49 protein-coding genes and 2 pseudogenes (1 of these 51 only partly in view) are annotated in these 56145 nt (G+C 73.9%); 20 read left to right on the forward strand and 31 right to left on the reverse strand.

Going from position 1 to position 56145, the window contains the following annotated elements:
- Both AB0O91_RS20345 and AB0O91_RS20350 read left to right on the forward strand, forming a co-directional pair.
- Positions 1 to 95: pseudogene (locus tag AB0O91_RS20345) on the forward strand (ABC transporter ATP-binding protein); the annotation flags it as partial.
- Between the two features lie 59 nt (positions 96 to 154).
- Positions 155 to 2743, forward strand: coding sequence for an FtsX-like permease family protein (locus tag AB0O91_RS20350; RefSeq protein ID WP_363434988.1), 2589 nt, complete (start codon positions 155 to 157; stop codon positions 2741 to 2743).
- 333 nt (positions 2744 to 3076) lie between these two features.
- On the opposite strand, the gene efeU is transcribed toward AB0O91_RS20350, so the two are convergent.
- The 4 genes from efeU to AB0O91_RS20370 all read right to left on the reverse strand — a co-directional run bounded on the left by efeU (position 3077) and on the right by AB0O91_RS20370 (position 7492).
- On the reverse strand, positions 3077 to 3922 hold the full coding sequence (gene efeU / locus AB0O91_RS20355) for an iron uptake transporter permease EfeU (RefSeq protein WP_363434991.1): 846 nt from the start codon (positions 3920 to 3922) through the stop codon (positions 3077 to 3079).
- A gap of 31 nt (positions 3923 to 3953) precedes the next feature.
- Positions 3954 to 5258 carry an iron uptake transporter deferrochelatase/peroxidase subunit gene (gene efeB / locus AB0O91_RS20360; RefSeq protein WP_363434993.1) on the reverse strand — a complete coding sequence of 435 codons (1305 nt, stop codon included), beginning with the start codon at positions 5256 to 5258 and terminating at the stop codon, positions 3954 to 3956.
- Positions 5259 to 5363: 105 nt separating this feature from the next.
- A complete protein-coding gene (gene efeO, locus AB0O91_RS20365; RefSeq protein ID WP_363434996.1) occupies positions 5364 to 6512 on the reverse strand; it encodes an iron uptake system protein EfeO in 1149 nt (382 codons plus the stop codon).
- 140 nt (positions 6513 to 6652) lie between these two features.
- Positions 6653 to 7492 carry an ATP-binding cassette domain-containing protein gene (locus AB0O91_RS20370; protein ID WP_363434999.1) on the reverse strand — a complete coding sequence of 280 codons (840 nt, stop codon included), beginning with the start codon at positions 7490 to 7492 and terminating at the stop codon, positions 6653 to 6655.
- Positions 7493 to 7794: 302 nt separating this feature from the next.
- Between AB0O91_RS20370 and AB0O91_RS20375 the strand changes: the two genes are divergently transcribed.
- Positions 7795 to 9897 (forward strand): amino acid adenylation domain-containing protein, encoded by a 2103-nt coding sequence (locus AB0O91_RS20375; RefSeq protein WP_363435002.1) that lies wholly within the window; start codon positions 7795 to 7797, stop codon positions 9895 to 9897.
- 77 nt (positions 9898 to 9974) lie between these two features.
- Here AB0O91_RS20375 and AB0O91_RS20380 read toward each other — a convergent pair whose 3' ends face one another.
- Positions 9975 to 11303, reverse strand: coding sequence for a hypothetical protein (locus tag AB0O91_RS20380; RefSeq protein ID WP_363435005.1), 1329 nt, complete (start codon positions 11301 to 11303; stop codon positions 9975 to 9977).
- Positions 11304 to 11520: 217 nt separating this feature from the next.
- Here AB0O91_RS20380 and AB0O91_RS20385 point away from each other — a divergent pair, with 217 nt between their 5' ends.
- The gene (locus AB0O91_RS20385; protein WP_363435008.1) at positions 11521 to 13122 is read left to right on the forward strand and encodes a M4 family metallopeptidase; all 1602 of its coding nucleotides are present in this window, start codon (positions 11521 to 11523) and stop codon (positions 13120 to 13122) included.
- A gap of 135 nt (positions 13123 to 13257) precedes the next feature.
- On the opposite strand, the gene AB0O91_RS20390 is transcribed toward AB0O91_RS20385, so the two are convergent.
- The 3 genes from AB0O91_RS20390 to AB0O91_RS20400 all read right to left on the reverse strand — a co-directional run bounded on the left by AB0O91_RS20390 (position 13258) and on the right by AB0O91_RS20400 (position 19943).
- A complete protein-coding gene (locus tag AB0O91_RS20390) occupies positions 13258 to 17694 on the reverse strand; it encodes a hypothetical protein (RefSeq protein ID WP_363435010.1) in 4437 nt (1478 codons plus the stop codon).
- Positions 17695 to 17885: 191 nt separating this feature from the next.
- Positions 17886 to 18932: a hypothetical protein gene (locus AB0O91_RS20395; RefSeq protein WP_363435013.1), complete on the reverse strand. Its 1047-nt coding sequence runs from the start codon at positions 18930 to 18932 to the stop codon at positions 17886 to 17888.
- A 42-nt stretch (positions 18933 to 18974) separates the two neighbouring features.
- Positions 18975 to 19943 (reverse strand): D-2-hydroxyacid dehydrogenase family protein, encoded by a 969-nt coding sequence (locus AB0O91_RS20400; RefSeq protein WP_363435016.1) that lies wholly within the window; start codon positions 19941 to 19943, stop codon positions 18975 to 18977.
- A gap of 94 nt (positions 19944 to 20037) precedes the next feature.
- On the opposite strand from AB0O91_RS20400, the gene AB0O91_RS20405 reads away from it, so the two are divergent.
- Positions 20038 to 20958 carry an aldo/keto reductase gene (locus AB0O91_RS20405; RefSeq protein ID WP_363435019.1) on the forward strand — a complete coding sequence of 307 codons (921 nt, stop codon included), beginning with the start codon at positions 20038 to 20040 and terminating at the stop codon, positions 20956 to 20958.
- Positions 20959 to 21035: 77 nt separating this feature from the next.
- Positions 21036 to 21725, forward strand: a pseudogene (locus AB0O91_RS20410) (histidine phosphatase family protein); the annotation flags it as partial.
- Between the two features lie 145 nt (positions 21726 to 21870).
- Here the strand turns inward: AB0O91_RS20410 and AB0O91_RS20415 are convergent.
- From AB0O91_RS20415 to AB0O91_RS20430, 4 genes are all read right to left on the reverse strand, one after another.
- Positions 21871 to 22326 (reverse strand): nuclear transport factor 2 family protein, encoded by a 456-nt coding sequence (locus AB0O91_RS20415; protein WP_363435022.1) that lies wholly within the window; start codon positions 22324 to 22326, stop codon positions 21871 to 21873.
- Positions 22327 to 22396: 70 nt separating this feature from the next.
- Positions 22397 to 23005, reverse strand: a complete 609-nt coding sequence (locus AB0O91_RS20420; RefSeq protein ID WP_363435025.1) for a class I SAM-dependent methyltransferase — start codon at positions 23003 to 23005, stop codon at positions 22397 to 22399.
- On the reverse strand, positions 23002 to 23496 hold the full coding sequence (locus AB0O91_RS20425; RefSeq protein ID WP_363435028.1) for a hypothetical protein: 495 nt from the start codon (positions 23494 to 23496) through the stop codon (positions 23002 to 23004). The genes AB0O91_RS20420 and AB0O91_RS20425 overlap by 4 nt, the downstream gene beginning before the upstream one ends.
- Positions 23497 to 23557: 61 nt before the next feature.
- On the reverse strand, positions 23558 to 23788 hold the full coding sequence (locus AB0O91_RS20430; protein ID WP_363435030.1) for a hypothetical protein: 231 nt from the start codon (positions 23786 to 23788) through the stop codon (positions 23558 to 23560).
- Positions 23789 to 24046: 258 nt separating this feature from the next.
- Between AB0O91_RS20430 and AB0O91_RS20435 the strand changes: the two genes are divergently transcribed.
- The gene (locus AB0O91_RS20435; protein WP_363435033.1) at positions 24047 to 24601 is read left to right on the forward strand and encodes a hypothetical protein; all 555 of its coding nucleotides are present in this window, start codon (positions 24047 to 24049) and stop codon (positions 24599 to 24601) included.
- Between the two features lie 136 nt (positions 24602 to 24737).
- Here the strand turns inward: AB0O91_RS20435 and AB0O91_RS20440 are convergent, their stop codons facing one another.
- From AB0O91_RS20440 to AB0O91_RS20450, 3 genes are all read right to left on the reverse strand, one after another.
- Positions 24738 to 26804 (reverse strand): acyltransferase family protein, encoded by a 2067-nt coding sequence (locus AB0O91_RS20440; protein WP_363435035.1) that lies wholly within the window; start codon positions 26802 to 26804, stop codon positions 24738 to 24740.
- A gap of 274 nt (positions 26805 to 27078) precedes the next feature.
- Positions 27079 to 28803 carry a cellulose synthase catalytic subunit gene (locus tag AB0O91_RS20445; RefSeq protein ID WP_363435037.1) on the reverse strand — a complete coding sequence of 575 codons (1725 nt, stop codon included), beginning with the start codon at positions 28801 to 28803 and terminating at the stop codon, positions 27079 to 27081.
- Positions 28804 to 29012: 209 nt separating this feature from the next.
- Positions 29013 to 29579 (reverse strand): GNAT family N-acetyltransferase, encoded by a 567-nt coding sequence (locus AB0O91_RS20450; RefSeq protein WP_363435038.1) that lies wholly within the window; start codon positions 29577 to 29579, stop codon positions 29013 to 29015.
- Between the two features lie 442 nt (positions 29580 to 30021).
- Here AB0O91_RS20450 and AB0O91_RS20455 point away from each other — a divergent pair, with 442 nt between their 5' ends.
- Entirely contained in the window at positions 30022 to 30930 is a 909-nt protein-coding gene (locus AB0O91_RS20455; protein ID WP_363435040.1) for a lysozyme, read from the forward strand.
- Between the two features lie 75 nt (positions 30931 to 31005).
- Here the strand turns inward: AB0O91_RS20455 and AB0O91_RS20460 are convergent, their stop codons facing one another.
- Complete coding sequence (locus AB0O91_RS20460) at positions 31006 to 31377, reverse strand: hypothetical protein (RefSeq protein WP_363435043.1); 372 nt, start codon at positions 31375 to 31377, stop codon at positions 31006 to 31008.
- A 193-nt stretch (positions 31378 to 31570) separates the two neighbouring features.
- A complete protein-coding gene (locus tag AB0O91_RS20465; RefSeq protein WP_363435045.1) occupies positions 31571 to 32200 on the reverse strand; it encodes a maleylpyruvate isomerase N-terminal domain-containing protein in 630 nt (209 codons plus the stop codon).
- 203 nt (positions 32201 to 32403) lie between these two features.
- Here AB0O91_RS20465 and AB0O91_RS20470 point away from each other — a divergent pair, with 203 nt between their 5' ends.
- Positions 32404 to 33039, forward strand: coding sequence for a LysE family transporter (locus tag AB0O91_RS20470; protein WP_363435047.1), 636 nt, complete (start codon positions 32404 to 32406; stop codon positions 33037 to 33039).
- A 66-nt stretch (positions 33040 to 33105) separates the two neighbouring features.
- On the opposite strand, the gene AB0O91_RS20475 is transcribed toward AB0O91_RS20470, so the two are convergent.
- Positions 33106 to 33732 carry a TetR/AcrR family transcriptional regulator gene (locus tag AB0O91_RS20475; protein ID WP_363435050.1) on the reverse strand — a complete coding sequence of 209 codons (627 nt, stop codon included), beginning with the start codon at positions 33730 to 33732 and terminating at the stop codon, positions 33106 to 33108.
- 212 nt (positions 33733 to 33944) lie between these two features.
- Between AB0O91_RS20475 and AB0O91_RS20480 the strand changes: the two genes are divergently transcribed.
- From AB0O91_RS20480 to AB0O91_RS20490, 3 genes are all read left to right on the forward strand, one after another.
- Complete coding sequence (locus AB0O91_RS20480; protein WP_363435052.1) at positions 33945 to 34703, forward strand: SDR family oxidoreductase; 759 nt, start codon at positions 33945 to 33947, stop codon at positions 34701 to 34703.
- A 62-nt stretch (positions 34704 to 34765) separates the two neighbouring features.
- The gene (locus AB0O91_RS20485) at positions 34766 to 35539 is read left to right on the forward strand and encodes an SDR family oxidoreductase (protein ID WP_363435256.1); all 774 of its coding nucleotides are present in this window, start codon (positions 34766 to 34768) and stop codon (positions 35537 to 35539) included.
- On the forward strand, positions 35536 to 36507 hold the full coding sequence (locus tag AB0O91_RS20490) for an NADPH:quinone oxidoreductase family protein (RefSeq protein ID WP_363435055.1): 972 nt from the start codon (positions 35536 to 35538) through the stop codon (positions 36505 to 36507). The genes AB0O91_RS20485 and AB0O91_RS20490 overlap by 4 nt, the downstream gene beginning before the upstream one ends.
- Positions 36508 to 36550: 43 nt before the next feature.
- On the opposite strand, the gene AB0O91_RS20495 is transcribed toward AB0O91_RS20490, so the two are convergent.
- A complete protein-coding gene (locus AB0O91_RS20495; protein ID WP_363435057.1) occupies positions 36551 to 37168 on the reverse strand; it encodes a MerR family transcriptional regulator in 618 nt (205 codons plus the stop codon).
- A gap of 109 nt (positions 37169 to 37277) precedes the next feature.
- Between AB0O91_RS20495 and AB0O91_RS20500 the strand changes: the two genes are divergently transcribed.
- Positions 37278 to 37688, forward strand: coding sequence for a DUF3291 domain-containing protein (locus tag AB0O91_RS20500; RefSeq protein WP_363435060.1), 411 nt, complete (start codon positions 37278 to 37280; stop codon positions 37686 to 37688).
- 105 nt (positions 37689 to 37793) lie between these two features.
- On the opposite strand, the gene AB0O91_RS20505 is transcribed toward AB0O91_RS20500, so the two are convergent.
- Positions 37794 to 38426: a methyltransferase domain-containing protein gene (locus AB0O91_RS20505; protein ID WP_363435063.1), complete on the reverse strand. Its 633-nt coding sequence runs from the start codon at positions 38424 to 38426 to the stop codon at positions 37794 to 37796.
- A 124-nt stretch (positions 38427 to 38550) separates the two neighbouring features.
- Between AB0O91_RS20505 and AB0O91_RS20510 the strand changes: the two genes are divergently transcribed.
- Complete coding sequence (locus AB0O91_RS20510; protein ID WP_363435065.1) at positions 38551 to 39123, forward strand: XRE family transcriptional regulator; 573 nt, start codon at positions 38551 to 38553, stop codon at positions 39121 to 39123.
- Positions 39124 to 39260: 137 nt separating this feature from the next.
- Here AB0O91_RS20510 and AB0O91_RS20515 read toward each other — a convergent pair whose 3' ends face one another.
- The 3 genes from AB0O91_RS20515 to AB0O91_RS20525 form a co-directional block, all read right to left on the reverse strand.
- Positions 39261 to 40220: a serine/threonine dehydratase gene (locus tag AB0O91_RS20515; RefSeq protein WP_363435068.1), complete on the reverse strand. Its 960-nt coding sequence runs from the start codon at positions 40218 to 40220 to the stop codon at positions 39261 to 39263.
- Positions 40221 to 40276: 56 nt separating this feature from the next.
- Positions 40277 to 41584 carry an esterase gene (locus tag AB0O91_RS20520; RefSeq protein WP_363435071.1) on the reverse strand — a complete coding sequence of 436 codons (1308 nt, stop codon included), beginning with the start codon at positions 41582 to 41584 and terminating at the stop codon, positions 40277 to 40279.
- 107 nt (positions 41585 to 41691) lie between these two features.
- The gene (locus tag AB0O91_RS20525) at positions 41692 to 42429 is read right to left on the reverse strand and encodes an SDR family oxidoreductase (RefSeq protein WP_363435074.1); all 738 of its coding nucleotides are present in this window, start codon (positions 42427 to 42429) and stop codon (positions 41692 to 41694) included.
- A gap of 146 nt (positions 42430 to 42575) precedes the next feature.
- On the opposite strand from AB0O91_RS20525, the gene AB0O91_RS20530 reads away from it, so the two are divergent.
- Complete coding sequence (locus AB0O91_RS20530; RefSeq protein WP_363435076.1) at positions 42576 to 43154, forward strand: helix-turn-helix domain-containing protein; 579 nt, start codon at positions 42576 to 42578, stop codon at positions 43152 to 43154.
- 141 nt (positions 43155 to 43295) lie between these two features.
- Positions 43296 to 44531 carry an alpha/beta hydrolase gene (locus tag AB0O91_RS20535; protein WP_363435078.1) on the forward strand — a complete coding sequence of 412 codons (1236 nt, stop codon included), beginning with the start codon at positions 43296 to 43298 and terminating at the stop codon, positions 44529 to 44531.
- Between the two features lie 145 nt (positions 44532 to 44676).
- On the opposite strand, the gene AB0O91_RS20540 is transcribed toward AB0O91_RS20535, so the two are convergent.
- Positions 44677 to 45378: a hypothetical protein gene (locus AB0O91_RS20540; protein WP_363435081.1), complete on the reverse strand. Its 702-nt coding sequence runs from the start codon at positions 45376 to 45378 to the stop codon at positions 44677 to 44679.
- 144 nt (positions 45379 to 45522) lie between these two features.
- The gene (locus AB0O91_RS20545) at positions 45523 to 47721 is read right to left on the reverse strand and encodes a glycoside hydrolase domain-containing protein (RefSeq protein ID WP_363435084.1); all 2199 of its coding nucleotides are present in this window, start codon (positions 47719 to 47721) and stop codon (positions 45523 to 45525) included.
- Between the two features lie 351 nt (positions 47722 to 48072).
- Between AB0O91_RS20545 and AB0O91_RS20550 the strand changes: the two genes are divergently transcribed.
- Positions 48073 to 48507 carry a hypothetical protein gene (locus AB0O91_RS20550; protein ID WP_363435086.1) on the forward strand — a complete coding sequence of 145 codons (435 nt, stop codon included), beginning with the start codon at positions 48073 to 48075 and terminating at the stop codon, positions 48505 to 48507.
- 67 nt (positions 48508 to 48574) lie between these two features.
- Here the strand turns inward: AB0O91_RS20550 and AB0O91_RS20555 are convergent, their stop codons facing one another.
- From AB0O91_RS20555 to AB0O91_RS20575, 5 genes are all read right to left on the reverse strand, one after another.
- On the reverse strand, positions 48575 to 49804 hold the full coding sequence (locus tag AB0O91_RS20555; protein ID WP_363435088.1) for an acyl-CoA dehydrogenase family protein: 1230 nt from the start codon (positions 49802 to 49804) through the stop codon (positions 48575 to 48577).
- Positions 49805 to 49807: 3 nt separating this feature from the next.
- A complete protein-coding gene (locus AB0O91_RS20560; RefSeq protein ID WP_363435091.1) occupies positions 49808 to 50836 on the reverse strand; it encodes a phosphotransferase family protein in 1029 nt (342 codons plus the stop codon).
- Between the two features lie 163 nt (positions 50837 to 50999).
- Complete coding sequence (locus tag AB0O91_RS20565) at positions 51000 to 52280, reverse strand: ALF repeat-containing protein (protein WP_363435094.1); 1281 nt, start codon at positions 52278 to 52280, stop codon at positions 51000 to 51002.
- 176 nt (positions 52281 to 52456) lie between these two features.
- Positions 52457 to 52783: a DUF397 domain-containing protein gene (locus AB0O91_RS20570; protein WP_363435096.1), complete on the reverse strand. Its 327-nt coding sequence runs from the start codon at positions 52781 to 52783 to the stop codon at positions 52457 to 52459.
- 51 nt (positions 52784 to 52834) lie between these two features.
- Positions 52835 to 53041, reverse strand: a complete 207-nt coding sequence (locus AB0O91_RS20575) for a DUF397 domain-containing protein (RefSeq protein WP_363435099.1) — start codon at positions 53039 to 53041, stop codon at positions 52835 to 52837.
- Positions 53042 to 53171: 130 nt separating this feature from the next.
- On the opposite strand from AB0O91_RS20575, the gene AB0O91_RS20580 reads away from it, so the two are divergent.
- The 3 genes from AB0O91_RS20580 (at position 53172) to AB0O91_RS20590 (ending at position 55274) form a co-directional block, all read left to right on the forward strand.
- Positions 53172 to 53519, forward strand: coding sequence for a hypothetical protein (locus tag AB0O91_RS20580; protein WP_363435102.1), 348 nt, complete (start codon positions 53172 to 53174; stop codon positions 53517 to 53519).
- Positions 53516 to 53887, forward strand: coding sequence for a hypothetical protein (locus tag AB0O91_RS20585; protein WP_363435105.1), 372 nt, complete (start codon positions 53516 to 53518; stop codon positions 53885 to 53887). Before AB0O91_RS20580 ends, AB0O91_RS20585 begins: the two co-directional genes overlap by 4 nt.
- A 166-nt stretch (positions 53888 to 54053) precedes the next feature.
- Complete coding sequence (locus AB0O91_RS20590; protein WP_363435108.1) at positions 54054 to 55274, forward strand: hypothetical protein; 1221 nt, start codon at positions 54054 to 54056, stop codon at positions 55272 to 55274.
- 85 nt (positions 55275 to 55359) lie between these two features.
- Here AB0O91_RS20590 and AB0O91_RS20595 read toward each other — a convergent pair whose 3' ends face one another.
- On the reverse strand, positions 55360 to 56145 hold the 3' portion of the coding sequence (locus AB0O91_RS20595) for an aldehyde dehydrogenase family protein (RefSeq protein ID WP_363435110.1). It continues 570 nt past the right edge of the window; only the last 786 of its 1356 coding nucleotides appear in the window; its start codon lies off the right edge, out of view; it ends in the stop codon at positions 55360 to 55362.

The raw sequence follows: 56145 nt of genomic DNA on the forward strand, positions 1-56145 counted from the left end.
CCGACGGCCGCATCGTCGACGAACTCCACCACCCCACCGCCGACACCGTCCTGGACCGCATGCGCCGCTTCGACGCCAAGGGCCGCACCAGCTGAGCCCGTTCAGCCACTCGACGCCACCGATCCCCGAGTACCCCCAGGACTGACGCTCCCTCATGTTCCGCACCGCACTGCGCAACGTACTGGCCCACAAGGGCCGACTGCTGATGACGATGCTGGCCGTCATGCTCGGCACCGCCTTCGTCGCCGGCACGCTCATCTTCAGCGACACCATGGGCCAGGCCCTCCGGACCCAGAACTCCAAAAGCTACGCCGACATCGCCGTCACGGTCAGCGACCGGACCGCCGCGGGCCCCGGCTACGACCACGGCGGCAGCGCCGACGACGGCCCGACCCTCAGCGAGGACGTCCGCCGGAAGGTCGCCGCCCTGCCCGGCACCGCCGACGCCCGCGGCGTGGTCAGCGGCTTCACCGGCATCGCCGACAAGAAGGGCGCGCTGATCGGCGACGGCTTCTCCACCACCGGCACCAACTACGTGCCGGGCGCCGACGGCACCGACCAGCGCTACCCGCTGGTCGAGGGCCGCGGACCCAAGGACGCCACCGAGATCGCGCTGGACACCCGGACCGCCGAGAAGGGCGGCTACAAGGTCGGCGACACCGTCCGGGCCGCGGTCAACGGCCCGGTGATGCAGCTCAAGCTCACCGGCACCCTGCACACCAACGACCCCCGGGTGATGGCCGGCGGCTCGCTCGCCGCCTTCGACACCGCCACCGCCCAGCAGCTCTTCCTCAGCCCCGGCCAGTACTCCGAGCTGGACGTCAAGGCCAAGCCGGGCACCGACGACGCCGCGCTGCTCACCGCCGTCCAGCAGGCCCTCCCCCAGGGCGACAACCTCCAGGCCAAGACCGGCCGCGAGCTGGCCGCCGAGCAGGACCGGATGATCGGCAAGCTCACCACGGTCCTGAACACCTTCTTCCTGGGCTTCGCCGGCATCTCGCTGTTCGTCGGCGTCTTCATCATCGGCAACACCTTCTCCATGCTGGTCGCCCAGCGCACCAAGGAACTGGCCCTGCTGCGCGCCGTCGGCGCCACCCGCCGACAGATCACCCGCTCGGTGAAGCTCGAGGCCGTCCTGGTCGGCCTCACCGCCTCGGTCGGCGGCCTGGTCGCCGGCATCGGCATCGCCGTCGGCCTCCGGACCCTGCTCAACGGCCCGATGGAAGCCAACCTGCCGGACGGCCCGCTGCTGGTCTCCCCCCTGACCGTCCTGGTCTCGCTCGCGGTCGGCGTGCTGGTGACCCTGGTGGCCGCCTGGCTGCCCGCCCGCCGCGCCTCCCGGATCGCCCCGGTGGCGGCGATGAGCGCCTCCGAGCAGCCCGCCACCCAGAAGAGCCTGCGCGTGCGCAACACCGTCGGCCTGCTGTTCACCCTGGCCGGGGCCGGCGCCCTGGCCGCCGGAGTGGGCGGCAAGGAGGTCAAGCTGGTCGGTCTCGGCACGGCCGCGCTGCTGCTCGGCGTGTTCGTGCTGACCCCGCTGCTGTCCCGGCCGCTGATCGCGCTGCTCGCCCCGATGCTGCGCGCCGTGTACGGCACCCCGGGCAAGCTGGCCCAGGAGAACGCCGTCCGCAACCCGCGCCGCACCGCGGCCACCGCCTCGGCGCTGACCATCGGCGTCACCCTGATCACCTCGCTGACCGTGATCGGCGCCTCGGTGAACAAGGCCGTGGACTCCTCCAGCGACAGCGACATCAAGGCCGACTACACGGTCGCCATGGCGAACGGCTCGGACCTCTCCGCGGAGGCCGCCGCCCAGATCGCCAAGGCGCCCGGTGTCAGCGCGGTGAGCGCCGAGCGCGGGCTCCGGGTCACCCTCGGTGAGGGCAAGGACGAGGCCCACGGCGAGGACGGCGCCGACCGCGAGTGGCTGACCGCGGTGAACCCGGCGACCATCGACCAACTGGCCACCATCAAGATCAAGGAGGGCTCCGCGGACGCCCTCAAGCAGGGCAAGCTGCTGGTGAGTTCCGGCCGCAGCGAGCAGGCGGGCTACAAGGTCGGCAGCACCCTCGCCGTCACCTACCCGGACGGCACCAAGGGCTCGCTCACCGTCGGCGGCGTCCTGGAGGCCAACACCGCGCTGGCCGGCGTGATCGCCCCGGAGAACGTGGTCGGCCCGCACGCGCGCCCCGGCTCGGGCCTGAACAAGGTCCTGGTCAAGGGCGAGCACGGCGCGACCGAGCAGCTCAAGCAGGCGCTGCGGGACGCGACCGGCGGCAACCCGCTGATCAAGGTCAAGGGCCAGAAGGACATCAAGGCGGAGAGCCGCCAGGCCATCACCAACGTCCTCAACCTGATGTACGGGCTGCTCGGCATGTCCGTGGTGATCGCGGTGCTCGGTGTGGTCAACACCATGGCGATGTCGGTCTTCGAGCGCCGCCGGGAGATCGGCATGCTGCGGGCGATCGGCCTGGACCGGCTCGGCATCCGCCGGATGGTCCGGCTGGAGTCGCTGCTGATCGCGCTGTTCGGCGGCCTGGTCGGGGTCGGCCTGGGCGTCCTGTCCGCCTGGGCGGTCATCCGGACGCTGGCGTCCGACCTCACGGGCGTCGCCACCGTGGTGCCGCCGCTGCAGATCGCCGGCTTCCTGCTCGCGGCCGCCGTGATCGGCCTGCTGGCCGCGCTCTGGCCGGCCCACCGGGCGGCGAAGCTGGACATCCTGGACTCGATCAAGAGCCAGTAGGCCGGCGCCAGGTGTGACGCACGGAGCCCCGGACGGTTCGACCGTCCGGGGCTCCGGCGTGTCCGGGGGCACGGCCCCACCGGGTCCGTCCGTGCTCCGGGCCGTACGCGTCCCGGGCCCGTCCGCACGGCGGGGCCTGCCGTGCCCGCCCCCGGGACCGTCCGCACGGCGGGGCCTGTCCTACCCGCCCCCGGGACCGTCCGCACGGCGGGCCCGCACGAACGGCGGGCCGTACCGAACGTGGCCCGTACGAACGGCGGCCCGTACCGACGACACCGCCCCGCCCGGCGGGTGCCGGACGGGGCGGTGGTCGGTACGGGGTGAGGTGCCGGGTCAGGCGGCCGGCTCGGCGGCGACCAGCTGGGCGGGCTTCGCCTTGCCGCCGCCGAACAGGCCGAAGAAGACGGCCAGGGTCGGCACCAGGTAGGCCAGCCAGACCACCAGCTGGAGCACGGTCGGGTCCGGCTGGAAGTTGAACACGCCCTTGAGCAGGGTGCCGTACCAGCTGTCCTTGGGGACGGTGCTGGAGATGTCGAAGGCGGTCGCGTGCAGGCCGGGCAGCCAGCCGGCCTCCTGGAGGTCGTGCACGCCGTAGGCGAGCACCCCGGCCGCGACCACGACCAGCATCGCGCCGGTCCAGGTGAAGAACTTCGCCAGGTTGATCTTCAGCGCCCCGCGGTAGAACAGCCAGCCGAGCACCACCGAGGTGAGCAGGCCGAGCGCGGCGCCGATCAGCGGGTTCCAGCCGTCGTCGGTGGCCTGCACCGCCGACCAGATGAACAGCGCGGTCTCCAGGCCCTCGCGGCCGACCGCCAGGAAGCAGGTGACCACCAGGGCGGTCGTCCCCATCGCGAGCGCGGCGTCCAGCTTGCCGTGCAGCTCGGTCTTCAGGTGCCGGGCGGTGCGCCGCATCCAGAACACCATCCAGGTCACCAGGCCGACCGAGATGATCGACAGCGATCCGCCGAGCGCCTCCTGGGCCTCGAAGGTGAGCTGCGAGGACCCGAACTGCAGCACCGCGCCGAAGGCCATCGACAGCACCACGGCCGCGCCGACGCCGAGCCACACCGGCGGCAGCTTGTCCCGGCGGTCGGTCTTGACCAGGTAGGCGATCAGGATGCAGACGACCAGGCTGGCCTCGAGGCCTTCGCGCAGGCCGATCAGGTAGTTGCCGAACACGGCTGACTCCTCGGATTCGTGGGGGGAAGGATCAACCGAACAGGGACTGGCCCCACCACTCGCCCGGCTTCCGGACGCCCGCCGGGCAGGCGAAGTGGGCCGAACCGACGTGCTGGATGTACTCGTTGAGCTTGTCGGAGGCGGCGAGCCGCTGCTGGAGCGGGACGAAGGCCTTCCGGGTGTCGCGCTGGTAGGCGAGGAAGAACAGTCCGGCGTCCAGCCGCCCGAGGCCGTCGGTGCCGTCGGTGAAGGAGAAGCCGCGGCGCAGGATCATCAGGCCGTTGTTGGCGTCCGGGTGGGCCAGTGCGACGTGGGCGGTCGCGGGCATCGCCTTGAGGTCGGGGGCGTCGCGCTCCTTGCCCTTGCCGTACGGGGCTCCCTCGCCCTTGGTGCGGCCGAAGGTGTCCTCCTGGTCCTTGAGCGAGGCGCGGTCCCAGGTCTCGATGTGCATCCGGATCCGGCGGGCGACCAGGTAGGAGCCGCCGGTCATCCACTCCGGGCCGTCGCCGGGGGCGGCCCAGACGTGCTCGGCCAGGTTGGCGGTGTCGGTGCCCGCGATGTTGTGGGTGCCGTCCTTGAACCCCATCAGGTTGCGCGGGGTCTGCTCGTCCGGGGTGGTCGAGGAGGTCTTGCCGAAGCCGAGCTGGGACCAGCGGATGTTGACCGTCCCCATGCCGATCCGGGCCAGGTTGCGGATCGCGTGCACCGCCACCTGCGGGTCGTCCGCGCAGGCCTGGACGCACAGGTCGCCACCGCTGCGCAGCGGGTCGAGCTTGTCGCCCTTGAAGTTCGGCAGCTCGACCAGGGCGTCGGGGCGCTGGGCCCTGAGGCCGAACCGGTCGGTGCCGTCCTTCTCGAACAGGCTCGGCCCGAAGCCGATCGTGAGGGTGAGCCGGGAGGCGGGCAGGCCGAGGGCCTCGCCGGTGTCGTCCGGCGGCGCCTCGGCGGAGTCGGGGACGGCGCCGGTGCCGACCTCGCGGCCGCCGGTCATCGCCGCGGCCGCCTTGGTCCACTCCTTGAGCAGCTTGACCAGGGACTCCCGGGTCGCCTTCTCCGAGACGTCGAACGCCGCGAAGTGCAGCCGGTCCTGGACCGGGGTGGCGATGCCCGACTGGTGGTCCCCGTAGAAGGGCACCTCCCCGCCGGCCGTGGCGTTCGCCACCGGGGCCGGGTCGTCGTCCTGCCGGGCGGCGACGGCGACCGAGCCCACGGCGGCGGCGCCGAGCGCGACGCCCGCGCCGGCCCAGCCGATGACGGCACGGCGGCTCACCGCGCCCGGGTTGGCGGTGGCGGCAGCGGCCGGACCGCCGTGCTGCTGCTCGTTCTCGGCGTCCATCGGCGGGCGGGCCCTTCTCACTCTTGCGGAACTGCTGAACTGCTGAACTGTGGTGCTGCTGACCGGCGGTGGTGCGGGCAGTGCCGAACCACCGCCGGTGAGCGACTACTTGACGACCACCGCGGCGGCCAGCTTGGACAGCGGCTCGCCCAGCGAGTTCACCGCGTCGGAGAAGGCCTTGCGCTCGGTCTCGGTGACCTTGTCGTACGGGGTGAACGTCCCGTCGGCCTGCCGGTACTTGGCGAGCAGGGCGTTGATGGCGGCGAACTCGGAGTCGAGGGTCTTGGCCAGCTCCGGGTTCTTCTCGGCGGCGACCGGCTTCAGCAGCTCGTAGGCCTTCTGGGCGCCCTCGACGTTGGCGTGGAAGTCCGCCAGGTCGGTGTGGCTGTAGCGGTCCTCCTCGCCGGTGATCTTGTTGGTGGCGACCTCGTCCAGCAGTTCCTTGGCGCCGTTGGCCATGCTGGTCGCGGTGATCTCCGCCTCGGGGATCTTCTTCTGCCAGTCCTTGAGGTCGGCGACCAGCTGATCCGCGAGGGTCTTCTCCTCGTCGCCGATCCGGCCGTCGGCCCAGAGCGCCTTCTCCAGGCGGTGCCAGCCGGTCCAGGCCTGGCCCTGCTCCAGCTTGTCCTCGCGGGTGTCGGTCTTGGGGTCGACGTCCCCGAAGCTCTCGGCGACCGGCTCGGTGCGCTCCCAGCCGGTGCGCGAGGGCGCGTACAGCGACTTGGCCTTCTCCAGGTCGCCGCCCTTGATCGCGGCGGCGAAGGCCTCGACGGCCGGGATGGTGGCGTCGGCCTGCTGCTGGGCGTACGCGCGGTAGGAGTCGACGGCGGCGGCCAGCCGCGGGTCGGCCGGGGCGGTGCTGCCGCCCTCGCCGGTGACGGTGATCTTCTGCCGGATGCCGTCGCCGACCATGCCGGGCTTGCAGGCCACCTCGTAGCTGCCGGCCTTGATCTCGGCGTTGATGGTCGCCTTGGTGCCGGGGCCGATGTTCTCCCGCTCGGTGACGATCTTGTCGCCGGCGGCGTAGACGTAGACCTCGGTGGTCTTGGAGCCCTTGTTGCTGATCTCCAGCACCACGTGGCCGGCCGGGAAGCTGGTCCTCGAGACCTCGCAGGCCGTGTCGGTGGCGTTCACCTTGACCGCGTCCGCGCCGCCCGCCTTGTCGTCCTTCTTCGACGCGCAGCCGGCCAGGGCGGCGGTCGCCACGGCGAGGCTGAGCAGCGCGGCTGCGGTGGAACGGCGGCGGGCGGGCATGGGGGCTCCAACGGAAAAGGGCAGGGGGGTGCCAAGGACGGGTAAAGCGCCGGCTCGGCCGGCGCCTCCTCTTTAGCTAAGGCATACCTTACGTAAGAAGTCTTTACCGTCCACACCCAGCCCCCGTCCTGCCCGAACCGTTACCTCCCGGCCCGCGGCCCGCCCGGTGCCCGACGGGCCGCCGCCCGGGCCGTCCAGCGGCCCTCGTGCCGGCTGATCCGGATCGGGTGGCCGAAGGTCTCGCTGATCAGCTCGGTGGTCATCACCTCGTCCACCGGGCCGGCCGCCACGCACTCCCCGCCGCGCAGCAGCAGCGCGTGGGTGGTGCTCTCGGGCAGTTCCTCCAGGTGGTGGGTGACCAGCACGCTCGCCAGCTCGGGGTGCTGGTGGCGCAGCAGGTCCAGGCTGTCCAGCAGCAGCTCGCGGGCGGTGAGGTCGAGCCCGGTGGCGGGTTCGTCGAGCAGCAGCAGCCGGGGGCTGGGCATCAGCGCGCGGGCGATCAGCACCCGGCCGCGCTCCCCCTGGGAGAGCGTGGTCCACTCGGCCTCGGCCATCGCGGTCATGCCGAGCGTCTCGATCAGCTGCTCGACCCGCTCGACCGCCCCGGGGGCCGGCTTGCGGTGCCACTCCGGCTCGATGGTGTTGGTGGCGCCGGTGAGCACCACCTCGCGGACGGTCAGCGGCGAGCGCAGCGGGTGGCGCGGGTTGACGTGCCCGAGGTGGCCGCGCAGCTCCCGGATGTCGACCCGGCCCAGTCGGCGGCCGAGCACGTCCACCGTGCCCCGGGTGGGGTGGGAGACCGCGCCGAGCAGCGCGAGCAGGGTGGACTTGCCCGCGCCGTTGGGGCCGAGCAGCGCCCAGTGCTCACCGGGCTGGATCTCCAGGGTGATGCCGCGCAGCAGGTGCCGGCCGTCGCGCACGACGTCGACCTCCCGGGTGCGCAGCAGCGGGCCGTCGAAGGACGGGTCGGACGTGGTCATGGGGCGCTCTCCGATCGCTGCACCGGGCAGGGTACGGGCGCGGCGCCGCACCGGACGGCCGGCGCCGATCGTCCGTGTGCACGGTACAACCGTCCGTCGGTGCGGAGCCCGGCCGTCCGAGGGGTGGACCCGGGGTCCGACGTCCGCCGGGGCCGACCCCGTCCGTCCCGGCCGCCCCACCCGTGACACCGGTGTCCGGTCCGGTCCGTTCCGGCTCCGATGCCTGCCGCCGAAACCCTGTCGCAGCGCGGGCGTCGGGGAGGAACATGGAGCCTTTCCGAGGGGGGACGAGGGGAGGCGTGATGGTCGCGGACGAGGAACCACCGGCCGGGCTGCACGAGTTGGTGGAGCGGCAGGCCCGACGGGCGCCGCAGGCCGTGGCGGTGCGCTGCGGCGCGGCGGAGCTGACGTACGGGGAGCTGGACGCCCGGGCGGACCGGCTGGCCGCCCACCTGGCGGCGAGCGGGCTGGCCCCCGGCGGCCGGGCGGCGGTCGCGCTGGGCCGGGGCACCGAGGTGTACGTCGCGCTGCTGGCGGTGCTCAAGGCGGGCGCCGCGTTCGTGCCGCTGGAGCCGACGGCGCCCGACGGGCTGCTGCGGCACGTACTGGCCGACGCCGCGCCCGACCTGGTGCTGACCGAGGAGCGCCACGGGGACCGGCTGGCCGACGCGGGCGCGGCGGGGCGGCTGCTCTGCCTGGACGGCCCCGACCTCCCGGAGCGGGGGTTCGAGCGCCCCGAGGTGGCCCCCGGCGACCTCGCCTGCGTCTTCTACACCTCCGGCTCCACCGGCCTGCCCGCCGGCGCACTGGTCGAGCACCGCAACCTGCTGGCCGCGTACGCCGGTTGGCGGGAGGTGTACGGGCTGGCGCCCGAGGACCGGATCCTGCAGACCGCCAGCCTGGAGTTCGACGTCTTCACCGCCGACTGGATCCGGGCGCTGGGCAGCGGCGCCACCCTCGTGGTCACCCCGTTCAACCTCACCCTGGACCGCACCGCCGATCTGGGCGCCCTGCCCGCCCTGGTGGTCCAGGAGCGGATCACGGTCATGGAGCTGAACGTCCGCACCGCGCGCCGCCTCACCGCCCTGCTCACCGAGGGCGGCACCGGGCTGCCGGGGGTACGGCTGGTGACCGTCGGCGCCGAGAAGTGGTACCTGGACGAGCAGGTCGCCCTGCAGCGGCTGCTCGGCGACTTCACCCGGGTGCTGAACGTCTACGGGCTGGCCGAGGCCACCGTGGACAGCACCTGGTTCGAGGTGCGCGGCACGGCCACCGCCGAGGGCGCGGAGCGGGTCTCGCTGGTCGGCCGGCCGTTCCCCGGGACCCGGGTGTACGTGCTGGGCCCGACCGGAGCCCCGGTGGCGACCGGTCGGGTCGGCGAGATCGCGGTCGCCGGCTCCGGCCTGACCCGCGGCTACCTCAACCGCCCGGCGGACACCGCGCGCCGCTTCGTCCGGGCGGACTTCGACCCGGACGGGCGGGTGCTGCTGACCGGTGACCTCGGGCTGCTCCGGGCCGACGGCGTGCTGGAGTTCGTCGGCCGGGCGGCGACCGTGGTCGGCCCGCTCGGCGCGGACCGGGCGACCACGGTGACCACCCGGGTGACGGCGGCGGCCCGCGCGGAGGGCGCGCTGCGGGCGCACCCGGCGGTGCGGGAGGCGGCCGTGGTGGAGGTGGAGCCCACGCCGGGGCAGCGGACCCTGGTCGGTTACGCGGTGCCCACCCGGGGCGCTCCGGAGGGGGCGGACGGCTGGTCGCTGACCCAGTACCTGGTGACCGAGTTGCGGGGCCACTCGGCACCGGCCGCGGTGATCCCCGTCCCCGAGCTGCCGCGCACCCGGGCCGGGAAGCTGGACCGCGCCGCGCTGCCGCTGCCGGCCCCGCCGCGGCACACCGCGCCGCGCTCGGCCAAGGCGGGCGGCCGGGCCCGGGGCGGAAAGGCGGGCGGCACGGCGGGCGGCGGGCGCCGGGAGGCGGACGGCTCGCGCGGCTGCGCCGCGGCCGCCCTCACGCCGTTCCTCGCCTTCGTCGCCTGGCTCCTCACCGACCGGCTGTACCCGGGCGCCACCGACCTCTCGGCGGTACCGACGGGGTACCACTTCTGGTTCGGGCTGCTCTACCTGTGCGAGGACCTGGCCTTCGGCGGCGGGCTGGCCTTCCTCCTCCTCGGCCTGCCGGCCCTGCTGCGCCAGGGCCGTTCGCTGCCGCTGACCCTGCTCACCCACGTCTCGGTGTTCTGGCTGCTGGCCTCCTGGTGGCCGCAGGACAACCTGTACCGGTTGACCTCGGCCACCGACTGGCCGCGCGAGACCGCGCTGGTCTACGTCTTCAACGTCCCGCTGATGCTGGCCGCGCTGGTGGTGGTGGTCTTCCTGTTCCGCAGGCCGAGGACCGCTCCGGAGTAGCCGGGGGTTCCGCTCCGGAGTAGCCGGGGGTCCTGCTCCGGAGCAGCCGGGGGTTCCGCTCCGGAGCAGCCGCGGCTTCAGCGCAGCGCCTCGAACATCCCGGTCAGCCCGTGCCCGGCCGCCTCGACCAGCGCCCGGGCGGCGTCCAGCGCTTCGGCGTCCGGCCCGGCGAGGGCGATCCCGACGGTGGGCTCCGGCTCGTGACCCGCCGTCGGGATCAGCGGCAGCAGGGTGACGCCGAGCCGGGCACAGCGCGGGCGCAGCCGGTCGAGGTGGTCGTACAGCGCCTCGGGGGCGAGCCGGGCGCCGAGCGGCAGCGCGTCCAGGGTGCGGACCAGGTGGCCGGGGCCGCGCACCCGGTCCAGCCGTTCGCGCAGCATGAAGGCGACGGCCGGGCCGGTGAGCCGCAGGTTGGTCTCGGTGGGGGCCAGCCGGCGCTGCCGGTCGGTGACGAAGTCGACGTCGTACCAGCCCCGGTAGCCCTCGGCGGCCAGCCGCTCCCCCACCGCGAGGGTGAAGCGGCGGGCCGTCTCCTCGGCCGCCCGGGGGACGACGCCGGGGCCGACCGTGACGCCCTGGTAGTGGGTGCCGGCCACCTCCATGACGCCGGCGCCGACCGGGTGCACGGTGCCGTCCGGGCCGATCACGGCATCGTAGGTGAGGTCGCGCAGCCGGGCCGCCGGCCCCGGGTCCACGTACTCCTCCAGCAGCAACTCGCCGTCCGGCGGCAGGGCTTCGGAGCGGACCAGGCGGCGCAGCAGGGCGCCCCCGCCGCCCGCGGCGAACAGCTGGGCGGGCTCGACCAGGACGGTGCCGTGGCCGCCGACGCCGTGCGGGCTCTTCAGCACGGTGGTCAGGCCGCGGGCGGCGCGGGCGGTCAGCCGCCGGGCGGCGCGGCGCCGGCCGTCCGGCCGCTCCTGCCGCGGCACCACGATGCCGGGGTGGTGGGCCGCGAGGGCGGTGAACAGTCCGTGCGCGGCGGCCTTGGACTCGTAGCGGCGGGTGGCGGCCAGCTCGGGCCCTTCGCCCTGGGCCGGGGTGCGGCCCCAACTGACCACGGGGCGAGCGCAGTCGGCGATCCGGGCGGCCAGTGCGGGCCGGGCGGCGAGCGCCTCGGCGAGGGTCCGGTCGACGGCGAGGCCGCTGTGCACCTCGACCGGGCCCCACTCCAACTCCCGGGCCGGCCAGTCGATCCAGGCCCGGTCGAGCTCGGCGGGCAGCACCAGTACGGCCGGTTCGGGGCTGTAGCCGACCGCGAGGCAGGCGTAGTGGTGCGCCTGGCGCAGCCGGCGGGCCCGCTGGGCGGCGTCCGTCCCCGGCGCGAGGAACTGCGCGTTGAAGTCGGCGACGTTGCCGAGGTGCACGGCCGCCCGCCCGCCGGTCCAGGCCCCCACCCATCCGTCCATGGGCGAGAGCCTAGGGCCTCGAGCGCGCCGTCGCCGGTCGACCGTCATGAGGGCGGTGGGGAGCGCCTGTTGGGTTTCGATCAATTTTGATCTGAACAGGACACAACTTGGCAAAATCATGACCTTCCCTCTAGCTGAATCTGACTGATCGCCGTCAATCTCGGTCGCAGCTCTTTTGCCGTCCCTTTCCCTGCACCCCACCCCCACGGGAGTCAGCGTGAGCCCCGCCCCCTCCTTCCGCCGTGCCCGCACGGCCGGAGCCATCGCCCTCGTCGCCGCCCTCGCCGCCGTCGCCGTCCCGGCCGGACCGGTCGCCGCCGCCCCCGCCGGGCCCGCCGACCGCGACACCGCGATAGCCCGGGCCCGCGCCAACGTCACCCACAACCCCGGGGTGTTCGGCTTCGGCGCGGGCCAGGACCTCGTCCTCAAGGACGTCGTCCTCGACGGTGACGGCACCTCCCACGTCCGCTTCGACCGCACCTACCAGGGCCTGCCGGTGGTCGGCGGCGACCTGGTCGTCCACCAGGACGCCCGCGGCGGGCTCAAGGACTCCTCGCGCGCGGCCGCCCACGACGCCGCCGTGAAGTCCACCGTCCCCAAGGTGCCCGCCCACACCGGCGCCGCCGACGCGCTCTCCGCCGCACCCGGCGTCCGGGACGCCGTCAGCACCCCCGAACTGGTCGTCTGGGCGGCCGACGGCACCCCGCGCCTCGCCTGGCGCACCCGCGTCGAGGGCACCGGCGACCACGGCCAGCCGGCCGGCAAGGTCGTCGTCACCGACGCCACCACCGGCGAGCAGATCGAGTCCCTCGACGCCGAGCACCAGGCCGCCGGCACCGGAAACTCCGAGTACACCGGCAAGGTCACCGTCGACACCACCCCGACCTCCGGCGGCTACACCCTCACCGACCCGGTCCGCGGCCACGTCACCAAGGACGCCGGCAACCTCTCCGCCTCCTCGGTCAAGGCGGGCTCCGGCACCCCGTTCACCAGCACCACCAACGTCTGGGGCGACGGGAAGAAGTTCTCCGCCAACCGCACCACCGCCGCCGTCGACGCCCACGCCAACACCGCCTGGACGTACGACTACTACAAGAACGTCCACGGCCGGAACGGCATCAAGAACGACGGCCGGGGCGCCACCGTCTTCGTCCACGTCGGCACCGCCTGGGACAACGCCCAGTGGTCCGACGACTGCTTCTGCATGATGACCGGCGACGGCAACGGCAGCACCGACCCCGAGCAGGTCGACCTCGACACCATGGGCCACGAGATGACCCACGGCGTCACCAGCGCCACCGCCAACCTGCGCTACAGCGGCGAGTCCGGCGGCCTCAACGAGTCCACCAGCGACATCTTCGGCACCATGGTCGAGTGGTACGCCAACAACAAGATCGACACCGGCGACTACCTGTTCAGCGACCAGTCCACCCCGCCGTGGCTGCGCCGCTTCGACAAGCCCTCACTGGACGGCAAGTCGGCCGACTGCTGGACCAGTTCGGTCGGCAAGCTGGACGTCCACTACTCCTCCGGCGTCGGCAACCACTGGTTCTACCTCGCCAGCGAGGGCAGCGGCGCCAAGACCGTCAACGGCGTCGCCTACAACAGCCCCACCTGCAACAAGTCCACCGTCACCGGCATCGGCAACCAGAAGGTCGCCAAGATCTGGTACCGCGCGCTGACCGTCTACATGACCTCCACCACCACCTACAAGGGCGCCCGCACCGCCTCCCTCAACGCCGCCCGCGACCTCTACGGCGCCAACAGCACCGAGTACAAGGCGGTCGCCGCCGCCTGGAGCGCGGTCAGCGTCAACTGACACCGTTTCCGAGGGACCGCCCGCCTGTCCACTCGGGGCACCGAACACCACGCCGGGCACCGTGACGATCCGGCCGGAGCCTCCGAAGGGCCCCGGCCGGGCGCACCACTCCGACGCCCGGCTGCGGGCAGCCCGTCAGGCGCGGTCCACGGTGCCGATCGCCTCGGCGACGCCGTAGGCCCCCAGCAGGAGCAGGTGATCCAGCAGGTCGAGGACCTCGGCGCGGCGCGGGGCCGTGCCGGCCTGTGCATAGGCGCGCGTCAGCAGCCGACCGATGTGGTGGGCATCAGCCGCCGCATCGGTCGCCAGGTCGGTGGAGTCTGGGTCGGACACGGCGATGAACTGCCGTGCAGCGGCCAGGATCAGGTCGTCGACCCGGTCCGGGGCCTGTTCGAGGGTGAGCAGCAGTTGTGCCAGGGCCGGCTGGAAGGCCGGGGATCCGATGAGGCCGGTCAGCGTTCGGCGGAACGGGCCCAGCCGCTTACCCCTCAGCATGGCCGCGACTGCGGCTGCCGCTTCGCGCACGTCCGCCGCCGCGTCGTGGAAGAACCCGGCGAGTGCCCGATGGGCCAGTCCCGCATCACCGGTGTCCGAGAGGCGCTGAGCGCAGACCTCAGCGGCTCCCTGCCGCTGCGCGCCGTCGCCACCGACCAGGACCGCCGCCAGCAGGTCCGGCAGTTCCCACTGCATCGCTGCCAGCGCTGCGATCTGCCCACCGACCCGACGGACCGCCACCACCGGCGAGTTCAGCATCCGCTCGATCACCGGTCGACCTTCCGCCGGGGCTCCGTGGCAGACGGCCACGACCAGGGAGGCCACGTACGGCGAGGCCAGCAGTTGGTCCGGAGCCGAGATGAGAATGCCGAACGCGTCCGTCGCCGCAGCGCGGTCCCGGCGCAGTGCGACGTGCAGAACGCGGGCTGCGCACGCCCGGACGGGGAGCGAGGGATCGGCGGCCATCCGGCTCAGATGCGGTAGCACGGAGGCAATCCGCGACCCGTCCGTGTCGTGGAGCAGAAGGTCGGCCAGGCATTCGGCCGCACTGCCCCGCACGGTGTTGATCCCGGCCGTGAGGAGGTCGCGGTCCGTGTCTCCGACCTCGTCGCCGTCGTCCTCCCCCTGGTCGGCGGCGAGCACGATGGTCACGAGCAACTGCACCAGATCCGGCGGAACGCGGTCGAGGTACCTCCGCAGTCCCCACCCCAACCATCGGTCCAGGGCCGGATCTCCGTGACCTGCCAACCGGCGGATCGCCGCGAAGACCGCCTCCGACTCGATCGGCTCGGCGTCGCCCAGCCCCCGGAGGAGGGCTGAACCGTAGGCCGGGTGTGTCCCGGCATCGATTCGCAGTGCCAGCCGGGCGAACCGCAGTGGGTCCGCCTGCGTCATGGTCTGAAGGACCTGGGACTGCTGCCAGGCCCCACCCGTGAAAGCCCGCCAGTCAGTCCGGTCCTCGCCGTGCTTCCGCATGGCGCTCAACCACTGATCGTCGCTCATGTGCTGCGCGGAGCCCAGCGGAATGGGCGGCCCGACGATCCCGCCCCGCACTCCTAGAGGCTCGTCCGGCTGCTGCCGGTCCTGGTGGCGTCTGCGGAGCTCTCCCAACCGGCGGGCGGCCCGGTCGGAGAGACGGTCCTCGGGCAGCGCCGACAGCAGAGTGAACTCGTGCCAGGGCGAGAACTTTTCATCTGGTGGGACCCTCAGATGAAGGATCCTCTCTTCCAGTCGGCGGAGCATGTCGTCGGGCAGCGAGGAGCCGATGGCGCGGAGTACCTGGCGCGCGCCCCACGCCGCGTTGGCCCCGTGACCCGACAGAAATCGATGCCTGCCCTGCAGGAGGATCTCGGCCGCCCGGGCTGAGAGGGGCTGACCGGCTGCTGCGAGCGCCTGGTAGAGAAGCCACTGCGCCGCGTCGTAGGGCGAGGCCGCGAGGCCGTCGGAGAGGGTGAGCGCGCAAACCGGATCCCGACCGGCGACGGTCTGCACCGCCGTCACCATGCCTTGGAACAGGGCCTCGCCCAGGGTGCCTGGCCGGCCATCGTCGTACTGGAACGCGAAGTGCCGGTCGAAGACGGCCAGTCCCGCCTGTGCCGGATGGGCGGTGGCCTCCATGACCTTCAGGAGCACGGGCAGGAGTCGACCGCAGAAATCCTCAGGGGCGCCTTCGGCAGCGGCCGTCACCAACCGGACGGCGCCGTCATCGCGGCTGAGGAGTGCGGTGGCCTTGCCGTCATCGCCGATCCGGAGCGCGCCCGGCCGGTCCGCCAGCAATACGACGAGCAACTCGACTGCCCAAGCTGGTTGTTCGGCCGCGAGATCCCTCACCGAGAACCAGAGCTCGTGTTCGCGATCGGTGAGGAGTCCGCCCCGTACGCCGTCGATCAGCAGCTCGAAGAGCCGGCGGCACTCCCCGACGGAAGCGAAGCACGTGACCCGGAGCAGCCACGAACCGTACTCGGGCTCCGACGTCCGCGGCTCCAGGAGACCCGCCACCCGGTCGGGCACGGCCGCGACCGCCCCGGTCAGCATCCGCAGCGCCCAGTCGCGTTCCTCGGCCTCGCCGGTCAGCCACTCCTCGACCGCCCCGGCGTCGTCCGCCCGGCCGAACCACGCAGCGTTGCCGACCGCGTGCGCGAGCCGTTCCCGGAACGAGGGCCGGGTTTCCAGCACCCGTGCCACGGCGTCCCACTCCGCCTCGGTGGGGGCATCCAGGCCGCGCAGGAGCGCCAGGGTCACGTCCTTGAGGTGGTAACGGATCCCCGGGCCGGTCAGCAGGCCCTCGACCTCCTCCACGAACCGTTCCGGGTCCAGATCCCTCAGATGGTCCAGGACTTGTCGTACCTGCCCGCGGCGAAAGAGCTCCTGGTTTCCGCCGAGAAGGAAGGACTCCAAGGTCTCGTTCCGCAGGAGCGAACCTCGGGCGAAGGCGTAGTCGAAGAAACTCTCGTGGAAGAACGCCAGTTGTCTACCGTCACGCACGAGGACCTGTTCCGAGACCAACACGTCCGTGCCCGAGGCGAGTTCGTCCGCGTCGAGCAGGTTGTACGGTACGGAGAGGCGCTGCCGCGCACTCATGGCCGCCGCGACCGCTGACACGGCTTCGTGGAACCGCACCGACGGGCGTCGGCGTGCACAAGCCTGCCGCTTGGAGTCCCAGAAGGCGTCGAAGAGCTGCCTGGTGGTCTGGAAGGACAGCGCGCCGCCCTGATCGGCCGTCTGCGCCAGGAGGACCAGGTTCATCGGGGAACGCAACAAGGTCCGCTGTGCCTGCGACAGTTCGGCCGCATCGAGACCCATCGCGGTGACCGCGGTGTCGATCTGTTCATCGGAGAGGGACTCGACGGCGATGTGGGTGCACGGCTCAGCCTCGGTGAGTCGGCGGATGCGTGGGTCCGCCTCGACGTCGAAGGCGCGGCAGACCAGGACGACGCGCATGGCGGGGTGGGCCGCCGCCTCGCCCACGAGATCGGCCACCGCGTCGAAGGTGTCGGGGATCCGTCCCGAGGCGAGGCTGACGGCGTCGAGCTGGTCGATGATGAGGACGCAGGTCCGCCCCTCCGCGGCGACGCCGAGCGCGCTGACCGGGGATACCGTCAGACCGATGCGTCGGCCGAGCTCATGGGTCGAGGAGAACGGTTCCATCCGGTCGAGGCGGAACGCCAGTGTCGGCACGGCTTGCTCCGCAAGGACGGTGTGGACCTGGTGCAGTACCGAACTCTTTCCGCTTCCGGCGGTTCCGGTCAGCAGGGTCAGCCGCTCGCGGCCGACGGTGAGGTGCTCCACCAGCCGGTCCGTCTCCTCCCGCGGCACGGACGGCCGCAGCAGCGCCCTCCCGACGCTCGACGCCCAGGCTGTGGTCGCGCTGCGCACCTGATCCGCCGTTGCCTCACCGTACGGGCGATCGGCCCGCCGGACGCCGTGGGCGGCCAGCCGGGAGGCGATGGTCGGAGCGTCGAGCGTGGTGCCCAGGTTGTCCAGCAGGAGGTCGCCGAGCGCAAGGGAGGAGAGCCGACCCGGTGCTCCGGCGAGGGCCTGCTCGGCCAGGGCCGCATTGAGGTTGGCGAGGTCCCGCTCGTCGGGCCACGCCACCCGGAGTCCCCTCAACATGCGCCAGGCCGTCTCGGGCGACCCGTAGACCTCGCGGGCGGTCAAGGCGTCGAAGGGGCCCCGGAGTCCCTCCGTCAGCCACTCCCCCTCGAACGTGGCGAGGTGGTCCGCACGCCGAGCCCGGTCGGCGAGTTCGTCGATCTCCCGGGCGGGCACCAGGGAGACGAAGTGGAACTCACGGCCCGCTTCGACATGGCCCCGGAGGTGCGTCCAGACCCCCTTGTCGCGGAGCGAGGCCACGTTCCAGCTGTTCGCGTTCCGGTTCTGCCGCTTGACCTGGTGCGCCTCAGTCACACCGTCGTGGCGCCGGTAGACGAACTCGGCGCCCTCACCCAAGGTCCCGCAGGGCTCCACGGTGAGCGAGGCCCCCGTCCCCAGAAGGACGTACAGGGCGTGTCTGATCGTCCAGGCCCCCTCGAAACGGTTCCCGAACTTGTCCGCCTCACCTGCCGGCCGAGGTGCCACCGTGCTCCCTCCTGCTGCCACGACGACCGCGCGTCGTCGCCGATCCGGTCCCGCGTTGCCGGACCGCAGCGTCATGGGAGCACATCGGGCGTGCACCGAACCGCCGATGAAAGGAAATGATCCGAGAGTTCGGCAAATCGATCGGAAGTCCGTCACACCGGCACCACGGTGCCGGTACCCACCGTCAACCGTCAGCTGTTGAAGCCGACGTGGACGTGGTCGTGGTGGGTGTCGTCGGTGAAGAACTGGTTGCCGACGCCCGCGATCGCCACCGGGCCGCCCACGTTGTACGAACCGGCCGCCGCCGCGTCGCGCATGAAGGACTCGATCAGCTGCCGGGGCGTGGCCGGGTCCACCACCGGCCGGCCGTCGATCCGCCAGACGTCGAAGGCCCGGCCCAGCGGATGGTCGCTGGGCCGGGTGGTGCCGAAGACGTCCAGCGGGTGGCCGCTGCGCACCACGCTCACCGACAGCGTGTACGGGCCGGCCAGCCGCAGCATCGCCGCCGTGACGGTGTCGTGGACCAGGCCGCTGCGCAGGTCCGCCAGCGCCTCGGGCGGCAGTTCGATCCGTGGTTCGGCCAGCACCTTCGCCACCGCGGGCGGGGGCGGGGCGGCGGCCGGGCCCGGTTCGCCCGGGTGCAGGGCGGTGACGGTCCAGCGCGGTTCGGCCCGGCTCAGCCGGACGTCCACGGTGGTGCCGCCCGCGGCCACCGAGCCGTCCGGCTGCCTGGTCCACTGGCGGCAGACCACCAGCACGCTCGCCGAGTCGGCGAGGATCCCGCCGTACTGGGCGTCGACCACCTCCAGGGCCGCCTCCGGGGCGGCCGGCGCGAGCGCCCCGGCCTGGTCCGCCAGCCCCGGTGGCAGTCCCAGCGCCGCCACCCGGGCCCGGGCCGCCTCGGCACCCTGCCCGCCGGGCGACCAGGCGCCGAGCGCCGCGACCAGCTCGACGGCGCGGCGCTTCACGTCGGGCTGGATCTCACCGGGGCCGGGCTGCCAGAGCGGCGTGTCGGGCAGCGGGGTCGGGCCGGCCGTCGGGGCGACCGTGGCCGTCGGGGTCCGGGAGCCGGTCGGTGCCCCGGTCGACGCCCCCGCCGCTGCCGTGCCCGGGCCCGACGCCGACGGCCGCGGCCCGGCCCCGCCCGCGCACCCGGCCACCCCCAGCAGCACCGCCGCCGCCCCCGCCCGCAGCACCCCGCGTCGGCCCGTCCCCGGACCACCGTCTCCGCTCGTCATGCGGCCAGTATCCGACCGGCGGCCCCGCCCCGGCGCCCGGCGTCAGCCCAGACGGCGGATCGGCTCACCCTTCAGGAAGGCCGCGATGTCCTCCACCGCCTCGCCGAAGTACCGCCGGTAATTGTCCTGGGAGACGTACCCCAGGTGCGGGGTGGCCAGCAGCCGGGGCGCGCTGCGCAGCGGGTGGTCGACGGGCAGCGGCTCGGTGTCGAAGACGTCCAGGGCGGCCCCCGCGATCCGGCCGTCGGTGAGCGCGGCGAGCAGCGCGTCCTGGTCGACGATGGCCGCCCGGGAGGTGTTCACCAGGTAGGCCCCGGGCTTCATCAGGGCGAGTTCGGCGGCACCGATCAACCCCCGGGTCTCGGCGTTGGAGGCCAGGTGGATCGACACGAAGTCGCTCTCCCGCAGCAGTTCCTCCTTGTCGACGGCCCGCCGCACCCCCGCCTCGGCCGCCCGACCGTCCGTCAGGTTCCGGCTCCAGGCCAGCACGTCCATGCCGAAGGCGAGTCCGACCCGGGCGACCAGGCCGCCGATCCGGCCCAGGCCGAGCAGCCCGAGCGTGCGCCCGTGCAGGTCGGCGCCGACGGTGCTCTGCCAGGGACCGCCCGCGCGCAGCGCGGTGTTCTCCTGGACCAGGCCGCGGGCCAGGCCGAGCAGCAGCGCCCAGGTCAGCTCGACCGGCGGGGTGCCGGAGCTGGCGGTGCCGCAGACGGTGACGCCGTGCGCCGCGGCCGCCGCGTGGTCGATCACCGAGTTGCGCATGCCGGAGGCGACCAGCAGCTTGAGCCTCGGCAGCCGGGCGAACAGCGGGGCGGGGAACGGCACCCGCTCGCGCAGGGTGACCACGATGTCGAACTCGGCCAGTGCGGCGGCAAGTTCGTCCTCCGAGGTGTGGTGCTCACGGAAGCAGGTGAGCTCGACCCGGTCGGCCACCGGGGACCAGTCGGCGTAGCGGGTGGCGACACCCTGGAAGTCGTCCAGGACGGCGCAGCGAAGGATCGGATGCGTCATGACGGCAGCTAACCAGACAGCTCGGGGCCGGTGGCCGGTACCCCCGGGTACCCCCGGTGGTGATCGGGCCCGCCCCACGACGATCATGGCAGGCATGACTTCCGACACCGCTCCCCACGACTCCCCGACCGCCGCCGCCTCCGGCAGCTGGCAGCTCGGCGACATCGCCGTCCACCGGATCGGCTTCGGCACGATGCGCCTGCCGCAGACCGGCCCGGCGCTGGTGCCGGACGCCGTGCCGCGCGACCGCGAGCAAGCCCTGCGGGTGCTGCGCCGGGCGGTCGAACTCGGCGTCAACCACATCGACACCGCCGCCTTCTACTTCTCCCCGCTGCGCTCCGCCAACGAGCTGGTCAACCGCGCGCTGGCCCCGTACGCCGACGACCTGGTGATCGCCACCAAGGTCGGCCCGGCCCGCGGCCCCGACGGCGAGTGGACCGAGCACGCCCGCACCCCCGCGGCGCTGCGCGCCCAGGTCGAGGAGAACCTCCGCCAACTCGGCCGCGACCACCTCGACCTGGTCAACCTGCGCGTCCTCGGCACCGACCCGATCGCCGAACGCTTCGGCGCGCTGGCCGAGTTGCGCGAGGCCGGCCTGATCCGCAACCTCGGCCTGTCCAACATCCACCCGCACCAGCTCGCCGAGGCCCGGACCATCGCCCCCGTCGTCTGCGTGCAGAACCCGTACGGCATCGGCGCCTCGCCCGCGCAGGACGAACTGCTGCGGCTCTGCGGCGAGCAGGGCATCGCCTTCGTCCCGTTCTACGCGATCGCGGGCGCCGGGCGGCAGGACGGTGCCGGGGAGCCGGAGCCCGCCGAGGTCCTGGAGGTGGCGCGGGGCCGCGGGATCAGCACCGCCCGGGTCCGGCTCGCCTGGACGCTGCACCGGGGGCCGCACGTGCTCGCCATCCCGGGCACCGGTGACGTGGCGCACCTGGAGGACAACCTCGCGGCGGGCGCCCTGCGGCTGACGGCGGAGGAGCTGGCCCTGCTGGACCGGGCCCACACCGGCTGACCCCACCCGGAACCGCGGGCGGCCCCGCGGGCGTCGCTCGGGACACCCTGTTCCCGGCGACACCCCGGAGTCCGCCCGTGCCCGACCGCACCGCCGCCACGACCACCGCCGCTGCCACCACCACCGCCACCGCCGCCCGCTACCTCTACCTCGCCCGCCACGCCGAGGCGGCCGCCCCGCCCGGGACGGGCGGTCCGGGCGGGACGGGCGCGCTCACCGCCGCCGGACAGCGCCAGGCCGTCCTGCTCGGCCGCCGCCTGGCCGGCCGCCCCCTCACCGCGCTCCACCACGGCCCGCTCCCCCGGGCCGCGCAGACCGCGCGGCTGGTCCGGGAGCAGCTCGGCGACGGGGTGGCGGTGTCGGTCCGCGAGGAGACCGGCGACTACGTCCCGTACGTCCCCTCCGCCGCCGAACTTCCGGAGGACAGCGCGGAGTTCCTGCTGCGGTTCCTCGCGGGCGCCTCGGCCGAGGAGCGCTCCCGGGGGCCGGAGCTGGCCCGGCGGGCGGTGGAACGGTTCACCGGGCCGGTCGCGGGCGGCGCGGAGCGGCACGAACTGGTCATCACCCACGCCTTCCTGATCGGCTGGCTGGTCCGCCACGCCCTGGGCGCCCCCGCCTGGCGCTGGCTCGGCCTCAACGCCGCCAACGCCGCCCTCACGGTGCTGCGTTTCGCCCCCGGCCGCCCCCCGGCCGTCCTGCTGCTGAACGACCAGGCCCACCTGCCCGAGGAGCTGCGGTGGACGGGCTTCCCGCCCGAGCTGCGCCTCGACGGCGTTCCCGACGCCCCCGGCACCGGAGGCCCCGACACCGGAGGCCCCGCGCGGGAGGTCGGCCCGCCCGACGTCCCGCGCACCTCGCCCGACGTCCCGTGCACCCCGCCCGCCGCCGTCCGCCCCGGCGGTCGGACCGCCGCTACCCCCGCGCCCCCGGCGGGCGCAGATGGCGGCTGACGTCGCCGACCAGGGTGATCCGGACCCGGCGTTCCGCGAAGCGCCAGCGCCCGTCCACCCGCGCGAAGCGGTCGTGGTAACGCCCGGCGGCGATGACCTGCAACGGCAGCTCCGGCAGAGCCTGGAGGACCGTGACGTACGACCGCGCGACGGCCGTGCCCGCGGGCTCGTCGACCTCGACGGCGAGGTTGGTGGTGACGTGCTGGGTACGCGGCGTGCCGTCCTCGTAGCGGATCACGGTGTCGCGGAACATCCGCTCGATCGCCTCGCGCCCGCGCAGCGGCTCGCCGCTGCCGACGAAGACGGCGTCGGCGAGCAGCTCGCCCAGCCCGGCGAAGTCGCCGTCGTCGACCAGCTCGGCGTAGCGCGCGATCAGGTTCTCGACGGCCCGGTGGTTCGGTGCGGCGTTGTCGTCCATCACGCGTCAGACTACCGCCGGACGGCCCCCGGCCGCCGCGACCGGCCCCCGGCGACCGCAGCCGAAGGCGCTACCGCCCGCGTTCCAGCACGAGTTCCGTCCAGCTCACGTCCGCGCGCCCGTGCAGGTCCGCGCGTTCGCCGCGGTGCAGCAGCCGCAGGCCGTGGTCCTGCGCCAGGGTGACGGTGCGCTCGGGCGGGAGGTCGAACATCCGGCGCCCGGGCGGGACGGGGCCGTGCCGCAGGGTGAGGGCGAGGCGGGCGCCGGGCGCGAGCAGGCGGGCCACGGCGGCCATCGCGGGCGGGCCCTCGGCGGGGGTGAGGTGCATCCACACCGCCGTGATCAGGACGAGGTCGAAGCGCCCGCCCTCGGCGCTCAGCCGGGGCAGCCCGGGCAGCGCGTCCGCGAGCCACCGGATGTCGGCGTCCGGGTGCAGGCGCCGCCCCGCGGCCCGCAGTTCGGGTGTCGGTTCGACGGCGACCACCCGGTGGCCGAGCGCGGCCAGCGCGGCCGCGTCGCGTCCGGTGCCCGCGCCGATGTCCAACACCCGTGCGGGCGGGGCCGGGTAGAGGTGCAGCAGGGTGCGGTGGACCGCCGTGAAGTCCACGCTCTCGTACTGGACGGCGAGTTGCTCCGCCGCCTCGCCGTACCCGGCCGTGCCCGCGGGACCGGCGCTCACGCCGACTCCCGGACGACCACCGCGTCGCCGGCCGCGGCCGCGCCCGCGAAGAAGTCCCGCAGCTCGCGCAGGTCGTTGACCACCCGGGCGGCCCAGGACTCGGACCAGGGCGGCGCGGAGTCGAGTTGGGCGACGGTGCGGGCGAGCACCGTGTCCTGCTGGCGGACGAGTTCGCCGAGCGCGGAGTCGCGCAGGAACATGAAGGCGGCGGCGACCTGTTCGGGGCGCAGCACCAGCATGTCCGCCCCGGTGTCCCGGTGCGGGCCGCCGTAGACGGGCAGCCGGGCGGCGGGGTCGGGGTGCAGGCCGTTCTCGGTGAGCGCGAGTTCCATCAGGACGGCGGTCTGCCGCACCCCGAGGGCGAGTCCGTCGGCGGCCAGCCGGTCGTAGCGGACGTCGCGGCTCCGGGGCACCAGTTCGCCGAGTTCCTCCGGCGAACAGGCGTCCACGGCCCGACCTGGCAGGCGGCGCCAGAAGTGATCCACGGTCACCCGGAAAGCGTAGCGGTCGGCGGGCCCGGCGATCGTCCTCCCGGGCCGCCCCTGACGCGTTCTATGCCTCGCCGGGGTGCCAGCTCGGCCACTCCCAGGGGCGGTCGGCCCAGTGCACCTTGCCGGCATCGCGCGGGTCGAGCTCGGGAAAGAGCTGGTGGACCCGGGGTTCGAACTCCTCGGGGCCGAGGGGTTCCCAGCCGTGGCCGTCGAAGTGGACGAGGCGGTAGCGGCTGTCGGTGCGGAACTCGGCCACCTCGACCAGGTGTGCGGACGTGCTGTTGGTCTCCATGACCCCCAGCATGTGGCGCGGCGGCAATGCGCGCCCGTCCAGACCCCTCTTCCGGGTCATGTCCCCGCGTCGGCGCGCTCGTTGAGCACGGAAAGGTACGGCGGGGGGCGGCGCTGGAAGGACGAGCAGATGACTGGGCAGCCCACCGGAGGACCGTGGCAGTGGCCGTCGAACGCCTGGCAGCCACCGCCGGTCCCGATCCCGGCGCAGGCCGGTCCGCCCCCGGCGGGTCCGCCCCCGGGCCCGCCGGAGGCCCCCGTGCCGGGGCCGCCGCCGCGCTCGTGCAAGGCCTGGGCGGTCGCGGCGGGCGGCACGCTCGCCGTGCTGGCGGCGGTGCTGGTGATGTGCGGGCCCGGCTCGGGTGACGACGTCCGGGTGGTGGCCGTGCCGGGGGCCACGCCCTCCGCCACCCCTACCGAACCGACGGACGCCACCCGCACGGACCGCCTGTCGGACCTCCCGCCGGACTTCCCGCCGGGCGACACCCCGGCCCCCTCCCCGGGGCCGTCCCCCGCTCCGGGCAGCGGCCCGGGGGGCGGCTCGGGGGGCGCCGTGCCGGGCAGCGGCGCCCCGGCCACCGCGGCGGCCGCCCCGGAGCAGGCCGACGGCCGACACGCGACGGCCGGGGCCCGCCCCAGGCCCGGCCGCAGCCCGCACCCGGGGCCCGGCGGCCACCCGGCCGCGAGCACCGCCCCGGGCGGGCCCGGCTTCCCCACGCTCGGCCCGGGCACCATCTGTGACCAGGCCGAACGGATCGGCCGCTGGCCGGCCGGCTCGGAGCAGGCCCGGATCTGCCGCGGCGTCTACGGCTGAGACCGCCACGGCCGCGGGCGTCCACCGCCGGGCCGCCCACGGCCGAGGCTTCCCCACCGAGGCGCCCACGGCCGGTCGGCCCGGCCGTGGGCACGGTAGCGGCGGCACCTCAGCGGCGGCACCGGGCGCCGACGCCTCAGGGCGCCCCCAGCAGCCCCTTGTCCAGCCGGGGCGCCAGCACCCGGGCCAGGGTGTCCGTGATGTGCCCGGTGTCCCGGTAGAGCACCACGCCCTCCAGGACCGCCGGGCAGCTGGGCCCGCTGCCCGGGCAGAGCAGCGGCCCGAGGTCCAGGGTGTGGACCCCGTAGCGGGCCGCGAGGCCGCCGTCGAGCATCGGGTCGCGCTCGAAGGCGGTGTCGCGCGGGAAGAAGCAGGCGTCGGAGCGGCCGTCGGAGGCGGCCAGGCAGGTGGGGATGTCCTTGCCCGGCATCGGGGTGTCGCCGAGGTAGGCGAGCGGGGCTCCGAGCGCGGCCAGCCGGTCCAGGGTGCGGGTCCAGCCGGTGGTGCGCTCCTCCTGGCTGCCGTAGCGGTTGAGCCCGGCCATCAGCACCAGTCGGGGCTTGGGGCCGGAGGTGAGCCGGGTGAGGGTGTTCTCGCGCCAGCGGTCGCATTCGTCGAAGGTGCGGCCGAGGACGTCGTTGCGCACGGTGAGGGTGGCCAGCGGGCAGCCGGGCTTGACCAGCACCTCCAGGGCCCAGTGTCGCTGTTCGGCGAGCTTCAGCCCGGCGGAGATCCACTGTCCGGCGTGCGAGTCGCCGAGCAGCACGATCCGGTCGGGGCTGTCCTCGTCGCCGAACAGGCAGCGCGGGCTGCTGTCGGCGTTGAGCGGGATCTCGCAGCCCTTGCCGGGCGGGAAGTCCTGCCGGGCGCGGGCGAGCGAGGGGGTGAGGCCGAGCACCCGGGCGCCGGGGGCGAGCAGGGCGGGCCCGGCGACGGCGCCGGCGGGGGCGACGGCCGGGGTGTCCGCGGTGCCGCCGAGGGCCCGGACGGCACCGCCGCCGAGGGTGAGGGCGGCGATCAGCGGGATGACCAGGGCGCTGGCGCCGACGGCGAGGCCGCGCCGGGGTGCCGGGCTGCTGCCGTACCGCAGCGGCTGCTCGACCAGGCGCATGGTGAGCCAGGCGGGCAGGGCGCTGGCGGCGGTGAGGGCGAGCAGCACCGTCCAGGGCAGTTGGCCGTAGCGGGCCTGGGCGATGGTGAGCACCGGCCAGTGCCACAGGTACCAGGCGTACGAGAGGCGTCCGGCGGCGCGCAGCGGGCGGGTGGCGAGCAGTCCGCCGACGACCCGGTCGGACGGGGCGGCGAGCAGCAGGGCGGCGGTGCCCAGGACGGGCAGCAGGGCGGCCGCGCCCGGGAAGGGGGTGGTGCGGTCGTACAGGAGGATCGACGCCGCCACGGCCGCCAGGCCCGCCCAGCCGAGCACCCGCAGCGCCCCGGTCGCGGCGCGCCCGGGGGTGCGGGCGGCGAGGGCACTGCCCGCCAGGGCGGCGCAGGCCCCGGCGGCGAACTCCCAGAGCCGGCTGCCGGTGGAGAAGTAGGCGAGCGGGGCGGAGGTGGCGGTCCAGCGCAGGCAGAGGGCCAGCGAGATCCCGCCGACGGCCAGGGTGGCGAGGGTGATCGCCAGGGTCCGGCGGCGCCCGTGCAGGTAGCGGGCGAGGCCGAGCAGCAGGACGCCCCAGAGCAGGTAGAACTGGTTCTCCACGCCGAGGGACCAGAAGTGCTGGAGCGGGCTGGGGTCGTGTTCGGCGGCCAGGTAGTCGGTCTGCTGGCCGACGAAGCGCCAGTTGGCGAACTGGCCGGCGGCGGCGATCAGGTCGTGGGCGAGGTCGGTGCCGCGCAGCGGGTCGAGCAGGGCGCCGCCGGCCGCGGCGGTGGCGACCAACACGGTGGCGGCGGCGGGCAGGATGCGCCGGGCCCGGCGGGCAGCGAAGTCCCACAGGCCGAGCGGGCGGCCGGTGAGCAGGCCGGTGATCAGGAAGCCGGAGATGACGAAGAAGATGTCGACGCCGACGTAGCCCCCGGTCGGTCCGGGGACGGCGGCGTGGAAGGCGAGGACGGAGAGCACGGCGATGCCGCGCAGTCCCTCGATGTCGGGGCGGAAGGCGGCGCGCCGACGGGGCTCGCCCGGCGGCACCACCTCGGCGGAGGTCGGGGCGGTTCCGGCGGCGACGGCCTGCCGGTCCAACCGGACGACTCCGGGCAACAGTTCAGCGGAAGCGGACGTGGACGTGGATGTGGTCGTCTGCACGGACGACGTCGGTGACGCGGGCGGCGTCGAGGACGTGGGCGACGACGGTGGTACGGCCGTTGACACGGCGGTGCTCCTTGCTGGGCAGGCAGCGGTGGTCGGGCCCGCCGGGCCGATGGGGCGGCCGGCGGCGGGTTCCGCGCCGGTGGGGCGACGCGCAAGGAAACGCAGCGGTAGGACGGGGAAAGCGGTCGGGCGCTCGATCAGGCAGGCAGCCAGGCAAGCCGGATCAGAAGATCAGCGGATCGGCCCAGCCGGAGGCGAGCACCCCGCACAGCAGCAGCACGGCGGTGACGGCGACGGCCTCCGCCTGCCCGAAGCCGAGTTCGGAGCGGCGCCGCACCGGCGCGGCGACCTCGCCGCCGGCCTTGTCGGCCCCGCCGAGCAGCGGCCACAGGGCCCGGACCAGCGGGATCATGGTGTAGGCGGTGAGGCCGAGCAGCGCGGTGAGCGCCCAGAACGGCCGCCAGCCGTACTCCAGCGCGGCGCGCACCAGGCCCGCCGCACCCGCGAGGACGACGAACCCGAGCCAGCCGACCCCGAGTCGGGCGACGGTACGGGCCAGTGCGGTTCCGCCGGACACGGCGCCGGTGGGCACCCAGTCGGCGGAGCGGCGGCGCAGCGCGTGGGCGATGGCGACCACGTGGCAGAGCCCGCCCAGGAGTTGGACCCGGGTGACCTCGAAGCGCCAGCGGGTGCGGGACATCGCCGGCAGCAGGACGAGCGCGACCCAGATCGGCGGCAGGAAGGGCAGGACCTGCCAGGGCTGGATCTGCTCGGGCGCGAAGAACAGCATGATCAGCGCGGGCAGCGGCACGGCGAACACGTTCACCGCGCTGGTGACGTAGCCGAGGATGCCGTTCCAGAAGCAGAGCCGGGCGGAGCGCGACAGCGGCCCACGGCGGAAGTCCGGGTCGCGGACGAGGGCCAGGGAGCCGAGGCACCAGCGGTACTGCTGGCTGATGAAGGCGGGCAGGCCGGTGGGCGACATGCCCTTGGCGACCAGCGCGGGCACGTACCGGGTGCTCCAGCCGGCCCGGGCGAGGGCGAGGCCGGTGTAGAGGTCCTCGCTGTGGTCGATCTCGGCGAAGCCGCCGATCCGCTGCAGGGCGGCGCGGCGGTAGAGCGCGTTGGTGCCGCAGCAGACGGTGCCGTCCTGGGCGTCCCGGGAGGGCTGGATCCAGCGGTAGAAGATCTCCTGGGTCGCTCCCGCGGCGCGTTCGAGCCAGGACATGTCGGCGTCCGTGTCGAAGCACTGCGGGCTCTGCACGATGCCGACCCCGGGGTTGTCGAGGTAGGGCACCAGGTGGTGCAGGAAGTCGGGGCGCGGGCAGAAGTCGGCGTCGAGCACGGCGACGATCTCGCCGTCGCCCTCGGCCAGGCCGTGGTTGAGGTTGCCGGCCTTCTTGAAGCGGCCGCGGTCGGGGCGGGCGCGGTACTGGAAGCCGTAGGACTCGGCGAGTTCCCGCACCTCGGGGCGGTCGGCGTCGTCGAGCACCAGGACGGTGAGCTCGCCGGGCCAGCGCACCGCCGCCGTGTGCCGGTAGGCGTTGTCGAGGACGGCCAGCGGTTCGCCGGCGGTGGGCAGCAGGAGGTCCACGCTCGGGTGGCGGGCGGGGCTCCAGGCGCGCAGCAGCAGGTCGTGCGAGTCGCGGGTGAACCGGCGGGCGCGCTGGCCGTCGGTGAGCGAGAGCAGCCAGGTGGCGGCGTTGAGCACGGTGAGCAGCAGGAACGGCCAGAGTAGCGGCTTGCTCAGCGCGAACAGGCCGAGGGTGGCGGTGGCTCCCGCGTAGGAGAGGGTGGCGCACAGCAGCACCCAGCGGCGCTGCGGGCCGAAGTACCAGTAGAGCTCCTCGTCGTCGGGCGGACCGGGGAGTCGGAGGTCGGGGTCCGCGGGTGTCCAGCGCGGACCGGTGTCGGGTGCGGGCATGGCGGTGCCATGGAGTACGGGCATGCGGAAATGGCCCCCCTGGGCATCGGACGGACTCTTGCCGTTCGACCACAGCCTCTCACATTGGTCTGGACCAATCGTGAACGAGGTATGACATCTCCGCATCGCCGCAGCTCAGTGACCTGACGTGACATCAGCAGGACGACAGACCGTCAAACGATCAACGAACAGCCCCTGTTCGAACCCTGCCTCCGAGGCACAACGGATCGCGCTCAGGCCGGGTTCAGCTCCTTGACCAACCGCTCGAACCGGAGGTCCGGCCGGCGCGGGATGCCGAACCGCTCGTCCCCGTACGGGAAGGGGCTGAACTCGCCGGTCCGGTGGAACCCGCGCCGCTCGTACCAGGCGATCAGCTCCGGACGCTGCTCGATCACCGACATCTCCATCGCACCGACGCCCCACTCCTCCCCCGCCAGCCGCTCCGCCCGGGCCAGGACCGCCCGGCCGAGCCCGCCGCCCTGGAGGCCGGGACGCACCGAGAACATGCCGAAGTAGGCGCGGTCACCGCGCCGCTCCAACTGGCAGCAGGCGAGCAGCTCGCCCTTCCGCTCGGCCAGCAGCACCAGTCCGTCGGCGTGGCCGACGGCCTCCGCCACCGCCTCCGCGTCGGTGCGCCGCCCGCTCAGCAGGTCGGCCTCCGTGGTCCAGCCGGCCCGGCTGTCCTCACCCCGGTAGGCGGACTCGACCAGTTCGACCAGGGCCGGTACGTCGGCAGCCGTCGCGATCCGGAAGTCGGGCCCGGCGGCCTCGGCGGCGGGCCCGGTGACGGTCTCGGACATGGGGGTTTCCTCTTCTCGCGCAGGTGGGCGTGGTCCGGGCATCGTGCCACAGCGGCCGGGGCCCGCCCCGGGGACCGTGGCGGCCGCCGTCACCCCGAACGTTCCGAACGGCGTAACCCGGGACGCCTGGCAGAGCTGGCGGGTACATGGCTAATCTGCTCCCGGCCGTACCAACGACCAGCCGTACTGGGCTCATTGGGCCCACTCGTACCGGCCCCGCACGCCCCTGTCCCGGCCCGCACTGCCGGAACGGGGACGTGCACGAGCGGGCACGCACCCCGCACGGAGCAGCCCGCACCGGCCCGCACGGGAACACCCCGCACCCCACCGGAACGCCCGGCACCAACCACACCTACGACACACACCGGACCACACCGGACCACACCGGACCACACGGCACGCACGGAACGCACCGGACCGCATCGGAACCAGAGGAGTCTCCATGCCCCGCTCGTCCCGCTCCGCCCGCCCCACCGGTACCACCAGACCCGGCCCCCGCCGCCGGCTCCCCGTCCTGGCCGCACTCGCCGCCGCGGCCGCCCTGGTCGCCGGCGTCGGCGCGCCCGCGTACGCGGCCGACCCCGCCCCTGTCGCCCCCGCCCCCACCGCCGTCCCCGGCACCGAGGACCGCCCGGACTTCCACCCGGACCAGGACTTCGCCGGCTCCACCGTCGCCGCCCACGAGGGCGTCGAGGGCGGAACGCCGTTCGCCGCCCTCGACGCCACCCGGGTCGCGGGGCTGGACGTCGCCAGCTACCAGCACAACGTCGACTGGTCAGCGGTGTCCGCCAACGGCGCCCAGTTCGCCTACGTCAAGGCCACCGAGGGCACCAGCTACACCAACCCGTACTTCGGCCAGCAGTACAACGGTTCCTACGACGCCGGACTGATCCGCGGCGCCTACCACTTCGCGCTGCCGGGGGACTCCTCCGGCTCCGCCCAGGCCAACTGGTTCGTCGACCACGGCGGCGGCTGGTCCGCCGACGGCGCGACCCTGCCGCCCGCCCTGGACATCGAGTACAACCCGTACGGCGCCAGCTGCTACGGCCTCAGCCGGAGCGCCCTGGTCGGCTGGATCCGCGACTTCAGCAGCACCGTCCACCACCGCACCGGCCGCTACCCGACCATCTACACCACCACCAGCTGGTGGTCGAGCTGCACCGGCAACTACGGCGGCTTCGGCGCCACCAACCCGCTGTGGATCGCCCGTTACTCCTCCAGCGTCGGCACCCTGCCGAACGGCTGGGAGTACCAGACGTTCTGGCAGTACGCCAACTCCGGCACCTTCCCGGGTGACCAGGACCTCTTCAACGGCTCCGCCGACCGGCTGAGCGCGCTCGCGCTGGGCTGACGGCCCGGGCCCGGGGAGCCGCACCGGCCCCCGGCCCGACGCCCCGGGCCCACGGCCCGCGGTGGGCCCCCGGGTTCACCGCGGGTCGATCAGCTCCGGCGCGAACACCGTGCCGAGCGGCTCCGGCCCCACGTACTGCTGGCAGTTGCACTGCTTCGGCTCGTACCGCACCGGGCGCCGGTCGGCGTCCCAGGCGGTCGGCGCCTCGACCACCTCGTGGCAGCGGCCCTGCCGGTCGTGCTTGGCCAGGTGATGGGTACAGCCGCAGACCGGGTCGGGCGGCCGGTGGGCCTCCTCCAGGGCCAGGCGCTGCTGATTCCGGGCGTCGAGCAGTTCGAGCTTGCGCTCGTGCCGCTCCTTGACGTCCCGGCGGACCCGGTTGGCGATGTTCCCACCTCCGTAGAGGACGGCGGGCACCAACCACCACAGATTCCACAACGAGTCCATCGACGTCCCCCCAGCCCTGCCGTTCTGCCGACCGGCATCATACGACTGACCAGCGCGAACGGCCCCGCCCAGGTCGGCGGACGAACAGGTCGGCGGACGAACGGACCGCCCGCCGAACCGTCCGCCCGACAACCGTCGGCCCGCCGAACCCGTCCGCCCGTCCGACCGCCGGACCGGCCGCCCGACGAGCAGGTCAGCGGATGATCGGCAGCACCGGCTCCGAACTGCGGCCCGCCGCCGCCTCGATGAAGGCGACCGGGTCGGTGGCCTCGGCCAGCAGCGCCCGGGTGAAGTGCAACGCCCCCTCGGCCGGGGCCGGCCCGCCGACCGCCGCGATCAGGTCGAGCAGGTGGACGGTCGCCTCCATCAGCGCCACCTCGCCGAGCGCCCCCAGCGTCACGGGGCCGAGCAGCTGGTGCGCCACCACCGTCCCGGGCGGCAGGTCCGCGATCCCGGCCAGGGCCTCGGGCCCCGCCACGCCGAACCGGGCGATCAGCGCGGCCGGTTCGGTCGCCCTGGCGGTCTCCTTCGCCAGCTCGGCGATCTGCCCGGCGGCGGTGTGCGCGAGCCCGCCCGGCCGGTTGAACGCCCGCAGGATGTCCGCCCCGCGGGTCAGCCCGGCCGGACCGCCGACCGTCATCGCCCGGAGGCCCGCGAACTGCTCGGGCACCGGCGCCACGTGCGCGTACAGGTCGCGGACCGTCCACTCGGACAGCCGGGTGGGCCGGTCCCAGTCCTCCTCGCCCAGCGCCGCACCGCGTTCCGCCCAGGACCGCCACACCTCGGCCAACAGCCCTGGGACGTCCTCGTTCTGACCGCTCATCGATACCTCCTGGCAACGGTGCCCACCGGAGCCCCACGCTACCGGCCGCCGCCGACAAACCGCTTGTGCCCCCGCCGTCCCGGCCGCCACCATCGGGCCATGACCGAGACACCCGCCCGCCCGCTGCCCCGGACCGCCACCGCCCGCCCGGCCGTGGTCCAGCAGCAGCCCGGCCGACCCCGGAGGCCCGACCGCGCGCTCGGATGAGGGCCGCGCTGCTCGCCGGCCTGCTCGCCGGGTTCGGCGTCGCCGTGCCGGTGGGGGCCGTCGGGGCCTACCTGGTGGCGCTCAGCGCCCGCGCCCCGCTGCGCACCGGGGCCTGCGCCGCGCTCGGCGTGGCCACCGCGGACGGGCTCTACGCACTGCTCGCCGTCCTCGGCGGCAGCGGCCTCGCACCGCTGCTGGCACCGCTCGCCGGGCCGCTGCGGACCGGCTCGGCCCTGGTGCTGCTCGTCCTGGCCGCCCGGACGGGCATCACCGCCGTCACCGCCTTTCGCGACCGCCGCGCCACCACCGCGCTCGCCGCGCCGACCCCGCCCGGGCCCGCCCGGGCCTTCCTCACCCTGCTCGGGATCACCCTGCTCAACCCGCTGACCGTGCTCTACTTCGCCGCCCTGGTCCTGGGCGGCACCGACCGGGCCGGCGGCGGCTCGGGTCCGCTCGCCCGGGCGGCCTTCACCCTCGCCGTGTTCGCCGCCTCCGCGGGCTGGCAACTGCTGCTCGCCGCCGGCGGCGCCCTGCTCGGTCGGGCCCTGACCGGCCCGCGCGGCCGGTTGCTGACCGCGCTCGGCTCCGCCACCCTGGTCGGCGCGCTCGCCCTCCGGCTGCTGCTCGACTGACCCGGGCCCCCTCGCCGCCCGCGCCTCCGGAACCCCCGGGCGCGCGGGCGGCGAGGGGGCCTCCGCTCAGCAGCGGGCGCCGAGCATCCGCAGCACCAACTCGCCGTAGCGGCGGCCGAGTTCCTCGGGCGTCTCGGAGGAGCGCTCGGTGTACCAGCGGGAGACGTCGATGCCGAGCGAGGTGACCGCGCGGGCCGCCGTGCGCACCTCGGAGACCTCGAACTCCCCGGCCGCCACGCCCGCCTCGATCAGGGCGCTGACCTCGCGCTCGATGTCCAGGCGGAGCGCGGCGACCTGGGCGTAGGCGTCCTCGGGCAGCGCGTGCAGCTCGTAGTTGACCACCCGGCCGACCGTCCGGGCCCGGGCGTGCCAGGCGGTGAACTGCTCGACCAGCCGCCGCATCCGCTCCGCCGGACCGCCCTCCCCGGCGGTCGCCTGCCGCACCAGGGCCAGGGTGGCGGCGTGTCCGGCGCGGCTGATCTCGGCGAGCAGGGCGGCCTTGGACTGGTAGTGGATGTACAGCGCGGCGGGGCTCATCCCGGCCGCGGTGGCGATGTCCCTGGTGGTGGTGGCGTGGAAGCCGCGCTCCGCGAACGACTCGACGGCCGCCTGGAGCAGCCGGTACGCCGCCTCGGGGCGGGTGTCGGCGCCGGGCAGGGTGGGCCAGAGGTCGGCGATGGGCGTGCTGGTCATGGCGCCATCCTCCCAGAGAGGTCGTACAGGCTTTCGCATCGGCCGCCGGGTGCGGCCCGGTGGACTGTTGACAGGCTCCCGCACCGACACCATGCTGAGCAAGCGCTTAGTCAGCGTGCCCGGACACGTGCGGCGCAGAAGGACACGTGCGGCGCAGTAAGGACATGTGCGGCGCAGAACTCGAGATCCTCGCGGGAAAGGCAGGACCCTCCGTGGTGCACTCCTTCAAGGGCCGGGTGGCCGTCGTCACCGGATCGAGCCGCGGCATCGGCCTCGGCATCGCCCACGAACTGGTCGAACGCGGGGCCAAGGTCTGCCTCACCGCCCGCAACGCCGAGCCGCTCGCCGAGGCCGTCCGCGACCTCGGCGGCCCGGAGAACGCGATCGCCGTCGCGGGCAAGGCCGACGACCCGGCCCACCAGGAGGAGGCGGTCGCCCGCACCCTGGAGGCCTTCGGGCGCTTGGACCACCTGGTCAACAACACCGGCATCAACCCGGTCTACGGGCCGGTGCTGGAGACCGACGAGGCCGCCGCCGCCAAGATCCTCGCCGTCAACGTGCTCGGCCCGCTGGCCTGGACCCGCCGGGCGCACGCCGCCTGGATGGGCGAGCACGGCGGCTCGGTCGTCAACGTCGCCTCGATCGCCGGCATCCGGGCCTCGCTCGGGATCGGCATGTACGGCATCAGCAAGGCCGCGCTGATCCGGCTCACCACCGAGCTCGGCGCCGAGCTGGGCCCGCAGGGCATCCGGGTCAACGCCGTCGCCCCCGCCGTGGTGAAGACCAGGTTCGCCGAGGCCCTGTACGAGGGCCGGGAGGAGAAGGTCGCCAAGGCCTACCCGCTGGGCCGGCTCGGCGTCCCCGAGGACATCGCCGGCGCGGTCGCCTTCCTGCTCTCCCCCGAGGCCGGCTGGATCACCGGCCAGACCCTGGTGGTGGACGGCGGGGTCACCCTCGGCGGTGGGCTGTGACGGCCGGCCGGGACAGCCGGGACGGGACGGCCGACCACGACCACCGGGGCACGACGGCCGACCTGGACGGCCAGGGCGTGGTGGTGACCGGCGCCGGCCGCGGCATCGGCGCCGCGCTGGCCCGGGCCTTCGCCGCCGCCGGGGCCCGGGTGGTGGTCAACGACCTGGACGCCGGGGCCGCCCACGCCGTCGCGAAGGCCGTCGGCGGCGCCGCCCTGCCCGGGGACGCCGCCTCCGTCGAGGGCCTGGCCGCCCTGGTCGACGGGGCCCGCGCCGAACTCGGCGAGATCGACGTCTGGTGCGCCAACGCGGGCGTCGCCCCGGTCGGCGGCGCCGACGCACCCGCCGCGGCCTGGGCGAGCGCCTGGGAGGTCAACGTGCTGGCGCACGTCCGCGCGGCCGAACTGCTGCTCCCCCGCTGGCTGGAGCGCGGCGAGGGCCGCTTCCTGGCCACCGTCTCCGCCGCCGGGCTGCTCACCATGCTCGGCTCGGCCCCGTACGCCGTCACCAAGCACGGCGCGCTGGCCTTCGCCGAGTGGCTCTCCTCGACCTACCGCCACCGCGGCGTCCGGGTGCACGCGCTCTGCCCGCAGGGCGTGCGCACCGACATGCTGGCCGGGACCGGCGCCGTCGGCGAGGCGCTGCTCGCGCCGACCGCGCTGGACCCGGCGGAGGTCGCCGAAGCGGCCCTCGCCGGCGTGCGCGAGGAGCGCTTCCTGATCCTGCCGCACCCGGAGGTCGCCGAGTACTACCGGGTCCGGGCGACCGAACCGGACCGCTGGATCGGCGGGATGAACCGGCTCCAACGGGAGCTGGAGCAGGGCGGCGCGCTGTGAGGGCCTGGCAGGTGGGTGAGCTCGGCGAGCCGGACGCGGTGATGCGGCTGGCCGAGGACGTCGCGCGGCCGGTGCCGGGGCCGGGGCAACTGCTGGTCCGGGTCCGGGCGGCGGCGGTGAACTTCCCGGACGCGCTGATGGTGCGCGGGCAGTACCAGGTCCGCCCGCCGCTGCCGTTCACCCCGGGCGTGGAGCTGTGCGGCGAGGTCGCGGACGGCGCCCGGCGCGGCGAGCGGCTGATCGGCAACCCGGTGCTGCCGCACGGCGCCTTCGCCGAGTACGCGCTGCTGGACGCCGCGGCCGCGTTCCCGGCGCCCGGGGCGCTGGACGACGCCGAGGCGGCGGCCCTGCACATCGGCTACCAGACCGCCTGGTTCGCCCTGCACCGCCGGGCCCGGCTGCGCGCCGGGGAGACCCTGCTGGTGCACGCGGCGGCGGGCGGGGTCGGCAGCGCGGCGGTCCAGCTCGGCCGGGCCGCCGGGGCCCGGGTGGTCGCCGTGGTCGGCGGGCCGGCGAAGGCCGCGGCGGCCCGGGCGCTCGGCGCCGACCTGGTGGTGGACCGCACCGCGGCGGACTTCCCGGCGGCCGTCAAGGAGTTCACCGGCGGGCGCGGCGCGGACGTGGTCTTCGACCCGGTCGGCGGCGCGGCCTACACCGGCTCCACCAAGTGCGTGGCCTTCGAGGGCCGGATCGTGGTGGTGGGCTTCGCCGCCGGGCAGATCCCCGCGCCCGCGCTCAACCACGCCCTGGTGAAGAACTACGCGATCCTCGGCCTGCACTGGGGCCTGTACAACACCCGTGACCCGCAGGCCGTGCGCGCCGCCCACGACGAGCTGACCGGGCTCGCCGCGCAGGGCGTGGTCCGGCCGCTGGTCAGCGCCCGGGTGCCGCTGGCCGAGGCCGCGACGGCCGTCCAGTCGGTCGCCGACGGGCGCAGCACCGGGCGGATCGTCGTCCTGGGCGACTGAGCCCGTCCGTCCCCGTCGGGGCGCCGACCCGCCCGCCGGGGTGTCAACCCTCCCGGCGGGCGGACTCGTTCTCCTGGGCGAGCCGGCGCAGCGCGAGCAGCGCCGGCTCCATCAGGACGGTGCGCAGCAGGGCCCGCTCGGCCTGTTCCAGCGGGTCCGCCTGCGGGTCGATCTGGTCGAGGTCGAGGACGGCGGTGCGCTCGGCCAGTTCGGCGTAGCCGCGCAGGGCGGCGCGGTCGAGTCCGGCGCCGAGCGCGCGCAGGGTCTCCAGGGTCTCCCCGAGGACGGCCCGCGCGGGGGCGTACTCGGAGACCTCCCAGCCGAGTTCGCCGATCAGCGCGTCCACCTCCGCCGCCCCCGGCGCGGGGGCCGGCTCCTCGCCCTCGTCGACCGGCCGGGCCCCGAGCACCAGCCCGAGCACCTGGTGCCGCTCCCCCGCGTGCTCCGCGACCGCGCCGAGCACCTCCCGGGTGGCGCTCACGCTCAGCCCCCGGACCCCGATCAGGGCGCGCACCAGGCGCAGCCGGCGCAGGTGGCCCTCGTCGTACTCGGCCTGGGTGGCGGCGGTGGCCCGGCCGGGCGGCAGCAGGCCCTCGCGCAGGTAGTACTTGATGGTCGCGGTCGGCACCGCGCTGCGGCGGCTGAGTTCGGAGATGCGCACTGCTGGACCCGGCTTTCCCCTGGCGTCTGGCGTTTGGATACCAGCACTGTCTAACATAGATAGTGCCACTACCCAATGTGGCCCCCTCCGCCGACGAGGAGAATCAGCCGTGCCCGCACTGCCCTGGATCACCCCGAATCCCCCCACCCCCGGCACCCGGGCGGTCGTCATGGCCTCCCGCTTCGAGGTCCGCTCGCTCGCCGACGTCCCGCGGTTCTTCCTCCGCTCGCTCGCCGTCTGGCGCCAACTGCGCAGCACCCCGGGCGCGTTGGGAGCCTCGCTGATCGCCCGACCGTTCCGCCGCACGTTCTGGACGCTGTCCGCCTGGGAGAGCCGCGAGGCGCTGAACGCCTTCGCCGCCGCCGAACCCCACCGCTCCACCATGACCGGCCTGCGCAGCACCATGCGGGAGTCCACCTTCACCTTCTGGGAGACCCCGGTCGACCAGCTCCCGATCGCCTGGCCGGACGCCCACTCCCGGCTCGACGCCCAGCGCGCCGCCGCCACCGGCCCGCGCTGACCCGGCGGCGGCCGGGCCGGGCCGATCCGGTCGCCGACGCCCCGGAGCCGCACCCCGCGGCCCCGGGCACGCCGCCTCCACCGCCACCCCCGCCCCGGGGCCGGCTCAGGCCGTCCGGCGCACCACGACCACGTTGTCGGTGACGGTCGCCCGCTGCCCCTGGGGGCCGGTGGCCTCGCGCCGGGGCGCGTCGCAGCGCTCGGTGCGCCAGCCCGCGCCCAGCCGCAGCTCGGCCAGGGACTCCTCGGGGGCGGGAAAGCGCACGTCCTGCCCGACCTGCCAGGACCACGGGGCCAGCGAGGCGTGCTCCACCAGGACCAGCAGCCCGCCGGGCGCGACCGCCGCCGCGGCGCGGCGCAGCACGGCGGCCCGGGGCAGTTCCACGGGCGTGTGGAAGTAGCTCGCGCCGACCAGGTCGAAGGCCCCCTCGGGGAAGCTCCGGGCCAGGTCGTGCCGGGCCGGGTGGACCCGGGCCGACACGCCCTCGGCCCGCGCCCGGGCGGCGACCCGGTCCAGCGCGGTGCGGGAGATGTCCACGGCGGTGACGTCCCAGCCGCGCGCGGCGAGCCAGAGCGCGTCCCCGCCGTGCCCGCAGCCCAGGTCCAGCGCCGTGCCGGGCCCGGGCGCGAAGGCGGTGACCAGCTCCGCCAGGACGACGTTGGGCCGGGTGCCCAGGGCGGTGTCCAGGCCGGCGTAGTGGTGCTCCCAGAAGGTCGCGGCGTCGCTCTCGGTGTGCATCGGAGGCCTTTCGTCGGCGGTCGGAACCCGGCCGGCTCCGCTCACCGGCCCGGGCTGCCACCGACAGTGGCCCGCACCCTGCCGGAGTTGCAACGCTCCATGCCGTTTCGGCAACCTGGGCGGCATGGAGCACACCAAGCAGGACGTCCTCGCCGCCGTCGGCCCCCGGCTGCGCGACCTGCGCCGCCGGCGCGGGATGACGCTGGCGGAGCTCGCCGAACGCACCGGGATCAACGAGAGCACCCTCTCCCGACTGGAGGGCGGCACCCGCAAGCCCACCCTGGAACTGCTGCTGCCGCTCGCCGAGGTCCACGCCGTCCCCCTGGACGACCTGGTCGGCGCACCCCGCACCGGGGACCCGCGGATCCACCTGCGCCCGGTGGTCCGGCACGGCATGACGCACGTGCCGCTCAGCCGTCCCGGCGGCATCCAGGCCCACAAGCTGCTGATCCCGCCCCGGCCCGGCACCGCGCCGGACCCGAAGACCCACGAGGGCTTCGAGTGGGTCTACGTGCTCGCCGGGCGGCTGCACCTGCTGCTGGGCGACCAGAGCCTCGTCCTGCGGCCGGGCGAGGCCGCCGAGTTCGACACCCACGTCCCGCACTGGCTCGGAGCGGACGGGGACCGAACCGTCGAACTCCTCATCCTCTTCGGCCACCAGGGCGAACGGGCCCACCTCCGCGCCCGCACCCCCTGAGCCCGCGTCACCCGTTCCCCGGGCTCGGCACCCGGCGGGCCCGGTCCACCGCACGGCGCCCCCGGCCGCCGTCCGGCCCCTCCGCCGCCCTCCGGGGAGCGCCCGGACCGGCCGGACCACCGTGCGTCGGACGGGCCTCAGCCGCCCGTCGGCGCCGTCGCCAGGTCCGTCGGGTCGGTGTTGGCGCCGCAGAGCACCACACAGACCCGCTCGCCGGGCTCGGGCCGGTAGCCGTGGCCCGGGCCGACCCCTGCGTCGAGGGCCGCCAGCGCGGTGGCGGCGGCGTGCTCGACGGCCAGTCGGCGGTCGTCCCAGAGCTCCCGGCGGGCGCGCACGATCGCCGCGTCCGGCACGAGGACGGAGCGGACGTCGCCCTCCCGCGCGGCCGCGAGCGCCAGCGCGGTGGCCCGGCGGGCGCCCAGGGCGTCGGCCGCGACCGAGTCGACCGGCACGTCCACCGGCCGGCCCTCCGCGAGGGCGGCGTGGAACGCCCGGCAGTGCTCGGGCTCGACGGCGACGGTCCGGACGCCGTGCTGCCGGGCCGCGGTGGCGACCCCGGCGAGCAGTCCGCCGCCGCCGACGGCGACCACCACCGTGTCCAGGCCCGGGAGTTGCCGGTGGATCTCCTCCAGCAGGGTGCCCGCCCCGGCCGCGATCAGCGGGTGGTCGTAGGCGTGGGCGGCCAGCGCGCCGCCGGCGGCGGCGAACTCCTGGCAGGCGGCCAGGGCTTCGGCGTACTCCGAGCCGGTCTGCCGCACCTCGGCACCGTAGCCGCGCAGCTTGGCCACCTTGACCGCGGGCGCGGTGGTGGGGACGAACACGGTGGCCCGCACGCCCTGCTGCCGGGCCGCCCAGGCACAGGCCAGGCCGGCGTTGCCGCCGGAGGCGATGGTCACCCCGGTGTCGGGCAGGGTGCCGGCCTCCCGGTGCGCCTGGAGGAAGTTCTGCAGGCCCCGGGCCTTGAAGCTGCCGGTGTGCTGCATCAGTTCCAGGGCCAGCCAGCGCCCGGGGCCGGTCTCGGCCAGGGTCACGGGCCGGACGGTTCCGGCGATCCGGTCGGCGGCGGCTTTGACGTCGCCGTAGGAGAGGTGCGGCACGGGATCACTCCTGGCTCGGGGGCTTCCGGGCCCGCGAGGGCCCTCCGCCCGGGACCCTAACGTTCGTAGGTCATCTCCGGGAAGCGCGCCGAGGGCCCGTCCAGCAGGTGGTCGTCGTGGCCGCGCAGCCAGCGGTCGAAGAAGGAGGCGACGTAGGAGCGGGTGGCGAGTTCGGCGCGGTCGGGGCGGATGTCGCCGATGTCGTCGGTCAGCTCCGCCGGCCCGACCGCGCCCTGGCGGGCGAGCTGCGGGAGCAGCGACGCGGCGTCGGTGTAGGAGCCGTGCCGGGAGCCGTCCAGGGTGAGGTCGGCGTGCCAGCTGCTGCTGTGCTGCCAGAGGGCGTCCCAGCCGGGCTGCCGGCGGTAGCTGCCGGAGTCCGGGCTGCGGGTGCCCATCAGCAGGAAGGGCCGGTCCAGGCCGTCCCGGGCGAGGCTGGGGAGGAGGACACCGGTCCGCCCGTCCGGGCCGGGGAAGTGCAGTTGGCCGTCCAGGTTGATCCCGGCCGCGATCCGCGGGTCGTCGTGCATGGCCTGGAGGGCGGTGAAGCCGCCCGCCGAGTGGCCGACCATGCCGATCCGGTCGAGGTCCAGCGCTCCGCCGAGGCCGGTCGGCAGGCCCTGGCGTCGGCGCAGGCCGGAGAGCTCGTCCAGGACGAAGCGGGTGTCGTCGACCCGGGTGCGCAGGGCCTTGCGCAGGACGGCGCCGATGTCCAGGCCGGGCTGCGCCAGCAGGCCGGGGAACACCGAGGCGGCCAGGCCACCGTCGGGGAAGGCGACTTCGGAGGCCTCGTAGGTGTGGTCGACGGTGACGACCACGTAGCCGCGCGAGGCGAGGTCCTCGACCAGGGCCGTCCCCCAGCTGCGCGGGTCGCCCAGCCCGGGCGAGTACAGCACCACCGGTCGGGGGCCGCCGGGCCGGGCCGGGGCGTCCCGGCGGGCGTGGGTGCGGATCGCCGACCAGTCCGTACTGCCGGGCCGCACACCGTAGTTGATCAGCCCGACGCCGGAGTCGCCGCCGAAGTGCGCACCGGCGGCGGGGGTCATGTAGCGGGCCCGCTCGTCGCCGCCGGCCGGGCGGCCGGTCGGGTACCAGAGGCTGACCATCAACTCGCGCCTGCGCCCGGGCTGCCAGGGGTCCTCCCGCCAGGGGTCGGTCAGGTGCAGCGCGGTGGTCCCGATCGGGTACGGCCCGGTCGGCTGCGGCAGCCGGGCCGTGGCCTGCCCCCGGCCGCCGTCCCCGCCCGGCGCCGCCACCGCCGCCCCGGGCGCACCCACCACCCCGAGCGCCGTCGTCGCCGCCAGCAGTACCGCCGCCACGACCCGTCCCCGCCCGCCCATCGCCGCCTCCTCGTACCGATCGCTCACGGGGCAGACGCTACGGCCGGCACGGCCCCCGGCCGTCATACCGGGGGGCCAACTCCCCCTGACTACCGGGGTATGACACCCCTACGGACCACTCCGCGCGACCGCGCTCAGGCCTGGGCGGTCGGGCGGACGACGATCTCGCTGACGTCGATGCCGTCGGGCTGTTCGACGGCGTAGCCGATGGCGGAGGCGATCGCCGAGGGGGGCATGGCGATCTCGTCCCGCTGCCGGACCATCGCGGCCGCGACCTCGGGGCCGGCTCCCTTGCCGACGCCTTCGGTGTGGGTGAAGCCGGGTGAGACCAGGGTGACCCGCAGGTCCGGTCCCGATTCCTGGCGCAGGCCCTCGGTGAGCACCTTCACCGCCGTCTTGGTGGCCGCGTAGACCCCCTGCGGGGACTTGACGACGTAGGCCGCGGTGGAGGCGACGTTGACGAAGTGTCCGGAGCGCTGCCGCCGGAAGACGGGCAGGGCGGCCCCGATGCCGTTCAGCAGGCCGGTGACGTGGGTGGCGACCATGGCGTCCCAGTCGTCCTGGCGCAGCTCGTCGAACGGCGACACCGCCATGGTGCCCGCGTTGGAGACCAGGACGTCGAGCCGGCCGTAGCGGTCGACGGCCGTGTCGGTGAGGCGCTTCAGGTCCGCGCGGCGCGTGACGTCGACGACGACGCCGACGGCCGAGCCGCCCCGCGCGGTGATCCGGTCCACCACCGCGGCCAGCCGGTCCTCCCGCCGGGCGCCGAGGACGAGCCGGGCGCCGCGCTCGGCGAGGTGGACGGCCGTCGCCTCCCCGATGCCGCTGCTGGCGCCGGTGATCGCGATCACTTTGCCCATGATGCCTGTCATGTTCCGTCCTTGCCGAGCCGAGGGGTGCGGGGGGCCGGGGCGGTCGCCTAGAGTGGAACCGGAGGCGCCCCCACTTCGCTCTCAAGCTAACCGGGGGCGCCCCCGGTCAGCAAGCCCCGGACCCCGGAGAGGAAGGGCGGACCCCGATGCCCGAGGAAACGCAACGGCCGCTGCGGGCCGACGCACGCCGCAACCGCGAGAGGATCCTCACGGTCGCTGCGCGCGTCTTCGCCGCGGAGGGGCTCGACGCCCACCTGGAGCGCATCGCCAAGGAGGCCGGGGTCGGCAGCGCCACGCTGTACCGCAACTTCCCCACCCGGGAGGCCCTGGTCGAGGCCGTCTACCGCCACGAGGTGGTCCAACTGTGCGACGCGGCACCCGAGTTGCTGGCGGCTCAGCCGCCGCTCAACGCCCTGCACGCCTGGTCCCGCCGCTTCCTGGACTACGTGACCACCAAGTACGGCATGATCGACGCCCTGCGCGCCATCGCCACGACGGGGAGCAACCCGTACGGCCACAGCCGGGAGATGATCCGGGCCGCCCTGACCACCCTGATGGACGCCTGCGCGGCCGCCGGCACGATCCGCACCGACATCGGCCCCGCCGACCTCGCCGTCGCCCTGGAGGGCATCGCCCTCACCTCGGCCCGCCCCGACCAGCGCGCCCAGGCGGAACGCCTGCTCACCCTCACCCTCGACGGCCTGACGGCCCGCCCCGAGCTCTAGTGCGGCGAAGGGAACCCCGCGCCGCAGGACGTGGTCCCGGGGTATGACGCCGCGGTACCTCACGGGGGCTACGAACGGCACCGCGGCGTTTGGCTCCGTGGGGTGACTCGGTACGGAGCCGCGGAACCTAGCGTCTCCGCCATGAATCGCAATCGCCGTATCAGCGCTGCCGCGGCGCTGACGCTCGCCGCCCTCGTCTCCGGCACCGGCGCCGGGTCCGCCGCCACGACCGCACCGGCGGCCACGTCGTCGGTCGCGTCATCGGTCGCGTCATCGGCCACGTCGTCGGCCACGCACGCGTTCGACGCCGTACCGGCCGCGGCCACCGCGCCCACCCCGACCTTCCACGGCGCGCTCCCCGCGCCGACCGGCCCCTACGCCGCCGGCGAGTCCGTCCTCCACCTCACCGACGCGGACCGTCCCGACCCGTGGGTGCCGTCCTCCGGTCCCCGCCGACTGACCGTCACCATGCTCTACCCGGCCGCCCCCGGGACCGGGACCCCGGCCCCCTATATGACCCTCGCCGAAGCAGCCGGAGTCCTCGAGCGCCGGAAGCTGCCGGCGAGCGCCGGCGTCACCCCGCAGAACCTCTCCGCCGTCACCACGCACGCCTTCGACGGCGCGCGCCCGAAGGGCGGCAAGCACCCGCTGGTGCTCCTCTCACCCGCCTACGAGGACCCGCGCATGACGCTCACCTCGCTCGCGACCGACCTGGCCAGTCACGGCTACGTCGTCGCGCTCGTCGGCCACACCTACGAGGACAACGGCGAGACGCTGGCGGACGGCCGGACACCGTCGTGCGTGATCTGCGACGACCCGACGCTCAGCATGGACACGGTCACCGCCAGCCGCGCGCTCGACGTGTCCTTCGTGATCGACCGGTTGACGCACGGCGACACCGCGTGGCGCCTGGCCCACCTCATCGACAGGCACGCGATCGGCATGGCCGGACATTCCCTCGGCGGAGCGGCGGCCGCCACCACGATGACCGCCGACCCGCGGATACGGGCCGGAGTGAACATGGACGGCTCCTTCCACCCGACCCCGCTGCCCGGCCGGATCGACCGGCCGTTCCTCATGCTGGGTACGGCCGCCGACGACCACGCGGCCGGTGGCGAGTGGGAGCAGGCCTGGGACGCCCTCGGCGGCTACCGGAAGTGGCTGACGGTCACCGGCGCCGACCACTTCAGCTTCAGCGACCTGGACCTGCTGCTGGAGCAGGCCGGCTTCCCGAGCTCGGCCCTCTCCCCGGAACGCGGGGTGGCGCTCACCCGTGCGTACGTGACGGCGTTCTTCGACCGGGCGCTGAAGGGGATCGACAGTCCGCTGCTGGACGGCCCCTCGCCGGACGATCCGGAGGTGCTCTTCCAGCACTAGTACGACGCCGCGTCGGCCCTTCGGGGCCAGGCGGTAGGCCCCGGCGCCACAGGCGTCACGGGCCTCGCAGGCGTCATGAGCCTCGACGGCCGCGGCCGGTTCGTCGTGGAGGACGAACCGGCCGCAGCGCCGTACCGCTCGGCCCCTACCGGGCGCCCTGGGTGCGGGCCAGCTCCGCCGCCCCCGCGCGGCGCTCCGGGGACAGCACGTCCACCGGGGAGCCCGCGCCCTCGCCGGGGCGGGCGCCCTGGCCGCGCAGCTCGTCGGCGAGCCGCTTGACCTGGCGGTCCTCCGGACCGGGCGCGATGTAGAACAGCGACTCGTCCACCTCGGTGTCGTCCCCGCCCCAGCGCACGACCCCCCGGCACTCGGCGAGGATGTCCCGGAGCACCAGTTCCTGGTGGGCGAAGAACCCACCCTTCGCCGAGGCGCCGGGGCGGATCCGCACCGCCGTGCCGGAGGCGAGGTTCGACTCCGGCAACGCCGCGCGCAGGCCGCCGATCTCCTGCCAGCCGAGCAGGTCGCCGCTCGGCAGCTCCTCGACCTCGTAGTGGAAGCGCCGGACCACGTGGACGAGGATCTCCTCCACGTCGCCGATCCGGATGTCCACCGAGAGCCCGGTGCCGGCCACCCGGCGGGTCCAGACGGTGGAGACGTGGTTCGCCTCCTTCTCCAGCGTCCAGCCGTTGGCGCTGGTCGGGAGGTCCCGCTCGCGGGTCCCGGGCCCGGCCGCCGGGACGGTCGGAGCCGCCGAGGCGGCCCCCGGGAGCAGGGCGGCCGCGGCCGCGGCCGTCCCGATGACGGCGGCGCCCTTGACCGCGGTCCGCCGGGTTATTCCGATCTGCACGTCTTCCATCCCTTTTCTCCTACGGAACGATGATGAGCACGGCGGTGGGCGGCGGCGTCAGCAGGACACCTGCCCGGGCCCCCGCGCGGGCGCCACCCGTGGGCACGCCCACCGGGGTGCTCACCGGCACACCCACCGGGGTGCTCACTTGGTGCGGGACAGCGCGTTGTAGCTCTCCAGCACGCCGTACAGGCCGATCAGCTCCCGGCCGTACTGCTGCGCGTCCTCGCCGACGCCGTCGTACCGGGCCAACAGGGCCTGGGTGTCGGCCTGGCCGGTGGTCGGGCCCGGGCGCCCGATCCCGAGCCGGTGCGCGTTGAAGACCATCAGGTAGGCGACCGAGCGGATGTTGTAGAACGGGTCCTGGAGGTTGTCCCAGACCTGCCGCAGGTCGGCTTCGGTCAGCGGGGACCCGTTGATCAGGCCTTCCTGGAGGCAGTGGTTGCGGGCGGCGATGGCGTCCCGGGCGGAGATCCGGCCCCAGCCGGTCGCCGAGTCGTCGGCGATCCCGTTGCGGACGGCGTCGTCGGCGACCGTGTCGAGCGGGCTGAGCGTGCGCAGCTCCCACAGCACGGGGGCCTGGATCAGGGCCTTGCGCAGCTTCAACTCCCGGGCCAGCGAGGTGAACAGCGCGTCCGCGCCGAGCACCGTGTCGTAGGCCTTGGTGGTGGAGACCCCGCCGAGGGCGGCCCAGTCGGAGTCGGTCCAGCACGCGCCGCCGGTCTCCGGGACGCCGATCGAGGTGAGGTAGCTCTGCACGTCGCGGAGCATGGAGTCGCGGTAGGCGGTCCTGTCCAGGTCGACGTCGAGCCCGGCGACGGGGTCGGTGCCCGGGTCGAAGTCGCCCTGGCCGGTGTCCCGGCCGGAGGCGATGCCGTTGTCGATCTCGATGGCGGCCTCGCCCGAGCCGACGGTGATGGTCGAGATCTGGTCGAACGCCCAGTTGCCCGGCAGCGGGTGGCCCAGGTTGCCCGAGAACCCGCTCGACATGTCGGAGACGAAGCTGGTCTCCGTGTACCCCGCGTCCGCGACCCGCCGGCAGACGTTGCGCGGCCCGTAGATCCCCACCCGGTACGAGGAGTTCTCGCTGATCGTGTGGTGGACGCCGCGGAAGTGCGGGAGGACGGAGCTGCTGACCTCGGCGTCCGTCGCGTCGTAGTCGACGGCGAAGTAGATCGTCGTACCGGGCTTGAAGCCGTGGATGCGCGCCCACTCGATCGCGCGGAAGGCGTCGCTGGTGCCCTGGGCGTAGCTGAAGTACTCCGCCGACCGGCTGTACGTCTGGTAGATCGGGAAGCAGCGCAGGCCGTACTGCTTGATGGTGGCCAGTTCGCCCGGCTGGATCTGCTTCTCCGGCAGGCTGGTGGTCGAGGGGTTGGACAGGTACCGGCCGACGTACCGGTAGCCGGCGTCCTTGAGCGCCTGGGCGCGGGCCGGAGTGATCTTCGTGACGCCGTCGCAGGCCGCGCCCCGGCGGCTCTGGTCGCCGTAGGAGACCAGCAGCGACGCCCAGGTCGGGAAGTCGCCGGCGCCGGTGACCGGCAGGGCCGAGAAGGACTGGAACGCCTCGACACCGCTCTCCACCGCGGCGGTGAAGTCACCGAGGGGGACGTCCCGCCTGTTGAGGATCATCGCCGCCGTGAACAGCGTCGACCAGGTGCCGGTGGCGCCGAGCGCGACCGGGTGGGCCTTCAGCCCCGCCTGGGTGCCGGGGCCGAAGTTGCCGTTCGCGGTGCCGTCGGCCATGCCCAGCTCGTACTGGATCGCCAGCAGCATGGACCGCGCGACGTCCCGGGAGTGGTAGCCGTCGCAGGGGATCACGAAGAAGTCCCTGCGGTTGACGTAACGGCCGTTCAGCCACTGCTGGATGGCCCGGACGGCGTCCGAACCGCCGCTGACGGTGACGTAGGCGTCCATGGTGAGCAGGCCCTTGACGACCTTCGGCTCCAGGGCGCTGCCCGGGAACACCGTGTCCAGGCCCATGTCGGACTTGAGCCCGGTCACCGCGGCCTTGACCCGGTCGCCGTACCGGCCGTCGATCTCGCCGCCGTCGTAGCCCTTGCAGTACAGGGCGGCCTGGAGGATCCGGCAGAAGTTCGCGGACGGGACGGTCGAGTCGTCCAGCTTCGGGTACTTGCTCTGCAGGGTCGAGAGGGTGGTCGGGCCGAAGGAGTTCGAGAGCGCGGTGATGCCCATCTCGTACTGGAGCGCGCGGGTCAGCGCGTACATCGTCGGCCAGCCGGTCCGGCCGTCCTCCTCCAACTTCGGGATGCCCAGCGTGGCGCCCTGGTTGTAGGTCGTGTTGATGAACTTCTGCGCCAGACGAACCATCTCGTCAGCCATGCACGGTCTCCCGTTGTCCGGTGGAGCGCCGTCACCTCCCCGCTCCTCCCCGTCCCCCGCTCTCCGCTCGCCGCCGACGCGCGGACGGACGTTGGGACGGACGGACGGACGCCGCCGGGTGGCCGAGCGGCTGAAGAGTGGTTCCCGCCACCGGGGAAGTCCGGTGGCACGGGATTCGGTGATACCCCCTGCTGAGGGCCGCGGTCTCCCCGCCGCGACGCGTGCACGAACATTATCAGTGCTTTTGTCGTGGTGACCGGATCCCCGCCCTCCGACAGCCGGGGTGACCTGCGGAAACGGGGGAGCACCCCGGCTGCGGACCGCCCGGCCGCCCCTGGGAGGATCTGCGCCATGACGACCGAGACCCGCCGCTCCGCGGGCACCAGAACCTTCGCCGACGTCCTGCTCTCCTGGGTCGGCCTCCGCCGGCTGAGCACGGAGCAGGACCTGGCCGACCTTCAGACGGGCACCACCCTCCAGGTGTTCTGTTCGAGCCCGACGCTGGGCACGGTCAAGACCCTGTCGGTCGGCAAGGGCCGTACCGTTCCGCACACCGCCACCGGCTACCTGCACCTCGCGACCGGCGCGGTGACCTGGCGCAACCAGCGCACGGGCGAGACCGTCGCCCTGCGCGGACCGTTCCGCCTGTCGCCGTCCGAGCGGAGGACCCCGCAGCGGCAGATGACCCGTTTCGACCTGGTCGCGGGCGCCGAGCAGCACGTGATCGTGATCCCCAAGGCCGACACCGCCCTGGTCACCCGGGTGCTGGAGGCGGCCGACCGCTAGCCCGGCCCCTGCCGCCGGCCGGCGCGGGTCGGCGCGGGCACGGCACGGGCCGGCGACGGACCGCGGCTCAGCGGTACCGCTTGAGCTCCCGGCGGGCCAGCGAGCGCTTGTGCACCTCGTCCGGCCCGTCGGCCAGCCGCAGGGTGCGGTTGCCCGCCCACAGCTGGGCGAGCGGGGTGTCCTGGCTGACCCCGGCCGCGCCGTGGGTCTGGACGGCTTTGTCGAGGATCCATTCGACGGTGGCCGGGGTGGCGATCTTGATGGCCTGGATCTCGGTGTGCGCGCCGCGGTTGCCGACGGTGTCCATCAGCCAGGCGGTCTTCAGCACCAGCAGCCGCAGCTGCTCGATGCGGACCCGGGATTCGGCGATCCAGTCCTGCACCACGCCCTGCTCGGCCAGCGGACGCCCGAAGGCCACCCGGTCGTTCGCCCGGCGGCACATCAGCTCCAACGCGCGCTCGGCCAGGCCGATGGCGCGCATGCAGTGGTGGATCCGGCCGGGGCCGAGCCGGGCCTGGGCGATGGCGAAGCCGGTGCCCTCCTCCCCGATCAGGTTCCCGGCCGGGACCCGGACGTCCTCGAACAGCACCTCGGCGTGGCCGCCGTGGTCGGCGTCGTCGTAGCCGAAGACCGTCATGCCGCGCTTGACGGTGACGCCGGGGGCGTCGCGCGGGACGATCACCATGCTCTGCTGGCGGTGCGGCTCGGCGGTGGGGTCGGTCTTGCCCATCACGATGAACAGCTTGCAGTCCGGGTTCATCGCGCCGGTGATGTACCACTTGCGGCCGTTGACCACGTAGTCGTCGCCGTCGCGCTCGATCCGGGTGGCGATGTTGGTGGCGTCCGAGGAGGCGACCTCGGGCTCCGTCATCGCGAAGGCGGAGCGGATCTCGGCGTCGAGCAGGGGGCGCAGCCAGCGCTCCTTCTGCTCGGCGCTGCCGAACTGGGCGAGCAGTTCCATGTTGCCGGTGTCGGGGGCGGCGCAGTTGAGCGCGGCCGGGGCCAACTGGATGCTGCGGCCGGTGATCTCGGCGAGCGGGGCGTACTGGAGGTTGGTCAGCCCGGCCCCGTGCTCGCCGGGCATGCTGTGCTCGTCCACGAAGAACAGGTTCCAGAGGCCCTGCTTGCGGGCCTCGGCCTGGAGCTCGGCGATGACGGGCGGGACGGTCCAGGGGGTGCGGGCCGGGTCGGCGAGCTGGTGCGCGAGAGTGGTCTCGGCGGGGTACACGTGCTGGTCCATGAACGCGAGGAGCTGCGCACGGAGTTCGTCGGTCCGGGCGTCGTAGGCGAAGTCCATCGGTCAGTTCTCCTTGAGGGTGCTCAGGCCGTGCCGGGCGAGGATCGGGGCCATCTCGCCCGCGCGCTCGAAACCGGCGCCCAGGGTGCGGCCCTGCTGGAAGCGGTAGTGGATGCCCTCGGCGACGGCCGCGAGCTTGAAGGAGGCGAAGGCCACGTACCAGTCCAGGTCGGCGGCCTGCCGACCGGTCAACTCGGCGTAGTACGAGACCAGTTCGTCGGCCTTGGGGAAGCCGGGAGCGGTCATGGCGGACGGGATGATGCCGCCGCCGACACCGGCGAGTTCGGTGTACATCACCAGCAGGCCGATGTCGGTGAGCGGGTCGCCGAGCGTGGACATCTCCCAGTCGAGGACGGCGGTGATGGTGTCGTCCTCGTCCACCAGCACGTTGTCGAGGCGGTAGTCGCCGTGCACGAGGGCGGGGGCGGGCGAGACCGGCAGGCGGTCGGCGAGGAGGGCGTGCAGCCGGTCGAGGTCCGGCAGGTCGCGGCTGCGGGAGGCCGCGAGTTGCTTGGACCAGCGGCTCAACTGGCGCCCGAGGTAGCCGTCGGGCCGTCCGAAGTCTTCGAGGCCGACGGCGGCCGGGTCGATCCGGTGCAGGGCGGCGAGGGTCTCGACCAGGCGGCGTCCCAGGGTCCGGACCCGCTCCTCCCCGAGGGCGGCCAGGGCGGCGCGGTCACGGTGAGCGACACCGGAGACGTACTCCATGAGGTACCAGGGCGCCCCGAGGACTTCGGTCCCGTGGTCGATCAGCAGCATCCGCGGGACCGGGACGTCGGTGCCGTGCAGGGCCGACATCACCCGGTGCTCCCGCCCCATGTCGTGCGCGGTGGCCAGGACGTGCCCGAGCGGCGGGCGCCGCAGGACCCAGATGCCGACACCGTCCGTGAGCAGATAGGTGAGGTTGGAGCGGCCCCCTTCGATGAGGTCGGCCCGCAACGGCCCCCGGACGGTGTCGGGCAGCTCCCGGTCCAGGTGGGAGCGGAGGCGGGCCAGATCCAGGCCAGGCGGGTCAGCGGGGGTGTCGACCATCGGGCGGCTCCTCGGAACAGCGGCGGATCATTGACTAAGCGCTTGCTTAGCATTCAACTGGATGAGGGCCCCTGTCAATGCCACGAGCCCCCGGACCGGTCGGTCCGGGGGCTCGCGACGACCGGGCCGAAGCCTCGGTCGGATCTGGAGTTCGTGGGGAGCGTCAGCCCTCGGTGGAGCGGCGACGGGAGACGGCGACGAGCGCCGCACCCGCGGCGAGGACGGCGGCCGCGCCGCCGACCTCCCAGCCGAGACCCTCGCTGCCGGTGGCGGCCAACTGGCCGGGGCCGGCGACGGGGGTGGCGGGGGCCGTGGTGGCGGGGGCCGTGGTGGCGGGCGTGCCGGCGGTGTCCGTGGTGGTCACCGCGACGGGCTTGACGTCCTGGCCGGGCTGCTGCGGCTGCTCGGTCGGGTCCGGCGTGCGGTTCCCGCCGGCCTTCTCGTCCTCGGCGCGGGCCGTGAACTGGCCCTCCTTGAGGAACTTCTCCACCTCCGCCGGAGTACCGTGCCGGAGGACGTTCTTCGCGGCCTCCTTCAGAACGGGACCAGCGTTGTTGATCAACTGGTAGACCCGAAACCGGTTGTCGATGATGCGCTGCTCGGCGAGTTCGACGTCCAGGAAGTGCCGCACGGCGGCAGCATCACCGGCGAGGGCCTTCTCGGCCGCCTCCCGCACACCGGGGCCGGACTCCTTGTCAGCCAGGATGCCCTGCACCTTGGCCCGGTCGTCATCCTCGGCACGGGCCTTGAACTGACCCTCCTTGAGGAACTTCTCCACCTCCGCCGGAGTGCCGTGCCGGAGAACCTGCTTGGCAGCCTCCTTCAGAACGGGACCGGCATTGTTGATCAGCTGGGACACCCGCACCTGGTTGTCAACGATGCGCTGCTCGGCGAGTTCGACGTCCAGGAAGTGCCGCACGGCGGCAGCATCACCGGCGAGGGCCTTCTCGGCCGCCTCCCGCACACCGGGGCCGGACTCCTTGTCAGCCAGGATGCCCTGCACCTTGGCCCGGTCGTCATCCTCCGCGCGGGCCTTGAACTGACCCTCCTTGAGGAACTTCTCCACCTCCGCCGGAGTGCCGTGCCGGAGAACCTGCTTGGCAGCCTCCTTGAGAACGGGACCAGCGTTGTTGATCAGCCGGGAGACCCGAACCCGGTTGTCGATGATGCGCTGGTCGGCGAGTTCGACGTCCAGGAAGTGCCGCACGGCGGCGGCATCGCCTGCGAGGGCCTTCTCAGCCGCCTCCCGCACACCGGGGCCGGACTCCTTGTCAGCCAGGATGCGCTGGACCTCGGCGCGGTCCTGGCTCTCCTGGTCGCTGGTGTCGGGGCTGGAGAGCCCAGTGGGCCGCGGGCCGTCGGCGGCGACGGCGGAGGACGGGAAGAGGACGGCGGGGGCCAGCACGGCAGCCGCGATGACGGCGGAGGCCTTGGGCAGCTTCATCGAGCGAAACCTGATTCGTGCGAAGACTTTGTGAACGCCCACAGCATAGATCGCATTTTGCGATTCCCATACCTGGTATTTGCTGGACCGTTTGCCAAGGCCTCCCACAGGAACGCAGACGGCGCAGCAGTCCACGGGGGACCGCTGCGCCGATCGTCGCTGGTGAGCGGGTGGGATCAGACGTCGCCGAACTCTCCGGCGACGGTCGCGGAGACGAAGGATCGCCAGGCGACAGCGGGGAAGAGGAGCACCGGCCCCTCCGGATCCTTCGAGTCGCGGACAGGCATCACACCAACAAGTCCGGGTACCACCTCGACACAGGAGCCGCCGTTGTCGCTATAGCTCGACTTCACCCACCGTGCCACCTCGACACAGTTCCCACCATTACCGCTGTAGCTCGACTTCACCCATTGCGCAACCTCGACACAACTCCCCCCATTGCCGCTATAGCTGGACTTGACCCATACAACACCGGCCAGAGTCAGGTGGTCGGTACGACTCATGATCGAAGTCTCCTTCCAGGCTTCGCGAATCATGGCTTGGGCGCGGCATCGTCAGCGGTCGCCGAACTCTCCGGCGACGGTCGCGGCGATAAAGGACTGCCAGGCGGCGGGGAAGACCAGCGCCGGGCCCGTCGCGTCCTTCGAGTCACGGACCGGAACGACGCCGGGGTAGTCGGGCGAGATGTCCACGCAGGTCCCGCCGTTGTCGGAGTACGACGACTTGAACCAGGAAGCGCGGGACAGATCAAGGCGGGTCATGGGTCAAAATTCCTTGCGGTTCACGGATCACGCCCAATTCCACCTGGGAGGCAGACAAGTTGAACGATTCCCCAGCTTAGCCCACAGTGGACACACCCGGTAGTCGTACAGCTACAGAGAGGGATGTGCGTTGAGCCGCCCCACCGCTCCCGAGACCTTGCAGCGCCTCCAGGTGGTCATCTACCTGGCGAAGCGTGACTCCGCCTTCCCCGAGCGCGAGTTGGCGCTCTGCGAGGCCTATGCCGCCGCCTTCGGCTGGGACATCTCCCTGATCGTCGTCGACGACGAGGCGGACACCAAGGGGCCGGAGTACCGCCCCATGCTGCAGGCCGCCCTTCGCCAGATCACCGACCGGCAGGCCGGCGCGATCCTCGTCCCCGCCAAGGCGACCATCTCCCCCATCGACGGCGAGTTCAACGAGTTCGCCGAGCGCGTCGAGAAGGCCTCGGGCTTCATCCAGGTGGCGACCCGGCGATGAACGACTCCCCCTACGCGATCGTCCCGGCCGATCCCCCGCCCGGCTTCACCTTCCAGGCCTGGGTGGTCCGCGACCGCGACTCCGGCCGCCTCGTCAAAGCCCTGCCGCCGTCCGACGAACCCCTCCGCTTCTACTCCTTCGCCCACGCCGAGGCGTGGATCCGCAGGAACGAGCCGCGCATCGAGTTCGAGGTCCGGCTGATCGGCGCCCAGAGCCCGCACTTCCTCCACCTGGACTCCTGGGGCCTCTGGAACCTCGGCCGGCACGAGTACCTGCGCGTCCCCGGTTCCTCGTTGCGGATCCGGCGCTTCTACTCCCGCGCGGCCGCCGAGGCCTTCCGCCAGGACCTCATCGATCCCGCCCGCTGATCGCCGGGACGGTCCGCCCGACACCGACCCCATCGGCCACCCGGTGGCGAGCAACCTTTCGACGTCCCCGTGGCATCGATCAAGTGATTGATCGAACTGTCGGACGAACAAAGGGGATTCGGTGCGGACTGCTCGCGGTGCGGCCGTCCTGTTGGCCGTGGGGGTCATGGCGTCCCTCACCCTCACCACGGGGGACTCCTTCTCCCAGGGCAGACCGGGCGCCGCCGCTCCCGAGCCCACGGCCCCGGAGGAGGAACCCGCCGACGCCCCGGCGCCGTCGCCCACGCCGACCCCCACCCCGACGCCCACCTGGGACGGGCAGGTGAAGCTGATCGGCGACGGCTCCACCTCCTACACCGGCCCGCAGCCCAAGCAGCCCACCCCGGAGAAGCTCAAACCCGGTGAGAAACCACCCCAGTTCGTGGTCTTCTCCTGGGACGGCGGGCTGGAGGGCGACGACCACCTGTTCTCCCGCTTCCGGAAGCTGGGCGCGGAGAACAACGCCCAGATGACGTACTTCCTCACCGGCCTGTACACCCTCCCCAAGGCCAAGCGCTCCCTCTACCACCCGCCCCAGCACGACCCGGGCGCCGCCTCGATCGACTACGCGACCGACCCCCACATCAAGGACACCCTGGAGCAACTGCGGCTGGCCTGGCTGGACGGCAACGAGATCGGCACCCACTTCAACGGCCACTTCTGCGGCAAGAAGGGCGGCGGCGACTGGAGCACGGAGGAGTGGAAGAGCGAGCTCGACCAGGCCGTCTCCTTCGTCACCCAGTGGAAGACCAACACCGGCTACAAGAACCTCCCTCCCCTCCCCTTCGACTACACCAAGGAGTTGGTCGGCGGCCGGGCGCCCTGCCTGGAGGGGCAGAAGAACCTGCTCCCGGCCGAGAAGGCGGCGGGCTTCCGCTACGACGCCAGCTCTCCGGGCGAGTTCCAGGTCTGGCCGACCAAGACCAAGGAGGGCCTCTGGAACTTCCCGCTCCAGATGCTGCCGTTCCCCGCCAGGTCCACCCAGGGCCTGTCGATGGACTTCAACTTCCTGGCCGGCCAGTCCGGGGACAGCACCAAGGGCGACCCGAAGAAGTACCCCGCGTGGGAGAAGGAGGCCCGGGAGAGCTACCTGGCCGGCTTCAACCGGGTCTACAACGGCAGCCGTGCCCCGCTGTTCATCGGCAACCACTTCGAGGACTGGAACGGCGGCATCTACATGGACGCCGTCGAGGACGTGGTGAAGGACGTCTGCCACCGCGACGGCGTCCGCTGCGTGACGTTCCGCCAGGTCGCCGACTGGCTCGACGCCCAGGACCCGAAGGTCCTGGACAAGCTGCGCGCCCTCGACCCCGGCCAGCCCGCCGACTGGTCCCGCCTGGTCAAATGACCGGACCGCCGGTCGGATGACCCGACGGCCCCCTGCCTTCCCCGCGGGAGGACAGGGGGCCGGTGAAGCGGCCCGGGCCGGCGGCTCAGGCCAGCGGCTTGTGCACGACGGCCTTGGTGTGGCTGAACGTGTCGATCGAGTACTCGCCGTGGTAACGCCCCATCCCGCTCTCGCCGACCCCGCCGAACGGCAGCTCGGGCATCGCCAGGTAGGAGACCGGCAGTCCGAAGGAGAGCGCACCCGAGGAGGTCTCCTCGGTCAGCCGCCGCCTGGTCCCCTCCGACTCGGTGAAGGCGTAGAGCGCGAGCGGCTTGTCCCGCTCGTTGATGAAGGCGATCGCGGCGTCGAGGTCGGGCACTGCGATGATCGGCAGGATCGGGCCGAAGATCTCCGCGCGCATCACCGGGGCGTCGGGGGCGACCTCGGCGAGCACGGTCGGGGCGAGGTAGCGCTGCGACCGGTCCTGCCCGCCGCCGGTGACGATCCGTCCGTCGTCGAGCAGGGCGGCCAGGCGGTCGAAGTGGCGCTCGTTGACGATCCGCCCGTACAGCGCGCTCTCGGCCGGTTCCTGGCCGTACAACTCCTCGACGGCGGTGATGAGTTCGGCCTCCAGCGCGGCGGCCGTGCCACCGACGGCGAGCACGTAGTCCGGGGCGACGCAGGTCTGCCCGGCGTTCTGGAACTTGCCCCGGGCGATCCGCTGCGCGGTGGCCGCCAGGTCGACCCCGGGATCGACCACGACCGGGCTCTTGCCGCCGAGTTCCAGGGTGACCGGCGTGAGGTGCCGGGCGGCCGCGGTCATGACGATCCGCCCGACCGTGCCGTTGCCGGTGTAGAAGATGTGGTCGAAGCGCTGCTCCAGCAGCGCGGT

The sequence above is a fragment of the Kitasatospora sp. NPDC089797 genome (assembly GCF_040684795.1).
GTDB lineage: Bacteria > Actinomycetota > Actinomycetes > Streptomycetales > Streptomycetaceae > Kitasatospora.

Bases quoted from the DNA above. Each gene is read 5' to 3' on its own strand.
- AB0O91_RS20350 (WP_363434988.1), top strand. From the start codon at position 155: ATGTTCCGCACCGCACTGCGCAACGTACTGGCCCACAAGGGCCGACTG.
- efeB (WP_363434993.1), bottom strand. From the start codon at position 5,258: ATGGACGCCGAGAACGAGCAGCAGCACGGCGGTCCGGCCGCTGCCGCC.
- efeO (WP_363434996.1), bottom strand. From the start codon at position 6,512: ATGCCCGCCCGCCGCCGTTCCACCGCAGCCGCGCTGCTCAGCCTCGCC.
- AB0O91_RS20370 (WP_363434999.1), bottom strand. From the start codon at position 7,492: ATGACCACGTCCGACCCGTCCTTCGACGGCCCGCTGCTGCGCACCCGG.
- AB0O91_RS20375 (WP_363435002.1), top strand. From the start codon at position 7,795: ATGGTCGCGGACGAGGAACCACCGGCCGGGCTGCACGAGTTGGTGGAG.
- AB0O91_RS20380 (WP_363435005.1), bottom strand. From the start codon at position 11,303: ATGGACGGATGGGTGGGGGCCTGGACCGGCGGGCGGGCGGCCGTGCAC.
- AB0O91_RS20395 (WP_363435013.1), bottom strand. From the start codon at position 18,932: ATGACGAGCGGAGACGGTGGTCCGGGGACGGGCCGACGCGGGGTGCTG.
- AB0O91_RS20400 (WP_363435016.1), bottom strand. From the start codon at position 19,943: ATGACGCATCCGATCCTTCGCTGCGCCGTCCTGGACGACTTCCAGGGT.
- AB0O91_RS20405 (WP_363435019.1), top strand. From the start codon at position 20,038: ATGACTTCCGACACCGCTCCCCACGACTCCCCGACCGCCGCCGCCTCC.
- AB0O91_RS20415 (WP_363435022.1), bottom strand. From the start codon at position 22,326: ATGGACGACAACGCCGCACCGAACCACCGGGCCGTCGAGAACCTGATC.
- AB0O91_RS20430 (WP_363435030.1), bottom strand. From the start codon at position 23,788: ATGGAGACCAACAGCACGTCCGCACACCTGGTCGAGGTGGCCGAGTTC.
- AB0O91_RS20445 (WP_363435037.1), bottom strand. From the start codon at position 28,803: ATGCCCGTACTCCATGGCACCGCCATGCCCGCACCCGACACCGGTCCG.
- AB0O91_RS20450 (WP_363435038.1), bottom strand. From the start codon at position 29,579: ATGTCCGAGACCGTCACCGGGCCCGCCGCCGAGGCCGCCGGGCCCGAC.
- AB0O91_RS20455 (WP_363435040.1), top strand. From the start codon at position 30,022: ATGCCCCGCTCGTCCCGCTCCGCCCGCCCCACCGGTACCACCAGACCC.
- AB0O91_RS20460 (WP_363435043.1), bottom strand. From the start codon at position 31,377: ATGGACTCGTTGTGGAATCTGTGGTGGTTGGTGCCCGCCGTCCTCTAC.
- AB0O91_RS20465 (WP_363435045.1), bottom strand. From the start codon at position 32,200: ATGAGCGGTCAGAACGAGGACGTCCCAGGGCTGTTGGCCGAGGTGTGG.
- AB0O91_RS20470 (WP_363435047.1), top strand. From the start codon at position 32,404: ATGAGGGCCGCGCTGCTCGCCGGCCTGCTCGCCGGGTTCGGCGTCGCC.
- AB0O91_RS20475 (WP_363435050.1), bottom strand. From the start codon at position 33,732: ATGACCAGCACGCCCATCGCCGACCTCTGGCCCACCCTGCCCGGCGCC.
- AB0O91_RS20505 (WP_363435063.1), bottom strand. From the start codon at position 38,426: ATGCACACCGAGAGCGACGCCGCGACCTTCTGGGAGCACCACTACGCC.
- AB0O91_RS20510 (WP_363435065.1), top strand. From the start codon at position 38,551: ATGGAGCACACCAAGCAGGACGTCCTCGCCGCCGTCGGCCCCCGGCTG.
- AB0O91_RS20525 (WP_363435074.1), bottom strand. From the start codon at position 42,429: ATGACAGGCATCATGGGCAAAGTGATCGCGATCACCGGCGCCAGCAGC.
- AB0O91_RS20530 (WP_363435076.1), top strand. From the start codon at position 42,576: ATGCCCGAGGAAACGCAACGGCCGCTGCGGGCCGACGCACGCCGCAAC.
- AB0O91_RS20535 (WP_363435078.1), top strand. From the start codon at position 43,296: ATGAATCGCAATCGCCGTATCAGCGCTGCCGCGGCGCTGACGCTCGCC.
- AB0O91_RS20545 (WP_363435084.1), bottom strand. From the start codon at position 47,721: ATGGCTGACGAGATGGTTCGTCTGGCGCAGAAGTTCATCAACACGACC.
- AB0O91_RS20550 (WP_363435086.1), top strand. From the start codon at position 48,073: ATGACGACCGAGACCCGCCGCTCCGCGGGCACCAGAACCTTCGCCGAC.
- AB0O91_RS20555 (WP_363435088.1), bottom strand. From the start codon at position 49,804: ATGGACTTCGCCTACGACGCCCGGACCGACGAACTCCGTGCGCAGCTC.
- AB0O91_RS20560 (WP_363435091.1), bottom strand. From the start codon at position 50,836: ATGGTCGACACCCCCGCTGACCCGCCTGGCCTGGATCTGGCCCGCCTC.
- AB0O91_RS20565 (WP_363435094.1), bottom strand. From the start codon at position 52,280: ATGAAGCTGCCCAAGGCCTCCGCCGTCATCGCGGCTGCCGTGCTGGCC.
- AB0O91_RS20570 (WP_363435096.1), bottom strand. From the start codon at position 52,783: ATGAGTCGTACCGACCACCTGACTCTGGCCGGTGTTGTATGGGTCAAG.
- AB0O91_RS20575 (WP_363435099.1), bottom strand. From the start codon at position 53,041: ATGACCCGCCTTGATCTGTCCCGCGCTTCCTGGTTCAAGTCGTCGTAC.
- AB0O91_RS20585 (WP_363435105.1), top strand. From the start codon at position 53,516: ATGAACGACTCCCCCTACGCGATCGTCCCGGCCGATCCCCCGCCCGGC.
- AB0O91_RS20590 (WP_363435108.1), top strand. From the start codon at position 54,054: ATGGCGTCCCTCACCCTCACCACGGGGGACTCCTTCTCCCAGGGCAGA.